General features: G+C 33.7%; 49 protein-coding genes and 1 riboswitch. Of the genes, 1 reads left to right on the top strand and 48 read right to left on the bottom strand.

Annotated features, from left to right (window positions below; all coding sequences use genetic code 11):
- Window positions 1-679 precede the first annotated feature (679 nt).
- From ACYQ3D_RS11545 to ACYQ3D_RS11415, 27 genes are all read right to left on the bottom strand, one after another.
- A complete protein-coding gene (locus tag ACYQ3D_RS11545) occupies window positions 680-1,021 on the bottom strand; it encodes a HepT-like ribonuclease domain-containing protein (RefSeq protein ID WP_459838520.1) in 342 nt (113 codons plus the stop codon).
- On the bottom strand, window positions 1,018-1,308 hold the full coding sequence (locus ACYQ3D_RS11540) for a nucleotidyltransferase family protein (RefSeq protein ID WP_204701319.1): 291 nt from the start codon (window positions 1,306-1,308) through the stop codon (window positions 1,018-1,020). Before ACYQ3D_RS11540 ends, ACYQ3D_RS11545 begins: the two co-directional genes overlap by 4 nt.
- Window positions 1,309-1,770: 462 nt before the next feature.
- On the bottom strand, window positions 1,771-3,198 hold the full coding sequence (locus ACYQ3D_RS11535) for a hypothetical protein (RefSeq protein ID WP_459838519.1): 1,428 nt from the start codon (window positions 3,196-3,198) through the stop codon (window positions 1,771-1,773).
- Between the two features lie 307 nt (window positions 3,199-3,505).
- Window positions 3,506-3,745: a DUF3796 domain-containing protein gene (locus tag ACYQ3D_RS11530; RefSeq protein WP_459838518.1), complete on the bottom strand. Its 240-nt coding sequence runs from the start codon at window positions 3,743-3,745 to the stop codon at window positions 3,506-3,508.
- Between the two features lie 52 nt (window positions 3,746-3,797).
- A complete protein-coding gene (locus ACYQ3D_RS11525; protein ID WP_459838517.1) occupies window positions 3,798-4,541 on the bottom strand; it encodes a CPBP family glutamic-type intramembrane protease in 744 nt (247 codons plus the stop codon).
- Window positions 4,542-4,565: 24 nt separating this feature from the next.
- Complete coding sequence (locus ACYQ3D_RS11520) at window positions 4,566-4,895, bottom strand: YbjQ family protein (RefSeq protein WP_459838516.1); 330 nt, start codon at window positions 4,893-4,895, stop codon at window positions 4,566-4,568.
- A gap of 337 nt (window positions 4,896-5,232) precedes the next feature.
- Entirely contained in the window at window positions 5,233-6,690 is a 1,458-nt protein-coding gene (ltrA, locus tag ACYQ3D_RS11515) for a group II intron reverse transcriptase/maturase (RefSeq protein ID WP_459838515.1), read from the bottom strand.
- Between the two features lie 1,287 nt (window positions 6,691-7,977).
- Entirely contained in the window at window positions 7,978-8,436 is a 459-nt protein-coding gene (locus ACYQ3D_RS11510; protein WP_459838525.1) for a tyrosine-type recombinase/integrase, read from the bottom strand.
- A 145-nt stretch (window positions 8,437-8,581) separates the two neighbouring features.
- Complete coding sequence (gene scpB, locus ACYQ3D_RS11505) at window positions 8,582-9,088, bottom strand: SMC-Scp complex subunit ScpB (RefSeq protein ID WP_459838514.1); 507 nt, start codon at window positions 9,086-9,088, stop codon at window positions 8,582-8,584.
- Window positions 9,088-9,864 (bottom strand): segregation and condensation protein A, encoded by a 777-nt coding sequence (locus tag ACYQ3D_RS11500; RefSeq protein ID WP_459838513.1) that lies wholly within the window; start codon window positions 9,862-9,864, stop codon window positions 9,088-9,090. The genes scpB and ACYQ3D_RS11500 overlap by 1 nt, the downstream gene beginning before the upstream one ends.
- A gap of 10 nt (window positions 9,865-9,874) precedes the next feature.
- Window positions 9,875-10,861, bottom strand: a complete 987-nt coding sequence (gene trpS, locus ACYQ3D_RS11495; RefSeq protein WP_459838512.1) for a tryptophan--tRNA ligase — start codon at window positions 10,859-10,861, stop codon at window positions 9,875-9,877.
- Window positions 10,862-10,983: 122 nt separating this feature from the next.
- Window positions 10,984-11,595: a site-2 protease family protein gene (locus ACYQ3D_RS11490; RefSeq protein ID WP_459838511.1), complete on the bottom strand. Its 612-nt coding sequence runs from the start codon at window positions 11,593-11,595 to the stop codon at window positions 10,984-10,986.
- Window positions 11,588-14,233, bottom strand: coding sequence for a CBS domain-containing protein (locus ACYQ3D_RS11485; protein ID WP_459838510.1), 2,646 nt, complete (start codon window positions 14,231-14,233; stop codon window positions 11,588-11,590). The genes ACYQ3D_RS11490 and ACYQ3D_RS11485 overlap by 8 nt, the downstream gene beginning before the upstream one ends.
- Before the next feature lie 179 nt (window positions 14,234-14,412).
- Window positions 14,413-15,726 (bottom strand): diaminopimelate decarboxylase, encoded by a 1,314-nt coding sequence (gene lysA / locus ACYQ3D_RS11480; protein WP_459838509.1) that lies wholly within the window; start codon window positions 15,724-15,726, stop codon window positions 14,413-14,415.
- A gap of 104 nt (window positions 15,727-15,830) precedes the next feature.
- Window positions 15,831-15,981: riboswitch (Lysine riboswitch) on the bottom strand.
- 91 nt (window positions 15,982-16,072) lie between these two features.
- Window positions 16,073-16,666 (bottom strand): TatD family nuclease-associated radical SAM protein, encoded by a 594-nt coding sequence (locus tag ACYQ3D_RS11475; protein ID WP_459838508.1) that lies wholly within the window; start codon window positions 16,664-16,666, stop codon window positions 16,073-16,075.
- Between the two features lie 138 nt (window positions 16,667-16,804).
- Entirely contained in the window at window positions 16,805-17,974 is a 1,170-nt protein-coding gene (gene alr / locus ACYQ3D_RS11470; protein WP_459838507.1) for an alanine racemase, read from the bottom strand.
- Window positions 17,975-18,039: 65 nt separating this feature from the next.
- A complete protein-coding gene (locus ACYQ3D_RS11465; protein WP_459838506.1) occupies window positions 18,040-18,504 on the bottom strand; it encodes a GNAT family N-acetyltransferase in 465 nt (154 codons plus the stop codon).
- On the bottom strand, window positions 18,501-19,895 hold the full coding sequence (locus ACYQ3D_RS11460; protein ID WP_459838505.1) for a GlmL-related ornithine degradation protein: 1,395 nt from the start codon (window positions 19,893-19,895) through the stop codon (window positions 18,501-18,503). The genes ACYQ3D_RS11465 and ACYQ3D_RS11460 overlap by 4 nt, the downstream gene beginning before the upstream one ends.
- Before the next feature lie 17 nt (window positions 19,896-19,912).
- Window positions 19,913-22,111 (bottom strand): D-ornithine 4,5-aminomutase subunit OraE, encoded by a 2,199-nt coding sequence (gene oraE / locus ACYQ3D_RS11455; protein ID WP_459838504.1) that lies wholly within the window; start codon window positions 22,109-22,111, stop codon window positions 19,913-19,915.
- Window positions 22,108-22,479, bottom strand: a complete 372-nt coding sequence (locus tag ACYQ3D_RS11450; RefSeq protein WP_459838503.1) for an ornithine aminomutase subunit alpha — start codon at window positions 22,477-22,479, stop codon at window positions 22,108-22,110. The genes oraE and ACYQ3D_RS11450 overlap by 4 nt, the downstream gene beginning before the upstream one ends.
- 3 nt (window positions 22,480-22,482) lie before the next feature.
- Window positions 22,483-23,901, bottom strand: coding sequence for a 2-amino-4-oxopentanoate thiolase subunit OrtB (gene ortB, locus ACYQ3D_RS11445; protein ID WP_459838502.1), 1,419 nt, complete (start codon window positions 23,899-23,901; stop codon window positions 22,483-22,485).
- Window positions 23,901-24,206 carry a 2-amino-4-oxopentanoate thiolase subunit OrtA gene (gene ortA, locus ACYQ3D_RS11440; RefSeq protein WP_459838501.1) on the bottom strand — a complete coding sequence of 102 codons (306 nt, stop codon included), beginning with the start codon at window positions 24,204-24,206 and terminating at the stop codon, window positions 23,901-23,903. Before ortA ends, ortB begins: the two co-directional genes overlap by 1 nt.
- A gap of 19 nt (window positions 24,207-24,225) precedes the next feature.
- Window positions 24,226-25,275, bottom strand: coding sequence for a 2,4-diaminopentanoate dehydrogenase (gene ord, locus ACYQ3D_RS11435; protein WP_459838500.1), 1,050 nt, complete (start codon window positions 25,273-25,275; stop codon window positions 24,226-24,228).
- Between the two features lie 92 nt (window positions 25,276-25,367).
- Window positions 25,368-26,486 (bottom strand): alanine dehydrogenase, encoded by a 1,119-nt coding sequence (ald, locus tag ACYQ3D_RS11430; protein WP_459838499.1) that lies wholly within the window; start codon window positions 26,484-26,486, stop codon window positions 25,368-25,370.
- 317 nt (window positions 26,487-26,803) lie between these two features.
- Window positions 26,804-28,240 carry a Na+/H+ antiporter NhaC gene (gene nhaC / locus ACYQ3D_RS11425; RefSeq protein WP_459838498.1) on the bottom strand — a complete coding sequence of 479 codons (1,437 nt, stop codon included), beginning with the start codon at window positions 28,238-28,240 and terminating at the stop codon, window positions 26,804-26,806.
- Window positions 28,241-28,628: 388 nt separating this feature from the next.
- Window positions 28,629-29,708, bottom strand: coding sequence for an alanine/ornithine racemase family PLP-dependent enzyme (locus ACYQ3D_RS11420; protein WP_459838497.1), 1,080 nt, complete (start codon window positions 29,706-29,708; stop codon window positions 28,629-28,631).
- A gap of 268 nt (window positions 29,709-29,976) precedes the next feature.
- A complete protein-coding gene (locus ACYQ3D_RS11415) occupies window positions 29,977-30,096 on the bottom strand; it encodes an alanine:cation symporter family protein (RefSeq protein ID WP_459838496.1) in 120 nt (39 codons plus the stop codon).
- A gap of 937 nt (window positions 30,097-31,033) precedes the next feature.
- On the opposite strand from ACYQ3D_RS11415, the gene ACYQ3D_RS11410 reads away from it, so the two are divergent.
- Window positions 31,034-32,800 (top strand): sigma-54 interaction domain-containing protein, encoded by a 1,767-nt coding sequence (locus ACYQ3D_RS11410; protein ID WP_459838495.1) that lies wholly within the window; start codon window positions 31,034-31,036, stop codon window positions 32,798-32,800.
- Between the two features lie 197 nt (window positions 32,801-32,997).
- On the opposite strand, the gene ACYQ3D_RS11405 is transcribed toward ACYQ3D_RS11410, so the two are convergent.
- The 21 genes from ACYQ3D_RS11405 to ACYQ3D_RS11305 all read right to left on the bottom strand — a co-directional run.
- On the bottom strand, window positions 32,998-33,285 hold the full coding sequence (locus ACYQ3D_RS11405; RefSeq protein ID WP_459838524.1) for an AAA-type ATPase lid domain-containing protein: 288 nt from the start codon (window positions 33,283-33,285) through the stop codon (window positions 32,998-33,000).
- A gap of 138 nt (window positions 33,286-33,423) precedes the next feature.
- On the bottom strand, window positions 33,424-34,947 hold the full coding sequence (locus ACYQ3D_RS11400) for a Na+/H+ antiporter NhaC family protein (RefSeq protein WP_459838494.1): 1,524 nt from the start codon (window positions 34,945-34,947) through the stop codon (window positions 33,424-33,426).
- A 261-nt stretch (window positions 34,948-35,208) separates the two neighbouring features.
- Window positions 35,209-36,504, bottom strand: coding sequence for an amidohydrolase (locus ACYQ3D_RS11395; RefSeq protein WP_459838493.1), 1,296 nt, complete (start codon window positions 36,502-36,504; stop codon window positions 35,209-35,211).
- The gene (locus ACYQ3D_RS11390; RefSeq protein WP_459838492.1) at window positions 36,494-37,693 is read right to left on the bottom strand and encodes a M20 metallopeptidase family protein; all 1,200 of its coding nucleotides are present in this window, start codon (window positions 37,691-37,693) and stop codon (window positions 36,494-36,496) included. Before ACYQ3D_RS11390 ends, ACYQ3D_RS11395 begins: the two co-directional genes overlap by 11 nt.
- Before the next feature lie 27 nt (window positions 37,694-37,720).
- Complete coding sequence (locus tag ACYQ3D_RS11385; protein WP_459838491.1) at window positions 37,721-39,262, bottom strand: AbgT family transporter; 1,542 nt, start codon at window positions 39,260-39,262, stop codon at window positions 37,721-37,723.
- 17 nt (window positions 39,263-39,279) lie between these two features.
- Window positions 39,280-40,488, bottom strand: coding sequence for a Zn-dependent hydrolase (locus ACYQ3D_RS11380; RefSeq protein ID WP_459838490.1), 1,209 nt, complete (start codon window positions 40,486-40,488; stop codon window positions 39,280-39,282).
- Between the two features lie 117 nt (window positions 40,489-40,605).
- Window positions 40,606-40,929, bottom strand: a complete 324-nt coding sequence (locus ACYQ3D_RS11375) for a DUF4387 domain-containing protein (RefSeq protein ID WP_459838489.1) — start codon at window positions 40,927-40,929, stop codon at window positions 40,606-40,608.
- Between the two features lie 262 nt (window positions 40,930-41,191).
- Window positions 41,192-42,550 (bottom strand): acyclic terpene utilization AtuA family protein, encoded by a 1,359-nt coding sequence (locus tag ACYQ3D_RS11370; protein WP_459838488.1) that lies wholly within the window; start codon window positions 42,548-42,550, stop codon window positions 41,192-41,194.
- A 424-nt stretch (window positions 42,551-42,974) separates the two neighbouring features.
- The gene (locus ACYQ3D_RS11365; RefSeq protein WP_459838487.1) at window positions 42,975-44,216 is read right to left on the bottom strand and encodes a methylaspartate ammonia-lyase; all 1,242 of its coding nucleotides are present in this window, start codon (window positions 44,214-44,216) and stop codon (window positions 42,975-42,977) included.
- Window positions 44,217-44,343: 127 nt separating this feature from the next.
- A complete protein-coding gene (locus tag ACYQ3D_RS11360) occupies window positions 44,344-45,792 on the bottom strand; it encodes a methylaspartate mutase subunit E (RefSeq protein WP_459838486.1) in 1,449 nt (482 codons plus the stop codon).
- On the bottom strand, window positions 45,776-47,194 hold the full coding sequence (gene glmL / locus ACYQ3D_RS11355; protein WP_459838485.1) for a methylaspartate mutase accessory protein GlmL: 1,419 nt from the start codon (window positions 47,192-47,194) through the stop codon (window positions 45,776-45,778). Before glmL ends, ACYQ3D_RS11360 begins: the two co-directional genes overlap by 17 nt.
- Window positions 47,195-47,206: 12 nt before the next feature.
- A complete protein-coding gene (gene glmS / locus ACYQ3D_RS11350) occupies window positions 47,207-47,629 on the bottom strand; it encodes a methylaspartate mutase subunit S (RefSeq protein ID WP_459838484.1) in 423 nt (140 codons plus the stop codon).
- A 208-nt stretch (window positions 47,630-47,837) separates the two neighbouring features.
- Entirely contained in the window at window positions 47,838-48,410 is a 573-nt protein-coding gene (locus ACYQ3D_RS11345) for a TetR/AcrR family transcriptional regulator (RefSeq protein WP_459838483.1), read from the bottom strand.
- A 23-nt stretch (window positions 48,411-48,433) separates the two neighbouring features.
- Window positions 48,434-49,894 (bottom strand): hypothetical protein, encoded by a 1,461-nt coding sequence (locus ACYQ3D_RS11340; protein ID WP_459838482.1) that lies wholly within the window; start codon window positions 49,892-49,894, stop codon window positions 48,434-48,436.
- Between the two features lie 114 nt (window positions 49,895-50,008).
- Window positions 50,009-50,815: an outer membrane lipoprotein-sorting protein gene (locus tag ACYQ3D_RS11335; protein WP_459838481.1), complete on the bottom strand. Its 807-nt coding sequence runs from the start codon at window positions 50,813-50,815 to the stop codon at window positions 50,009-50,011.
- Between the two features lie 19 nt (window positions 50,816-50,834).
- Complete coding sequence (locus tag ACYQ3D_RS11330; protein WP_459838480.1) at window positions 50,835-53,519, bottom strand: efflux RND transporter permease subunit; 2,685 nt, start codon at window positions 53,517-53,519, stop codon at window positions 50,835-50,837.
- Between the two features lie 189 nt (window positions 53,520-53,708).
- Window positions 53,709-53,864: a Spo0E family sporulation regulatory protein-aspartic acid phosphatase gene (locus tag ACYQ3D_RS11325; RefSeq protein ID WP_459838479.1), complete on the bottom strand. Its 156-nt coding sequence runs from the start codon at window positions 53,862-53,864 to the stop codon at window positions 53,709-53,711.
- 323 nt (window positions 53,865-54,187) lie between these two features.
- Window positions 54,188-55,138, bottom strand: a complete 951-nt coding sequence (locus ACYQ3D_RS11320) for an acyl-CoA dehydratase activase (protein ID WP_459838478.1) — start codon at window positions 55,136-55,138, stop codon at window positions 54,188-54,190.
- Window positions 55,135-56,238 (bottom strand): acyl-CoA dehydratase activase-related protein, encoded by a 1,104-nt coding sequence (locus ACYQ3D_RS11315; RefSeq protein WP_459838477.1) that lies wholly within the window; start codon window positions 56,236-56,238, stop codon window positions 55,135-55,137. Before ACYQ3D_RS11315 ends, ACYQ3D_RS11320 begins: the two co-directional genes overlap by 4 nt.
- 1 nt (window position 56,239) lies before the next feature.
- On the bottom strand, window positions 56,240-57,157 hold the full coding sequence (locus ACYQ3D_RS11310; protein WP_459838476.1) for an acyl-CoA dehydratase activase-related protein: 918 nt from the start codon (window positions 57,155-57,157) through the stop codon (window positions 56,240-56,242).
- Between the two features lie 106 nt (window positions 57,158-57,263).
- Window positions 57,264-57,671: RNA-guided endonuclease TnpB family protein (locus tag ACYQ3D_RS11305; RefSeq protein ID WP_459838475.1), on the bottom strand; the 408-nt coding region annotated here is incomplete at its 5' end.

Below are 57,671 nucleotides of genomic sequence, written 5' to 3'. Positions count from 1 at the left end.
GTGCCCAATTTAGGCATTCGGCTCCCCAGATGTTCCTCTTCACATGAATATTCATGCTATACAAGTAAGTTTTGTTCTCATCTTTATTCTGGTTCAGAGTCCAGAAGATGTGTCCCTCACTTGCAGTTCCATCTGTTATTAACTCCTTCCCTCCATCGGAATCACCCGACTTCCTATTGGCTTTTGTCTTCTTCACCTCTTCGGTTCATTGGACATACTTTCTTTCCAGAAAGACCTAATAGGATATCCCTGGGTTTCCGTATATTCTTAATGTTTAGCGAGGTAGGGGCTTAGACCACGGAGGATTTAATTATACTTGCCATTTCGTATAATTAATTGATGCCTTCCACCTTAGCGACGGCTTCGACCTCCATCATTAGGTACATAATTTTCGAGGCTCAATCCCATTCACCGCTGACAAACCAATTCCCTACGAGTCTTCCAGAAGACTCTCCGTGAAAACCATATCCGCCGATTCTACCTTGCTAACTTTCTGTCTACGCTTAAAATATTACATTACTGTAATATCTCCAAGACTCGATACAAAGCTAGGGGCTAATCTTTACCCTGATGGGATTAACCCCCACTAGAATATGCAATCTACCAGGACGCACCGCTAATCTCATGTTAGACGAAGTCCTGTACCCTCATAATAAATAAAAAGCAGGTTCCCCCGCTTTTATAATGGATAATCTTTTAATATCTCTTTAATTTTAGGTTTAGTTTCTGGCAAATTAACAGTAATAACTTCCCAAATAATATCTAAATCAACACCAAAATAATCATGAATAACTATATTTCTTAAACCTATCATTTTACTCCAAGGAACATCTTGATAATCAGATCTCATTTCATCAGAAACTTTATTGGATGCTTCACCTATAATTTCAATATTTCTTAAAACAGCATCAATTACTAATTCGTTTTTCTTAAATTCTTCTTTATCCATCTCTTCAGTATATTTGAAAATTTTATTCATAGCATCCAGTATATCTTCTATAAATAAATTGTCTCTTCTCATTGATAAATCACATCTTTTAATATTTCATCTTTTAATTGAGGCTTTAAAGCATTCATTGTAACTAAATCTACTTCAGTATTTAAATTATTTTCTAAAAAATCTTTTAAATCTAAAAACTCCCAACCTACATCACCAGAAAATTCTACAAGTATATCTACATCACTATCTTCATTAGCCTCATTCCTAGCATAAGAACCAAAATAACCAAGCTTTTTAACTTTATACTGCTTCTCTAATAAAGGTTTTAATTCTTTTAATTTATTTTCTAGTTCTTTTTTGCTAACCATAATTATCCCTCGCTTTCCTTGTCTATTCCTATATTACTATTATAACAATTACAGTATTTTTTAACAAAAAATATTTGTTTCAAAACATAAAACAAAGGATTTCACCTAGCGTCCCTGCGATTCGCGACGTCTGAGCTTGCCTCCGATACAATTTATCTTTTTCTAAAAAACAATATACTACTGATATAAGTCATCCCGGTCGATTATTCCCGCAGCTCAGATGTCGTTAAGTCCATGTTATCTGAAGTTGGTCGTCGTTAATTAAAGAAAATAATCTTCTAAATCATTCAAAAGATGAGTTGCCTCTTTTAAAATTTCTTCAAACACTACCGAAAATTCTTTATTGTTTAAATTAAAATATTGTGCCCCTCTTTCATAATTATCTCCTTTCCTATGCCCACTTCCATTTCTTAAATCCCATAAAGAACGTAAAAATTTAACATGTTTCTGATAATTAGGTAGTCATTTTGATTCTAAAAACTTTCCAAATTTTGTAATTCCCTTATCCCCAGAAGATAGTTTATCGCTAATTTCTTCCCCTATTTTCTTTTCATTCAGAGAATCAATCAATACTTTAGATAGCGATAAAGCTTGTTGGTCAAACTCATGTTGGCTACTAGTCACAGGAATTCTTACAACTTTTAAATTGTGCTCATCATCTTTTGCTAACGGTTTAAAAAGATACCAACCAAATTTTTCTTTCCATTTATTATTAACCTTTTTAAAAGTTTGTTTGAAAACTAAATCATCTTTTTTCGGATCAGCAAATTCCCCAAGAAAACTTCTCTTAAAATTAACTTCGCTGATTTCTCCTTCTGGAGGGATATTAAAACTTTTCCAATATTGTTGTTCTTTATATGGAAGATCTCTTCCTAAATCTCCAAGGAACACTATTATATACTTTTCATGATTATTATCTATCCTCAATATCCATAAACCCTTACATCTCAAACTGTTATCTTCAACACTATACTTTTCTGGATCAGAATAATATTTTGCTAATACATCACGTTTGAAAAATACAGGTGTTAAATAATGTGGTGCCCCCTTATTAGCCCCAAAATAATTTGAAAGTTTATCTGGATTACAAATATATTCTAATGGTTCCCCATTTTCATCATAATCAATAATAAATCTTTCATAACTTTTTTCTTCTTCATAAGGCCAAATACCACATTGTTCTTTCTCCATTCCTGAAATAAGTTTTTTTCCTATTAATCTAGAAAAGCTGTTACATTCTGTAGGCATATGGGGAGGACCTGCAGAAAAATCATAAACTATATTATCTTCCTGAATCCTTTCATCAACTTCTTCTAATCCAAGTTCTTCTATTGTCTTTTCAGATTGCCTATCAATAGAAAAGTATATTGCTAAATGCATCTCTTTTATAGCCAAAAATTGTTTTAAGGGTTTTAATTTAATTTTAACTTCGTTTTCATTAATGATGATAATATCTTCTTCGTCTCCATTATCATTTATTTTTATATATTTATTATTCGCTCTATCGTAATAAAGATTATGTAATAACCTAAATTCTTCAGCTATTTCTATATAATCATCTTTAATGCCATGAAAATCCCTATGATGTACTAATGGCTCAATCCCATTATCCCTTCCAAAACGATGATACTTAACATTTTCTTCTCCATTTTTATGGGTAACTGAATAACCAGGCTTACCATCACCAATATGTAAATCCCAAGAAGGATTATTTAATACTTTCTCCACTTTCGAATTATCTATAAGCGCACAATAAAACAAAGCGAAATTCCCAATGTCAATTTGATCAGAATAGTATACATAAACCCAAGGTTCACGCCCTAATTTATTATGTATATAGTCTCTCCAATCTTCTTGAAGTAAATCATCAGAATCATTATGTTTAAGCATAAACTCCCTCCTTCTAACACTAATAATAAGACCAATTTCAGATAACGTCCCTGGGGTTCGCGACGTCTAGCTCAAACCTCCTATAACTTGTCTATCCTCTAAAACTTACATATGTAATCCCTATTCTTGCCTATTCTCCTAGCTTAGATGTCGCTAACCCCATGTTAAGTGAAGTTGGTCAACTCTTATACCGCATATGATAATTAAAACAATTATTAATCAAACTTTATTAAAGCAGTTTAGTCTAGTTTCTCAAATTAAACTGCTTTAAAATTCATTTTTAAATTTTATTTCCCATTCTTAATTATTAAACATTAATAACTCCTACAGTTCCCAAAATAGCTACAATCAATCCCACTAGACCTAAAAGACCTAAATATTTAAGCCGCTCCTCATAATGTCTAAAAGCAGAAAAAAATGAAAAAAACGAAAAAAAGAATAACTGACTGGGATTATGAATCTTAAACGCCTGAAAACCTAAAAACCCTAAGAAACCTAAAAATCCTAACATCCACATTTGTTTTTTATCTTCTTGCTTCTGAACCATGATATTTCATCCTCCTTTCTTATTCTATTTTATCACCTTTAATAATTATCTATCATCTTAGTCCCCATAAAACATGAAAAACTATATCTGCCCAAAAATGAATTCCTACTGCTGCTAAAAACCCATATCTTTTAAAATAATAGGCAGCAAAAACTGAAAGCAATCCATTAATTATAAATAGTTCAATTATTAAATTTAAAGATAGTTGACTAATAGAATTAACTCCTGTCAGAAACATTATTGACGGTAAATGACTAACTGTAAAAGCAATACCAGAAAATATAGTTACAATCCAAAATATCTTAGTCTCCCATTTTTTCCTTAACAACAGATCAGAAATAAGCCACACCCAAAACGAAATAAAAAATAAACGAAATACTATTTCTTCCCCTATTCCTGCAGTAGCTGAAGCCACAGCTGAAGTTGGAAATACTGGATGAGGAAGATAACCAAAAGAATTAATTTTACTAAAAATGATATCAACTATAATAAAAATTATACCATTTCCAACACCTATTAAAGTAGGAATTAAAAATCTTTCTCTATTAGAAACCTCTACATCCCAAACTTCAGCAAAACCTATCTTCTTAGCTAATCTTAATCCTATATAACCTAAACCTCCATAAATAATAAGCATAATCGAGAAATTAACCACAGCTAGAATTGATTTTGAAGTTGGTAACTGTTGTTGAGAAATTAAATTTCCTTGAGGTAAATATATACTAATAGCAGATAATAGAGCTAAAACCAAAACCAGGCCAAAATATATCTTAGTCGACAGATTAAAATTTTTCATAATTAATCCCGTCTTTCATTTCTATTAAGATTTAGTTTTAGACTCAAGCTTAACCGCCGTACCATAAGCCAAAATTTCCGACGCCCCCGTCATCACTTGCGAGGTACTAAATCTCACATTAATTACCGCCTCAGCACCTAAGTTTTTAGCCTCCTGTTTCATTCTTTTTAAAGCCTCTTCTCTAGTATCACTGATCATTGCCGTATAGCCCTTAACCTCGCCTCCAATCAAATTCCTAAGTACAGCTAAAATATCATTACCTAAATGACGAGTCCTAATTGTATTACCTCTTACTAAACCTAAATTTTCCTTAATTTTATTACCTGTAATTTGTTCAGTAGTAGTAATAATCATTTTACAACCTCCTATATCTTTATTTTAAACCAGTTTCTAATTTTCTATAATAGTAAATAGTTACTCAACAGTTGCCCCCAGCACCTTACTTATATCTAAATATTTTATAACATCAATACCATTATATTTAACTTAATAAATTATCTTTCTATTAATATTCTGAAATACCATCTTTATGAATCCTACAAAATATGACAATCTACTGCGACCAAGTCTGGTAGGTAAGGGGCTTACGCCCCCTTTCCCCCATCAGAACCGTACGTGAACCTTTCAATTCATACGGCTCAAGCTACTTAACACCAACCTTTGGATTGGCAGCAATAAGTAGAAAAATAATCTAGTTTAAATTTCTCTTTAGATAATAATCGTTATATTCTGGTAAATAGGGATTAGCAGCAAACTTTATTAGGCAATGTCTTGTTATCTCTGTATCAGTTGCAGAAATTAATTCTTTATCTTTTGTAGCAAATATCCAATTCCGATTATCTTTAGTTATCCAATATCTATTCATTATCCACTTCTTAGATTTACTAGGATGTCTTCTTTTTGACCATCTCCATAAAGTTTTAAATATTTCTGAATCTAATTGTTGATAGGTTTCTTTAGAACAAGCAGTACTATGATAATTACACCAACCTCTGATTACTGGATTTAATATCTTAATTAATCTTTCCTGTTTTATAGTTCCGTTGTCCTTGATTAACTTTCTTATTTTACTGGTTATTGATTTATAAGATTCTTTGGAAGGTTTTATTATCAATTTACCGCTGTATTTTCTAAAATTCCAGCCCAGGAAATCAAACCCTTGATTGATGTGAGTTATCTTAGTTTTCCGTTTAGATAGTTCAAGTCCTCTCTCATCTAGGAAATCTCCTATTAATTCTTTTATATCTTCCAGTACTTCTTTACTTTTGGCTGTTACAACGAAATCATCTGCATATCTTACTAGGTTTACTTTATCATCGTTATATCTTCTATTTACAGTCCCAAGATGGTTTGTCCAGTAGTTTCTTTTGAGTAAATCTAGCATACCATCTAAAGTCATATTAGCCAAAATCGGAGATATAATACCGCCTTGAGGAGTGCCTTTTTCAGTGGGGAAGAGTTGCTTGTTATATTTATAACCTGATCTAAGAAATTGATTTAGTATTTTAGATTCTAACGGAATATTTTCCATTAACCACTCATGGCTTATATTGTCAAAACAACCTTTAATATCAGCTTCCAAAATCCATTGAGCTGATACTTCTCTACCTAACAACTTAAATAGATATTCTTTAGCATCATCACAACTTCTATATTTCCTAAAGCCAAAAGATACTTTATCTGCTTTAGTTTCCGATACTGGATCTAAAGCCAAAGCATAAAGTGCCTGTATTGCTCTATCATACATTGTTGGTATCCCCAACGGTCTTTTCTTGTCTAGCCTTTTGTCAATATATATTCTTCTGAGTGGTTTAGCTCTGTATTCGTCATTTGTTAGCTTCAAAGCAGCTTTATATTTTGTCGCTGGAGTTGACCAAATTTTCCCATCTACTCCTGACGTTTCTTTACCTTGATTAGTTGTTACTTTTCTTACTGCTAATAACTTTGCATAATATGAGTTTGTTAATAAATACTGTAACTTCTTTGCTAGATTATCCTTACCTTTTCTTATTGCTTTAGCAATCCGTGATTGAAGTTTATTAACCTTACTTTCTATCAGTTCCCAAGGAATTACTTCCCAGGTTTTACTAGCTTCAGCGTGGTCTATGGTCGCCCACTCATGATGAGTTATTTGGCTTGCCATATTCATAAAGTTTCAATCCTTTCCTGCCTTAAGTAACCGTATTTGAAAGTCAGCCTCTTTTCAGAGCAAGGCAAATTTTGAACCTCTATTCATTCACCTTCTTGAATGACATTTGCTTCTTTCAGTTTCCCTATTCCCCTAGATATTGTATCACAAAGCATAATTGACCTACCTGTTACCAGGAATCTATTGGAGTTTCCCAGTTCTACATTCCAGCCAGTTCATACCGCTTTAGATTCTGCCTTTACTCCGAGGACTTTAGTCTATTTGTCAGGCAATACGAAAACTTACCTGACCCTATCCTATACCTTTTGGTTACAGTGTATCAACCCTATTTCACTATGCACGTTTGACGAAGCTTTCAGCAATTCACATATGTTAATCTTTACGGTATATTTACTCTAGCAGTCACTCAACTTAGGGTTAGTGAGCTTTCCACATTGTCTCCTCCGCTCAATACAAATCCATTACTAGAAATGCATCGGAAAATAGAGTCATTCTAAATAGAATGAATGGCTCAAAAGACTCTCGTCTTAAGCAGCCTGGAATGTAGCTTATCCCTATTGTTTCAAGGGCTGGTCGCACTTGCGTATAACGTCCCGCAGCTTCGCGACGTCCCACTATTCTATTGAAACTTCATCAATGCAGCCTGAATTTCATAAGTCAGTGCGTTAATCTGGGATATACTATGCAACTAGATGTCGCTAAGGTGCTGTTATGTGATGGCTTTGACAGAGCATACAAATTGTAACTTGCAAAATATATCTCAACTTCACCTTAAATACAAATCAGCAACTCTCTTCTCTTAAAAACCTTGCAAATACTATATCTTAATTGCTAACCTATCATACCCAGACTAATTTCAAAATTCTATTCCAATTAAATCTCGATCCCGGAAACAGTGAAGGTTCTACAAAGAGCTGTAGTAGGAGAATTGTAAACTCTATATCACAACTTCTTTTGACTTTCCCAAAAAATCTTTTCTGAAAAAATATAGTAATCTAGTTTAAATAATATATACTATCTGACCTTACTACCTATTTTGTTAAAACACAAAATCTTTCTAAATAACTTATGATAGTTCCTCTATCTTTTCACTCTAAAAAAAATCCTACTATAGCTCTTGGTCGGGTCATATTTTCTGGTGCAACCCCTTCCTTCCTCTTCCCTAAAAACAATTAACCCATCTGTCAAATCTGTCACATAACTTCTTTTTAACGACATACGTCGTTAATACTGATATATATAGAATCTTTACGACGTATGTCGTTAATATTCTATATATATTAAAGTTTATTCCATTAACTTATCTAGTGGACTTTCAATTCTCTTCATACTATTTCTACTGACATGAGTATATATTTCTGTTGTTTTAGAATTTTTATGTCCTAATAATTCTTGAATATAACGTAAATCAGTTCCTCTCTCTAATAAATGCGTAGCAAATGAATGTCTTAAAGAGTGAACTGATACATCTTTAGTTATTTCAGCTTTACGACAAGCTTTCTTAAAAATTCTCTGGACACTTCTTCTAGTTAAATGAGATTTAGGATCCCTTCCCGGAAACAACCATTCTGTTGAATTATATAATTCATAATATTTACGTAATTGCTTAAGTCCATCTTTAGAAAGTATTGTATTTCTATCTTTTCTACCTTTCCCCTGATTAACTCGAATTAACATTCTATCACTATCAATATTATTAAGTTTTAATTTAACTACTTCACCTACCCTCAATCCACCTGAGTAAATAAGATATAAATTAGATGGATTCTATATGCACTAAAGGATTACTTTTCCAATATAATGTTTTTTAAAAAACCAGATGCAATTAAGCATCTGGCTCATTCTCTAATTCTGCTTCTATTTCACTTTCCTCAACTTCAGTTTCTTTAAACTATTGCGGTGGCGGTAATTCATCAAGACTATTTAGCCCCATATACTCTAAAAATTTATCCGTAGTACCATAAATAATTGGTCGCCCAATAGTCTCTTTACGACCTTGTTCTGTTACTAAACCTCTTTTTTGCAAAGTCTTAAGTGCTTTTTCTACGTTAACCCCTCTAATCTCTTCGACTTCTGATCTAATAACTGGTTGTTTATAGGTGATAATCGCTAAAGTTTCCAGAGCAGCTTGACTTAAGCTGTTATCCTCTGCGGGTTGATGGAGTTCTTTGATATAGGAGCGGTACTGAGATTTAGTCTGGAATTGAAAACCTTGATTGATTTCTACCAGCTCAATTCCTTTATCTGGCGTTTGATACTCGGCTTTTATCTCTTTAATTACATCCTTGATCTCTTTAGTAGTTAGGTTTGTTACTTTTTTTATCGCTGTAACTTCTAATGGCTCAATCGCCATAAATAATAATGATTCTACTATAGCTTTAGCCTCTTGCTTGTCCATTAACTACCACTCCCAGTATAATAAATCTTGATTTCAGCAAAGTTAGTTGGTTGTTCTATTCTAACTTCTTTTAGTTTTATTAATTCTAGAAGAGCCATAAAAGTAACTACTATCTCTAACCTAGAATCTAAATCACTAAATACCTGCCTAAAACTAATTTGCGACTCATTATTAAGTAATCTCTCTACTATATATCCTTGTTGTTCTTTAATTGTTACTTCTTCCGCCTCTAAGTGGCTGATCTTTTGCTCGTCTTGATCCTTATCTTCTAGTTCTGTTTCTTCTTGTCTAGCTGCTTGGGCTTGTAAAACATCTTGTAGTGCACTAGTAAATTCATCTAATGTTACATCTTCTAGTGCGTTTGTCTCTGCAAATTCTAGCTGTCCTAATAAAGGAGCTACATTTCTGGTATAAGAACTACGCTGCTCTTCTGCAAAGTTCTGTAATTTAGAGGCTAGATCCTTAAACTTTTTATACTCTACTAGCCTATCGACTAATTGCTGGCGAGGATCTGTCTTAGTTTCCTCTTCATCTTCAGTCGGTTCTTTACTCGGCAGTAAGGTCTGGGCTTTAATCTCCATTAACCGCGCTGCCATTATCAGAAATTCACTAGCTACATCTAAATCCAATTCTTTCATTTGGGCAATATAATCTAAGTACTGTTCTGTAATTTCAGAAATCTGAATATCATAAATTTCTACTTCATTCTCGTCTAGTAGATGTAATAGTAGATCTATTGGCCCTTCAAAAGCATCAATCTTAACTTCGTAACTCATTCTTCCACTCCTATTTTAAATTCATTGCTACTCTTACTTCTTTAATTGTCTCCTGTGCTTTCTTTCTTACTTTTTCAGTTCCTTCAGCTAGGATTTGATCTATCTCTTCTGGATTAGCTAGTAATTCTTCTCGTTTCTCACGGATTCCTGCTAATCTATCAGTTAACACTTCCGCTAATCTCTTCTTACAAGCAACACATCCTAAATCAGCACTTTTACATTCAGTAGCAATCTCTTCTGCTTCCTCTTCATTGAAGATCTCCTGGAAACTATAGACTGAACAAACATCTGGATTACCAGGATCACTTAATCTAACTCTATCAGGATCTGTTACCATATCATTAACTTTATCACCGATCTCTTCCGCTGTATCGCTTAAATAGATGGCATTACCATAACTTTTGCTCATTTTTCTACCATCTAAACCAGGTAGTCTCGGCACTTGAGCTAATTTCGATTCTGGTTCCGGAAAGACTTCCTCGTATAAATAGTTGAATCGGCGAGCAATATCCCGCGTTATCTCAACATGTGGTAGTTGGTCTTCTCCTACTGGAACAGCATCTGCTTTAGCAAATAAGATATCAGCTGCCTGTAAGACAGGATATTCTAATAATCCAAAGGGAATAGAATCACTTTCACCTAGTTCCTGGATCTGTTCTTTATAAGTTGGGTTCCTTTCTAAGCGACCAACTGATACAATCATAGATAATAGTAAGTGTAATTCAGCAATCTCGGGCACATCGGACTGGATGAATAAAGTACTCTTTTCTGGGTCAATCCCAGCTCCAATCCAGTCTGCTACCATTTCTCTAGTATGTTGTTTAATATTCTCTGTTTCATCATATTTAGTCGTTAGTGCATGCCAATCTGCTACCTCAAAAATACAATTATAGTCTTCTTGCAGTTTCTTCCAGTTATCTAATACCCCGATTAGATGTCCTAAATGTAGTTTTCCTGTTGGACGAGAACCACTTAGAATAGTACCTTGCTCTGCCACTTGTAATACCTCCTTATATTAATTCAAAATTACCTTGTTGAATAATTCAATTAACAACTAATATAATCTTGATTACTAAAATATTGTGTAACTTCAGTAACGAGTGACTAGTTACTGCCACTTTATACCTGCAAGATCAATCTAAATAAAAACATAAAAATAGGATTAATAATAAAATTTAGCCAGCCCATAAATAAAGCTAACATTAAAAAGAAAGGACCATAAGCCTTTAAGTCAGTTAAAATATGATCCATACTACTAGGTAAAATCCCTTCTAAAATCTTAGAACCATCTAGTGGGGGAATAGGAATCAAATTAAAAATAGCTAAACCTAGATTAACTCCAATTGATATTTGAAAGAACATCCGCACTATTTGCGGATTAATAAAGGAATATAAAATCGCTAGATGATTATAAACAAAAGCAAAGATAATAGCTAAAGAAATATTAGCTATTGGCCCAGCTAACCCAACTAACATCATACCTCGTTTTTTATTATCAAAATACTTCGGATTGATCTGGACCGGTTTGGCCCAGCCAAATCTTCTAGTTAGTAATAAAACAAGAGTTCCTAAAAAACTTAAATGGGCCAACGGATTTAAAGTCAATCGCCCAGTAGCCTCTGGCGTTGGATCACCTAATAGATCAGCTACTTTCCCGTGAGCAAACTCATGCATTGATAATGATAGTAATAAAACAGGAATTAATAGGATTAATTGTGCAATACTATTCATCTTGCTCAAGCCCCCTTTCTGCTAGCGCCTGCTGAACGAAATCCATCTCTTCTTGGTAGTCAACAACTTTACCATCTAATTTAGCTGCTTTAACTTCAGCTAATACTTCTTTAAAATAGGGCCCAGGTTGATAACCCAAATTAATTATATCCTGGCCTGTAATCTCTAGACTAACCCATTGTAACTCCTCTAAAAAGAGACTAATTTTAGACTGCACCTTACGATCTTTTAGTACAATAAATAATAACTCTTCTAAATCAAGCTCTTCTAAGAGATCATAAATCTCACTCTTTTGCTCTACCTCTTTTAAAATAGCTATTAATCTATCTACTTCCTGAGTGAATGATAAATAGTCAGTTAAATTACTACTTAAATTAAACTTAGTAGCAAATTCTTCTATCTGTTCTCTAGTAAATCCATCCACTAAGACAAGCAAATACAAAACCCAACTAGAGAACTTGACTGTTATCTCTAAATCAGCCAACCAGTCTGAGATCTCTTCTATCCGATAAGCTAGCTCTTTCTTAGACTTATCAAATTTTAATCCTGGCCCGAAATAGGAAAGTAGATTATAATCAGCTAATAACTCAAGAAAATAAACTGGATTTTCATCTGTTAAACCATGTTTTAATTTAGCAAATAAACGGTTAGGACTCAACTCCTCAATAACCTCTAATTCAATAGATTGCTTAATTAGATCCTCAGTTTCTGGAGCAAACTGGTAATCATACCGACTAGCAAATCTAAAAGCTCTAAAGATACGAGTTGGATCATCATAAAAACTAAAATTATGTAATAACCTAATTACTCCTGCTTCTAGATCCTGTTGGCCTTGGAAATAATCGACTAGTTGCCCAAAAGAATCAGGATTTAATTGGATAGCTAAAGCATTAATAGTAAAGTCTCTTCTAAATAAATCCTGCTGGATAGAACCAGACTCTACCTCAGGTAGGCTAGCAGTAAAGGGATAATACTCAACTCTTGTAGTAGCAATATCCAGTTTAATATCACCCAAATCAACTACTGCTGTCCCAAAATTATGGTATAAATCAAGATCTCCCTTTAATTCACGGGCCAACACCTTAGCAAACTCAATTCCTTCTCCTTCTACTACCAAATCAAGGTCTAGATTAATTCTATTTAACAATAGGTCTCTGACAAAACCACCTACAATATAAAGTTCATAATCCAACTCTGTAGCTAATTCTCCCGCTTGTCTTAAAAGGTCAATAATTTCTTCCTCAACTATAGCTAACTTAGCAGTTACATCAGACCTCTTTTCTTGGACCTGGACTAAACTGCGGCCATATAAATTCTGGCGATTTTTTAGATAGTCATCAGTCCCATAAAATAATCTAAGTAAATCATTTCTAGTAATAATTCCAACTAAATCATCTGCTTTATCAACTACAGGTAACCGACCAATATCATGTTCTACAATCTCAGTCTGGACTTCCTTAAGTGAAGCTTCCGGAGAGATGGTAACTACTTCCCTAGACATATACCCTTTAACAGGAGCATGTAATAAATCATAATTCCGCACTTTATCTATATCCCGTTTAGAAATAATTCCTACCAACTCATCAGCTGTACAAACAACTAATCCCGACCAGCCGTTGCGAAGCATAATCTCCTCTGCTTCTTCCATAGTAGTATCGGGAGTAATCGTCTTGACTGGACTGGACATTACATCCTTAATTAAAACAGCAGGATTAATCTTTTCCCGAGCTACTTTTAGCACCTCCTGCTCCCAAATTAATAAATCACATCTCTCTTCACACTTCATAGTTGCCGAAGCAGCTCGATTATGGCCGCCTCCACCGAAATGATTTAGTATTTCTCCTACATTAATATTATCCTGATTACTACGCCCGATAACTAATACCTTATTTTGATCAGTAAACTTAACTAAAACAAACAAAGCATCACAATTATGTAGATCATTTAACTTCTGGGCCAACAATGATATATCAGGAATGTACTCACTAACCTCAGCCTGGAAAGTATCAATCTTTAACCCTTTAACTGAAATCTGGTGAATAGAATCGAGTAGTTTATTAAATAATTTCTGTTGTTTCCGGTCTAAGGAATAATCCATATACTCCTCTACAATCTCTAAGTCAGCTCCCCGGTTTAATAGAGCTGCTACTATTTGAGCATCTAGAGCAGTAGTACTCTTATAAATTAAACTGCCTGTATCCTCATAAATCGCTAAAGCAAATAAAGTAGCTTCAAAGGAAGTAATTTCTAACTCTGCCCTAAGAAGTTTATCAACTAAAATAGTAGTAGTAGCCCCCACTGACTTAACAATTCGATTCTGATTCTGTTCTTCCTCTTCTTCGTGGTGATCATAGATTAAAACCTTAACCTCTTCTTGAGCAAATAAATCAGCTAAATCTCCTGTTCTCTCTGGTAGCTGATTATCCACCATAATAATTCTAGATACCTGAGATTTATCCAACTCACTAGTATGCTTAACAGGTATCCGATCTTTATATAAAGTCATAAACTCTTTTACATTATTAGCTAACTTACCAGGAAACACCATAGTAGCCTCAGGGTATAACTTCTGCACTGCTACCATAGCCCCTAATCCATCAAAATCAGTCCGTTGATGACTTGTAATTAATTTCATCATATCACCTAGCACTCTATATTATTTACTAATTAGTCATTAGCTATCGACCACACATATTCCTCACACTCAAACTAATAATCTACCAGGGTTTATATTATACCACAAACAACCTTAAAAAAAAAGCAAGAACGCTCTAAGGCGCTCTTGCTTAATTTATAATTAAATCCTTCTTAAACTAATTACTTAAGTCTCTCGGGCACTACATCATTACTAATTAAATCTTGATAGCTTTCTGGTTTAACAATCCAATCTATACTATCCTCACCTAATAATAAGACACCTGGTCTTGGTAGTCCGTTATAATTACTACTCATAGAATAACCATAAGCACCAGTACAGGAGGTTAATAACACATCTCCTGGTTCAGCCTCTGGTAATTTTATATCTTTAATCAAGATATCGCCTGATTCACAGCACTTACCAGTGATTGTTACCTCTTCCGTTGGATCTTGGTCAGCTTTATTAGCTATAGTAGCTTCGTACTGGGCATCATAAAGAGCTGGTCTAATATTATCAGGCATCCCGCCATCAACAGCTACATACTTTCTGATCTCAGGAATCTCCTTAATCGAACCAACCCGATAAATAGTAGAACCTGCAGTCCCCACTATTGAGCGACCTGGTTCATTAATAATCTTCGGCAAGGGCATATCTAATTTCTCGCAAGTCTCCCTAATTGTCTTAGTAACAATTTCAGCGTACTGGTCAATACTTGGTTTATCCTCTTCTGCAGTATAAGGAATTCCAATTCCGCCACCTAAGTTTAACTTCTCCATTACTAAACCAGTTTCTTCTTTTACTTCTTCTACAAAGTCCATCATAATCTCAATTGCTTTCCCAAAGGACTTTAGCTTAAAGATCTGAGAACCAATATGACAGTGTAAACCAGTCAACTTAACATTTTCTAACTCTTTAGCTTGCTTAATAACTTCTAGGGCTAAACCATTTTGGACTCCTACCCCAAATTTAGAATCAGTCTGTCCGGTCTGGATATAACTATGAGTGTGGGCCTCAATCCCTGGAGTTACCCGCAATAAAATCTCCTGGGTCATATCTTGCTTACCAGCTAACTGATTTAATAATTCTAATTCATATTGGTTGTCCACCACAAAGGTGCCAACTTCGGCATCTAAAGCCAATTCAATTTCATCAGGAGTCTTATTGTTACCATGAAAATAAATCTTCTCCACTGGAAAATCAGCTTCTAAAGCAGTATATAACTCCCCCCCAGAGACTACATCCAAACCTAGTCCTTCTTGGTTAATAATTCTAGCCATAGCAGTTGATAAAAAGGCTTTACTAGCATATAAAGTCTCTGAATTAGGATACCATTTCTCAAAAGCCTCTCTATAAGCTTGACAATTATTTCTGATTTCCTCTTCGTCTAAAATGTATAAAGGCGTACCATACTCCTCAGCAATATCTACTACATCATGACCAGCTACTTCTAAATTTCCTATCTGATTAATATTCATTGTTCCTTGTAATTTCATAACTATAACTACTCCTTTCTCCCTACTCAAATTAACTACTAAATTTAAAATTAAAAAAACGGTTATGAGCTCCCTCATAACCGCATTAACTTCTAATATACAGCATATAAGATAGCTCTTCACATTAATTGTGACAGTACTATAACCATTAATTTATAGTACCAACCTTAAGTCTTGTGCTATACTTAAGATTTCGGCAATAGCTACTTCACTTTAGTTCCAAGTCATTATTGCTATTGCACCTCTATCTTTTAATTATTTAATTCGCAATTAGAATAACATACTTATTATCTTCTGTCAATTTTTTTGCAAAAATTATCTCTAACTTCTCCTAATACTATCTTATTTAATTTTTCTTAAAATGTCTAAGTCTAAATTTCACTCCTATATCTTTAGCTAACTCTCTACAAGATTCTACATCAACTATAGAATAATCAACTACAGAAACAATAACTTTAGGAATAAATTTTTTAGCCTCTTTTATAAATTTAACTACTCCTGGAAAAGCATCTAATTTAAATTTAGATTGACAAATCTGCTGATAAGTTTCAGCATTAGATGCATTTAAACTAATTGATATTTGATCTATAATTCCCGCTAATTCAGGTACTACATTTTTATTATGAATTAAATTAGCTTGCCCATTAGTATTAATTCTAATAGGAATCGGCGAATAATTATCTTTTAAATAACGGCTTATTTTAATTACATTATTTAATCTAATTAATGGTTCTCCATAACCACAAAAAACGATTTCCTTATATTCTGCAGCATCTCCTATTTCATCTATTACCTGTTTAGCTGTTGGTTCTTTATCAAGCCTTAAATTATAACCACCAACACCATCTTTAAAGTTTTTAATACAAAACTTACAATCATTACTACATTGATTGGTTAAATTAATATACAGTTTATTATCTAATTGATAAGTTATTGTCATTTTATCCCTCCTTCAAATCAATAACTAAGATACTGACTACTTAAATAATCAGCACCTTAGTTATTGATGATCTTTCTTAAAAGTAAAATATTTCTTTTAAACTAATCAGCCTAAGCTATTATATCATATGCCAAAGAATTAAATTAGTTTTTTTACTTTAGTTACTTTTTCATTCTTAATATAAACTCTAGGTATTCTTTTACTTACCATACAAACTACTTCATAATTAATAGTACCTATTCTATTAGCTAATTCAGTTGCTGTAATTTCTTCATTTCCGCTTTTTCCAATAAGAACCACCTCATCTCCAACCTTTACAGCACCAACTTCACTTACATCTATCATAAATTGGTCCATACATATATTTCCTATTACTGGGGCCTTCTCTCCATTAACTAAAACATAACTATTAGATGAAAGTAACCTACAATATCCATCATCATATCCTAATGGTACAGTAGCTATTTTTGTATTCTTCTTAGTTGTATAAGTTCGTCCATAACTAATATCCGTCCCAGGGGGAACTTCTTTTACATGAGCCACTCTAGCTTTTAATCTCAACCCTGGTTTTAAATCTAATTCTTTATTTACTTCATCAGATGGCCAAAGGCCATAAGTTATAATTCCTGTTCTAACCATATCAAAATAAGTTTCTGGAATGTCTAAAAATGCCGCACTATTAGCACAATGTTTAATTGGAATTTCTATTCCTTTTTTCTTTAAATCACTTATAACTTTTTTAAATTTATTTAATTGTTGATAAGTATAAGTCTTATCTTCTTCATCAGCTACTGAAAAATGTGTATAAATCCCTTCTATTATTAAATTAGGTAACTCTTTTATCTTGCTTATAAAATTTATAGCCTCATCAGGCTGAAGACCAATCCTACCCATACCCGTATCAACTTTAACATGAACCTTAACTTTTTTATTTAATTCAACTGCTTTTTTAGCCAAATTAGAAACATTTTCATAATTATAAACAGTTGTAATAATATTATGTTTAACTACTTGTTCAGCTGCTTCTTGAGGAGTCCATCCTAATACTAAAATAGGCACCTCAAACCCAGCTTTTTTTAATTTAATAGCTTCATCTAAAATAGCCACTGCTAGTCTATCTGCTCCAGATTGTAAAGCTGTCTTAGCAACTTCAATAGCTCCATGTCCATATCCATCCGCTTTAACCACTGAGGTCAATAATGTCTCTTCAGGTAACTTCTTTTTAAATTCAGATACATTATGTCCGATATTATCCAAATCAATTTCTGTCCAAGCAGGTCTGATTTCTTTTATTCGGCTCACATGCATCACTCCTTAATAAAATAAATTACCATCAAATCTTTAAACAATACTTCTTTTAAACTTTACTTAAATTAATCAGTTAAATCAATAACCATAATATCTACTATTTTATTATTGTACTCAACTGTCTCTAGTAACTGCCAACCTAAATTAAGATATAATCTCTTCTTATCACGGGTAAATAGGTAAATCCTCTTAACCCCTATTCTACGAGCTTCTTTTACTGCTCTCTTTATTAATTTAGTACCAATTCCTTGATTTCGATATTCTGGCTTAACATATACATCAGCCAACCAAGGAGAGTAATCTCGGTATGTACCCATATCGTGTTTTAGTAAAGAAGCAGTCCCAACTGGATCCCCACCCTTAAAAGCTATTAAAACAGTAGGCACCTCTTCTTTATTCAATCTATCTTTTAATCTAGTCAACCATTCCTTGCGACTACTATCCTCATAATAGCGACCCCACTGCTCAAACTGCCAATCATTAACTAATCTAACATATTCTTTATAATCGGCAAGATATTCTATCTTCATTTTGATCCCTCTTCCTCTATCATATCATCTGTAAGCTGTAGACTCTGCTTCATCAGATTAACAGCAGTTTCAGGATACTCCTTACCTAACACTCCTAAGGAAGCAAGAATATAATCTTCATCAATTAGCACCTGAGTATTTAAAGTAGGTAATAACTCTTTTTTAGCCTGCTTAACTCTAATCTTACCTAAAAGGCTCCGATTATTCTCTAGCTGTGTCAAGGCTCCACCAGTACCAATAATCCACTTCACCCGCGTTAAATCCTTACCACTAGCAATTGTAGTCCTTCCTGATGGGCCATATATTTCTTTTAAATTACCAGCATGACGTTCAGCAGAAGCCTTTACTGCTTCTTCAGTCAATTTTTCAATCAATTTTTCTTCTTCTTCACTCTTAGGAATTGGACTTCTGTTTTTCATCATTTCTCCAATTGAAAAACCTAATTCTTCTTCCAACTTTTCTTGCCCAACTCTTTTAACTACATTTTCAGCATTGACAAATACTCCTAAATCCCCCTCTACAGTTCTTTTAGCTACAGGTTCTGGACTAGTTAAAATTTGACTTATTTCTTCAGAACCTTCAGTAACTGAATGTAAGTCTGTAGTAGCCCCTCCAACATCAAATACTATTAAATCTTTAATTTCTTCTTTTAATAATTTTGCTGCATTCATAACAGCTCCTGGAGTAGGCATAATTGGTCCAGTAACCCATTCATCTATCTTATTCATTCCTGGAGCATGAATAATATGTTCTTCAAATACTCTTTGAATAACTTTCCTAGTAGGTTCTATATTGAATTGATCTATTTCAGGATAGACATTTTCTACTACTACTAATTTCATTGGAGTATCAGCAAAAATATCTTTGATTTCCTCCTGAATTGCTTTATTGCCCCCATAAATTACTGGTATACTTCTTTCTAACTTTGTTAACATTTTTGCATTATGAATAATCACTTCTTCTTCTCCGTAGTTTACTCCTCCTGCAAGTAAAATTATATCAGGTTGGTTATCTCTAATTTTTTTCAGATGTCTTTCTTTTAATCTCCCGGCAGTCACCATTTTAATTACTGCTCCTGCTCCAAGAGCAGCATCTTCAGCAGCTTTTACAGTCATATCATAAACTAGACCATGAACTGTCATCTTTAGACCGCCAGCAGCACTACTAGTTGCTAACATCTCTTCCCAATTTAAATCATCCACACTTAAATTATTCTCTAAATCTCCAATAGCTTTTTCTACTCCTTTTGTTACATCACCATCCAATACTGTAGTCGGTGCTTGACCTTGACCTATAAAATTAGGGGTTGGTGTCCCAACCCCATCAAAAGCATTGACTACAGTAGTAGTACTTCCAATCTCAGCTACTAATAAATCTACTGTAGACATCATTTATTAACCTCCTAATCTTACTTTTCTTCTCTTGCCCATCTTTCTTCTATCAAAAAGCTAGCTACATCAATCCCTTTAGTACCTTTACCAAAACCAGCATCCATACCACATTCAACTGCAATATCATTATTTATTTGAGTTCCTCCACCAGTTAAAATTACATCATCTCTAATTCCTTTTTCCACACATAAATCATGTAACTTCTTCATATTAGTTCTGTGAACTTCATTATGAGTAATAATAGTACTAATTAAAATAGCATCAGCATTAATTTCTATTGCAGCATCTACAACTTTATTGATTGGTACAGAAGTTCCTAAATATTCACACTCAATTCCATACTTCTCAATTCCACCATGTTTAATATCTATTATTTCTCTTAAACCTACAGAATGTTCATCATCACCAACAGTTGCAGCTACTATTTTCATTGGATTATCATCTATTTCTTGTCTAATTTCATCATCAGACAATAAATCTTCTTCCTCTGGAATATCTAAATTATCAGGATCAATACTAAAGTCAACTTTCCCTTTTACCTCTAATAAAGTCCCCTCTGCAGGATGCATTTGTTGTTTATGAATAACTTCTGGGTCTTTAAGTCCCATATTTTCAGCTACCTCTAATGCTGCAACCTCTGCAACTCTTTCCTCTACTGGTAATAATAAAGTAGTATTAACCCAGCCATCTCCAGCCCATTCAACTTCAGGCTTAATCAAATTATCTTTTCTATATTCCTTCGTTTCTTCTAATCGGTTATGAACATTATCTGTTTCATCTAATTCATCAATATATCGGATTTTATCTGGATTACATAACGTACATTCATTAACTAACTCACATGCTTTATCTATATTCTCAGGTAAATTGTTATATCCAAAGTGTTCACAAACTGGAGCCATATAATCCTCATCTCGTTTCACAATAGTACCGGCTCCTACCCCACCTTCAATATCTCTAGAAATTCCATCACTATTTCTAGCTGGGTACTCTCCAGAATCAACAAAGAATCCTTCAGAAACAGCATCAAAATAACCTCCTACTTCTAATATTTCTTCCATAAATAAGATTGCTCGTTCTTTTAATTCACGTGCTTTATCTCCTACATAACCATCCTTTTTAATTTCTATTAAATCTTTTAAGCCATCCATACCCAATAAAGCCTGTTTAGCTGTATTAACAGCATGAACATTATTATAATGCCAAGGCACATTTCGTCCTTCATCTGGTGTAATCGTACTTTGAATATCAGCAGAAGTCAAACGAGATAATAATATATTTAAAACATGAGTTACTGTTGCTTCCCGAGTACATGACTCAATATATTTTGTATTTTGCTGTGCTCTGAACTTAAATTCGCCAAATAATTCTCTTAATGCTACTGCATATGGTAAGTTTATTTTCAAATCAGGTGATGGAGACGCTACTGGTGGCACTGTAGAAAGTGCAATATTTTCTTTCGGCATTCCTACCTTAACTGAAAATATAGAGTTAATAGCATGCTGAACAAATAGCTCAGGCATTACTTTCCAAGCTTTCATAGCTGTTGCATTAGCATTATGAGCTCCATCAATCTGTAACATATCTGCACTAGCCATCAATTTTTTAGCAACTGCTGCATCTACAAAAGAACGTTGCATATTTACATTTCTATATAACACATTATATTGCGGATCTTGATGAGCTCCATTAACTCCTTCTTCTGCAAACATTAATCCAATATCTGGCCCAGCAACCCCACTTACATAAGAGTGAAAGTTAATTGGTCGCCCTACTTCATTTTCAATCATATCTATCGCCTTACGAGTAGCTCTTACTTGTTTTCTACTAATTGGTACTCCACCTACCCCTTCAGGGGTACCTTCAATTAATCCATCATAATGACTTTGGCCTGCTGTTCTAATTACCATTAAATGATCAGCACCATGCCAAGCAGCCATTCTCATCCTTCTAATATCATCTTCAAATCGACCAGAGGCAATTTCAGAGGTAATTATACAATCAGGTTGTGGATCTATATAATCAAAACTCCGTGCTGCAGGTAAAGGAATGCTATTATCTAATTCCTCTGAAACTTGTTTGTATTTAAAATCTCCAATCTCTGCTTCACCTTCAATCTGCTTTCTCCAAGTCCACCCTTTTCTTCTAGGACGATAATCTTCTAAACCATCCAGTATCTTTTCTAAATCTAACTTTTCATCTGGTTCTAAACTCATACTTCTTCACCTCCAAACAACTCTTCTAATTCTTTATCATACTCTTCATCTGCAATTGCTAATCCTACTTCTCTAATATCCAATCCTTCTTTTTTAGATAACTTCACTATTACGTGTCCAGCACCTTTTCCTAATAGTCCTTTATCTTGTATTTTATTTATAATTCCTTTAGCTTCTAAACTGTCAAATCCCATTCTTAATAATACAGACCGTTCAATAGAAGGAGAAGTATACTGCTCTGATAAATCAACTAAAGGATCAACTATTTCTTCAGCTAATTTCCAAAATCGATCATGAAGTTCCTCATCTGATAAATCAGCTAATTTTTCTCTTCTTTCCTCAAAATCATCCTTTCTTTCTTCTACCATTAATCACACCTCCAAACCTAAATTTTCTAAAGCTTCAATTACAAAATCCGTATCAGCTTTTATCTCCTCAGCTAAAAATTCTACTTCAACTTCACTTAATTGCTCAACATCATTCTTATTAATCATATGCTTTATATAGGAAGATTTTAACTTCTCTAAATCTATTTCTTCTGCATTTATTAGTTCAGGAGATTCAGGAATTATTATATTTTCCCCTGGTATCTGATCTTTAGGATTACCTTTCTTAATTTCTACACCATTTTCTTCTCTAGCAAATGTTAATTGGGCAGTAACATGCTTTCCAGCCCCGGTATATTCAGTTTCCTGGACTACTACTATTTCATCTTCGTCCATCTGTTGAGCAAGAGAAAATGCTGTAGCTAATGAAGTATTCCCAGCAGGTCCTCTTTCCATACCTTCTAATTGAGACAAAGCTTCAGTAAGATAAAAGACTTCGCCTTGAGAAACAGTTACATATCTATCCATATACCTCAAAGCTCGAGCCGCATTTCTTGGCACATCTGACCGATCTGGGAAAGTAGAAAATGGAATCCCAAATCCAGTATGTCCTGTAGTAAATGATTTTTTATTAAAATCCTCATCACTTGCCATATGCAGACCACTTAAATCTACACTAGATGCAATTATTTCTGTATCATTAGCACCTGCCTTTTTTAATCCCCTTGCTGTTCCAGTTAAATTTCCTCCTCCAGCATTAGTAACCACAACTGCATCAGGATCTTTACCAGCAACTTCTCTTACGTCTTCAGCAATTTCGTAACCTAAGGTTTCTACTCCTGCTATTGCAAATGGCGTATATAAAGAAGCACTAAAATATCCTGTCTCTTCTAAAACATTAAGGAAAGTATAAAATAGTTCAGGACCAACAGTTAACTGTAATACTTCGGATCCATATGTTTCACATTTTCTTGCCTTTTCTAATATTTCTGGTTGACCATATCCTCTACTATCAAAGACCTCCTGCACAATAATAGATTCTAATCCTCTCATATTAGCTTGAGAAGCTACTGCTGCTCCATAATTACCACTTGTAGCAGCTGCTACTCCTTCATACCCTTCTTGCTGAGCGTGATAAACAGATACAAAAGCCCGACGAGCTTTGTAACTTCCAGATGGACTAGCAGCTTCATCTTTTAGAAAGATTCGAGCTCCTTTTCCTTCAGGAGATAGAGCTTTAACAGCTTTATTAATATTTTTTAATTCATATAAAGGGGTATTACCAACTTTAGTTTTTCTTTTTAGTTCTTGTATTTTATCAAACGGATAAGAACCTTGTTTCATCATTTTATTATAATCAAAACTAATTCCTTCAGTTTCAAATTTATCATAGTCTATTCCTAAGGATTGCTTCATTATGTCATTTTTACGACTCATTAGGTCTGTATAACTCATGCCACCCATTATTTATCAGCTCCTTGAATAAGTTCTTGAAATTCTTTACCAACTGATATTAACTCTGGTATTGGTTTTCCAAAGTCATGTTCATATCTAGGGTTTTCAGCAACTAACTCCCCTTCTAAAGTTCTTCCTACAATCGTCTCAATTGTTACTTTATCTCCAATTTCAGCATCTTCTTGTAAGTATCCCTTAACCCATAAATCCAATGGAACTTCTTGAGTTTCTTCTGGTACTTGGGGAGCTCTTTCTCCTGCTTCTAATAAAGTCTGTTTAATCTGCACCCAAGAACCTTTTTCTATCTGTTTCATAACTCTATTCCTCCTTTTTTTATTTTTCTAATAAATTTCTCATATCTCCCATAATAGCTCTCGGAACTGGTAAGTCTAACATAGTCTTTAATCCTGGTCGAGCATTGATTGTATGTGGAATCATGTTAACACACATTGCTATTGTGCCAATTCCACCAGGTACTTCTGGATTAATTGACATATTTATATCAGGGTTTCCTTTAATTCTGATATAATCTCCTGTTTCTACATCTTCTTCTTTTGGCTCAATTTGTTGTGGGTGAATCATTTTGATCTTTTCTTCTCCATCCATTTTACCATTACCTAACATCTTTACTCCTGCTACATCTCCTGCTTTTACTTTTATATATTCAGTCTCTCGCTCTACATTAGTTACTATCGGAGTTTTACTCTGTTCAATTGGCTCGTCTAATTCCCAACCTAAAGCATCAGCAATCATTTGAATTGACTCTGCAAACCCTACATGACCAGCTATTGTATCTTCTTCAACACCTTTTTCAAATTCTTCTGTGGTAGTACCTACTCCTTGCTCTTCCATTACTGCCGGACCAAATGGAGACAAGCTATTAACTCGTTCTGCTTCGATCTCCTCTACACTCTCACAAGCCCCAGTTAATAATACAACTAATAAATCCATAATAAAGCCTGGATTAATTCCTGTACCTAAGACTGAAACTCCATTTTCTTTAGCTATGTTATCTATCTTTTCTGCTAATTCTGGCTCTTGTGCCTGAGGATAAGACATCTCTTCCGCTGTAGAAATCACATTTAGTTTATTCTCTAAACAAAGTTTGATTTTATCAAATGCATCTTTAGTAAATGAATCTGTAGCTAATAAAGCAAGATCAGCATCTTTTTCTGTTACTAATTCTTCAATATCATCATTAATTATAACTTCAGGGTGATCTCCTTGGTCTACATCTAATACATCAAACATACTCTCTTCCACTTTATTAGGATCTAAATCACAGACACCTACTATGTTAACTCCATCTTTTTTTAACAACATTTCTGCCATGCCACTGCCCATAGCACCAAATCCCCAAATCACTATTTTTATAGGTTCCATTTATAACTGCCTCCTTATTGATATATAGAAGGCAAAAATTAAATTTAACTCTCGCCTTCTATATATTTTAAAATTCATTTATAAGCTCTTACTTACTTAGTTAATAACTGTTCAGCATCATAATGATCTAAATCAAAAGCTTCAGCTACTGCTTTATAAGTTATCTTACCATCATAAACATTTAATCCTTTTAATAATGCCGGATCATCTAATAGTGCATCTTTATATCCTTTATTAGCAAGATCAATTGCATAAGGTAAAGTTACATTTGTTAAAGCATAAGTAGAAGTTCTAGCTACTGCTCCTGGCATATTCGCTACTGAGTAATGAACTACTCCATGCTTAGTAAATACAGGATCATCATGAGTTGTTGGATAAGTAGTTTCTACACAACCACCTTGGTCAATAGCTACATCTGTAATTACTGCTCCTTCTTTCATATCCTTAATCATATCTTCTGTAACTAAGCTAGGTGCCTTAGCTCCAGGAATTAAAACAGCACCTACTACTAAATCTGCTTCTGTTACTTCTTCGTAAATATTATACTTATTAGACATTCTAGTTTTTACATCTCCATGGAAGATATCATCTAAATATCTCATTTGGGCAGGGTCTACATCCATAATTGTTACATCTGCTCCTAAACCATGTGCCATCTTAGCAGCATTTACTCCTACAATTCCTCCACCAATAACTACTACTTTAGCTGGACTTACACCAGGAACTCCACCAAGTAATACTCCTCTTCCTCCTTTTGGCTTTTCTAAAAACTTAGCTCCTTCTTGAGTAGCTAATCTACCTGCTACCTCACTCATAGGAGTTAGTAATGGTAAAGAACCATCTTCTAATTCAACTGTTTCATAAGCAATAGAAACAACATTCTTTTCTCTTAAAGCATCAGTTAATTCTTCTTCAGCCGCTAAGTGTAAATAAGTATATAAAATCTGACCTTCCTTAAATAAGTCATATTCTTCCGGTAATGGCTCTTTAACTTTCATAATCATATCTGCTGTTTCAAATACCTCTTCATTAGTCTCTAGAATTTTAGCTCCTGCTTCTATATAATCCTCATCTGAAATTCCACTACCTACCCCAGCAGACTTTTCAATTACTACCCTATGTCCTTCATTAGTTAAGGCTTCTACCCCGGCAGGTGTTATTGCCACTCTGTTTTCATTATTCTTAATCTCTTTTGGTACTCCAATAATCATTTTTAATTCCTCCTTAATTTATTTAAGTTATTTATCATCCGAATCACTTATATTTAAATGCAAGTTACATACCAAATTTCTTAGCAGATAGATCATTTTTAAATTTTTTTCTCTATCCCTATTATTACGCACCTGACTGACTGTTTATTTTTATTTAATGCTCTAGTTAATCTTCTTTTAATCCTAAAATTAAGAATAAAACGAAAAATAATTTGCAGTAATTCGCAAACTATTTTTCTAAATTATTGATCTAAAGATTAATTGGACTCTTATTATTTACAAACTATTAACTTCAATTTAATTCTAAATAATACTCCCTAATTAGAAACTGTTTCTTCATAATCTTCTAACTCTATATCATCTTCAGATTCGTCATCATCTATATGATCAATAGTTATTCCTAGTATCCCAAAAATCAAGGAAATAATAGGGGTTAGCCAAAGGAAGAATGCATATGGAGCATAAGCAATAGTTGCTATTCCTAAAGTACTACTCATATAAGCACCGCATGTATTCCACGGAACAAGAGCACCAGTTAAAGTCCCACTATCTTCCAAAGCCCGAGATAAATTTTTAGGATGTAATCCTCTATCCTCATATGCTTGAGCATACATTCGTCCAGTAACAACAACTGACATATATTGTTCAGAAAGAACTACATTCATCCCAATTGCTGATAAAAGAGTAGTTGCAATTAAAGCCCCATCAGATTGAGCTTTCTGTAGAATTTTGGATACTATAACCTTTAATTGGTTTGTATTTTCCATAATTCCTCCAAACATCATTGCTGTTATTACAATTGAAATTGAATATAACATATTAGTAAAACCACCATTAGTTAAAAGATTATCTAAAGACTCTACTCCTGTGTTACTAACATAGCCATTATAAGCAGAAATTAAAATTTGCCCGAAATTATTCCCCTGGAATATCACTCCTAAAAGGGCCCCAACAATAATCCCTATTGAAATAGAAGGAATTGCTGGTATCTTTTTAACAGCTAACGTAATAACTACTGCTGGTGGAATTAAAAGTAATAAACTAATATTAAACTGATTGTTTAGTCCTACTAATATCTCATTCACTCTAGTCATAGTTTGTACAGCCTCTCCACCGTACATAAACCCTAAAACCGTTTCAATAATCAAAACTATAACATAACTCAATCCAGTAGTATAGAACATATGTTTAATATGAGTAAATAAATCAGTACCTGCCATTGCTGGAGCTAAATTAGTAGTATCAGATAACGGAGACATTTTATCCCCAAAATATGCCCCAGATAATATAGCACCAGCAACCAAATGCATCGGCATACCTAACCCTTTTCCTACCCCCATTAAAGCAACGCCAATAGTTCCAGCAGTACCCCAAGAACTCCCTGTAGCCACAGAAGTTATTGAACAAATTAAAACTGTTGCTACTAAAAAGAACTTAGGACTCAAAATCTTTAACCCATAATATATCATTGTTGGAACGACGCCACTTAATATCCAAACCCCAACCAAAACTCCTATTATGGAAAGAATTATAACTGCTTGTAATGCATTGCTTATACCATCCATCATCCCTTGTTCAATTTCTTCCCATTTATAGCCTGCTCTATATGCCATCAATGCAGCTACAAAAGCTCCTAAAAGCATAGGTACATGTGGAGCTGTTTCATATTTAACAATAGCAAGACCTATTGAAACTATTAATGAAAAAAGTGAGATCAAAGCTTCCCAAATAAAAGGTTCTCTTTTACTACTCATTTTTTTATCCCCCTATATGTTTAATTTTTAGACTATTCTTTATAATTCCCAATATTTAATTTTATGTTTAATAATTACTAAAGATTTATTCTCCACCCCACTTTTAATTTAAATACTTACATCCTCAACCACTTAATAGCGTAAGTTTGGTTCCAAAACTAAAAAACTGCTCCTTTTATTAATTAAATATTACCTTATCTATTGATAAAACAACAATATTGTGTTTTCTATCTTATTTTTTGAATATATATAATTTTCAAAATTTTATAAAATAAATTATACAAATATTCTTGTGCTAATTATACATTTTTTGAATATATATAATTTTGAAATCAAAATCACCTCCCTACTGATAATACACTAACTTAAAATTAATTTAGATACAAATTTATAAATAAGTAGTAGTAACATATTGCGAGGTCATTGCTCTTAATAAAGCTCCATAATTTAATTTAAATTTTAAAACATCACCTACTTTTAAATCTCTGTTAGATTTAGTTACATCAACTATCAAATGGTCACTACTACCACCTTCTACTTCAATCTTTTCATCTATAGGAGTTAATCCTTCAATGGCTATATCTTGTCTACCAATTCCCAATATTGCTCTTTGTCTAATTCCAGTTTTATTTATCAAATTTTCTTCACCAAAAGCATTCTGTCCTCTTTTGCCTTCAGGCTGTGCCGGTTTATCCTTTAATTCAATAATTTCAGCTGCTAATAAAAAAGCATCTTGATAGGTATTAGGAAATGGCTCTCTATTAATTACATTACTTCCAAGTAAAATAGTCTCACCTACACGAAGTTGACTAATAGCTTCAGGCAAACCAACCTTTTTTAGTCTTGGCAATGAACTACTATTCCCTCCAGAAATATAATTTAAATTTAATCCAAATTTTTGATTAATTTTATCTTGTAAATCAACTAAAAGCTCCATGTTCCTATCTGAAGGTAAAACACCACCAAAACAAGCCAAATTAGTTCCTAATCCAATTAGTTTAATATTAGATAGATCAAGTATTTCTTTTACTGTAGAAAATAATTTATCAGGCATAACTCCTTCTCTTCTATCTCCTACATCTACCATAAGAATCACTTTATGTTTTTTTCCAAATTTAATAGCCGCTTCATTTAATGCTTTAATTACTTTCACTTCTGAATTAAGACTTATATCTGCATATTTTACCACCTTATTAACTTCACTTAGCATTGAAATTCTAAGCATCATTAATTGAATATCTTCTAAATCTAAATTCTCTTGTAGATATTTTAAATTTTCAATTCTAGAATCTGCTAATCCTTTAACTCCACCAGCTAACATAGCCTTAGCAACTTTTAAATCAGCACAAGCTACCTTAGTTACACCTGTAATTTCTATACCTTCATTACCAGCTAAATTCACAATTTCTTCTGTATTGGATATTATTTTATTTATATCAACTTCTATTTTCGGATTGTTAACCTCCATCAGTACCTTCCCTCCTCGTTAGAATCAATATCTTTTTTCGCTATTACCAATCAACCTCAAGACTGAATATTTTAAAAGTTCAGGTGCTACATTCAATTATATCTGCTGACCACGTCCCACTTGTTAATATAGCCACAGTTATCCTTGTAACTGTAGATGATAAATTAAAAGTTCCTTTTGCTGAACCAGCAACTGAATTTGCTTGTACCATTATACTTGGAACTAACTCTATCATCAATCCAAAGGAAAACATAATTGCTAATGGTTTTCAATCTAATCCTTTTTTTATATAATACATTGGTCCTCCACCAACCCATTGCCCTTCTTCGTTTTTCTCTCTGTATTTAACTCCTAATACTATGCCACCTCCAACTAACATAATTAACATTGGAAGCCCTCAAATCCAGTTGGAAGTTGCAGTAACTATTTCTAATAATTTTTCCTTTAATCCTCCTCCTGATAGTTAAATTAACTAACTAGTTATAAAAGTGAGCTCACTTTAAACCTTACTTATATAATTATATATTCTGAGGTGCTGATTATAATTGCTTATAACCTTATGCCTCACTTATATTATTATAAATCTTAGTTCATCTTTATTGAAATGCAAGTTTCATTCCAAAGATAGATATTAATATTGATTCCTTTAAAAAAATTGAATAGTAACCAATTATTACTTCTAAGTAATTATTAATTTAATTTATATTAATGTTTTTTCTATTTTAATAAATAAAATATTAAAAAATTAAGAAAATTAACGCAAGATATTTTGCATATTAATAATTATTTTGCATTATGTTATCTAAAATATTAATATTTTAAAAGTTCTTCTATAGTATTAAAAAGAATTTTAGGCATTACTCCATATCTTTAGCTTTTAATGCACAAAAACTCATATCAGATATATAAGGATAAAACTTTTTAATCTCTATTTGTTTATCATAATCAGATTGTACCATGTTAACAGATTTATTTACTGTCTTTAAAAAACTTTTTTCCTTTTCACCTTGGTCAAGTTCAAAGCCAAATCTTTAACTTGAAATTTTACCTCTACTATAATTATAATGCAATTTCTATTCCAAAACTAAGAGTTATAATTATACATAAACAACTCTAAATATGTTCCTATGTCGTATATTTATAATTTTAAAATTATTATTAAAAAAACATTATTAAAAAATATTATTACAATGCACAACAATTTGTATTACTTGCTTAATAATTTGCATTGATTAATTTGTGAGCTGAAATTACTTATGATATGATAAATTTGAATAGTAATTTAAATTTATACTATAATTTTATATCCTACAAAGGAGGTAAAAATGACTGTTTCTAAAACAAATTTATTAAATAAAGCTTTGTTAGAAGGAATCCCTGGAGGAATAGTTATTGTTGATACAGATAAAAAAATTGTAGCAATCAACGATTTAGCCTTAGAATTATTAGAAATAAAAACTAAAAATATTATTGGTAAAAAAGTAACAGAAGTTATCCCAAATACTAAAATAGACCACGTTATAGAAACTAAACAACCACAATTGAACAAATATCAATCTCTAGAAAATAATAGAATTTTAACTAATAGAGTTCCTATTTTTAATAATAATGAAATAATAGGAGTAGTAGCTTATTTTCAAGAAGTAAAAGAAGCAGAAGAAATAGCTAAAAAACTAGACAGTACCCGCAGACTTAAGAAAAATTTAGAAGCTGTTTTAAATTCAATTGATGAGGGTATTCATGTAGTAAATGAAGAAGGGAAAACTATCTTCTACAACTCTAAAATGTCTAAATTAGAAAATATAGAAAAAGATAAAGTAATTAATGAAAAGTTATTAGACATATTTCCTTCCTTAAACCAAGAAAGTAGTACTCTAATGAAAACCTTAGACTCTCAAGAAGCAATTCCTCAACATAAACAAAGTTATACTAATTATAAAGGAGAAAAAATTACTACTATTAATAGAACATTACCTATAAATTTAGATGGTCAATTTATTGGAGCTTTAGAAGTAGCTAGAGATGTTACTAAACTAAAAAAATTATCAGAAAAAATACTTGATCTACAGTCTGAACTATATAATACAAAAGAAGAAAAAGATAAGCAAAATTTAAATAATGGAACCAATTATATTTTTTCAGATATAATTGGTAATAATTGGGATTTAGAAGAAAAAATTAAATATGCCAAAAGAGCTTCTAAGACTTCTTCTTCAGTTTTAATCTCTGGTCAAACAGGTACTGGAAAAGAATTATTTGCTCAAAGCATTCATAATGCTAGTCCTAGGAAAAACAAACCTTTTATTGCACAAAATTGTGCTGCTTTGCCTAAAGATTTATTAGAAGGGATTCTCTTTGGAACTAAAAAAGGTGGTTTCACTGGAGCTGTAGACAGAAAAGGACTTTTTGAACAAGCTAATAAAGGGACTTTATTACTAGATGAAATCAATTCGATGGGATTAGAATTACAAGCTAAATTATTAAGGGTACTACAAGAAGGTATAGTTAGACCAATTGGAAGTAATAAAGGTATTAATGTTGATGTTAGAATCATAACTACAATTAATAAACAACCTTTAAAAGCTTTTAAAAATAATGAATTAAGAGAAGATTTATATTATAGACTCGCTACAGTTAATCTTCATTTACCTCCTCTTCAAAAAAGAAAAAATGATATTCCTTTACTAGTAGATCATTTCATCAAAAAATTCAATCAAAAATTTAATTATAATATTAAAGGAATTACTAAAGAAGTTAAGGAACTCTTCCTAGAATATAATTGGCCAGGTAATGTTAGACAACTAGAACATGTAATTGAAGGGGCAATTAACATTATAGGAAGAAAAGGAAAGATACAGAAAGAACATGTAAAAACTTTTATGCTCAATATGAAAAAAGAAAAAACAAATGATTTAAATACTATTAATAAAGATAAACCACTTCCTAATATTATAGAAAATCTAGAACAAAACTTAATTAAAGAAGCCATAAATGAAACTTCAGGAAATATCAGTGAAGCAGCAAGAAAATTAGGAATTAAAAGGCAAACTTTGCAATATAAATTAAAAAAATATAATTTAAATGAAAAATAAAAACTAATAAGGGACTTTATCTCTCTAAAATTTTATCATCTATAATCTCTTCATTATCATAACGAATTGTGCTAGTTAAATTTGTCTATGGATTTTTTATCTTCTAGCACAATGAGTTATCATACTAATTAGTCCTCCTACTAATCCAGCTACATGTAGTTGAATTAGTAAATACTGCTAATTGATAAGATTTTAATTTAAGAAGGTAAATCATTAATTGTCACCTTCTCTTGGCAAGTTTCAGTTACAGCCTCTATACAATTTTTCAATTCTCTAATATTACCAGGCCAACTATAATTATATAATCTAATTACTACTTCTTTAGTTAACTTTAGATTATTACTATTAAATTTATTTAAAAAGAAGTCAATTAATAAAGGAATATCCTTTCTACGATCCCTTAAAGGAACAACTTGTAACGAAAGTACATTTAATCTATAGTACAAATCTTCTCTGAATTTTCCCTTGTTAACTAATTTATTCAGATTTTGAATTAGCTGATCCTACAAGTTTCACAGAAACTTTTCGTGATAAAAAGCATCCCCTCATAGCACACAACTGACAACTGATATAAAAAAAAGGTACCAGAAAATTCTAGTACCCTGTAATAATATTTACTTGGTTTAAACTAAAATAGCAGTAGCAATAGTATATAATATCATTGATATCCCCGCAGCTACACTAGCTTGAGGAATTTGAGTATAAACATGATCCATCAAATCTGCCCCGCAAGCTATTGAAGACATAATCGTAGTATCCGAAATCGGAGAACATTGATCACCATAAATTGAACCTCCAGTAACAGCACTAAAGCAAATAGTAATAAACATAGGATCAGGATTAACTGCATAAGCTAAAGGAATAGCAATCGGAAACATTACTGCATATGTTCCCCAGGAAGTACCAACAGCAAAAGCTACAAACATAGATAATACCATATAAATAGCTGGTAATAGCACTGGCACAATTATTGATTCTGTTGCTCCTACAATATAATTTGCTGTCCCTAAACTCTCAGAAACATTACCTAAAGTAACGGCTAAACCTAATATGATAGCTCCAATAGTTACTCCTTTAGCTCCATCTACAAATCCTTCTACAATATTATCTAGACTCATCCCCTTTATCCCTGCTAATATCATAGCTGAAAGAACACTTAATAAAAAAGCCTCAGAAATAAACATCTTATCTATTATAAATTTAGGAATTACTCCCACTCCTAGTAAAGTTCCAATAGGCACAATAAAGTCCCATAAAGTAGTAATATAACCTTCTGGCACTTCAACATCAGTTAATTCTTCCGACGATAAAGGATCAGCACCATCTCGATTTAATTTACCAGTTTCCTTAGCTCTATCAATTGCTTTCTTCATTTTCTTACCAACAAAAGGTATCTTCTCCCAGGATAATAAGAAAGTAGATAAAATAGCTATCCAAGCATAAAAGTTAAATGGAATTGCTCTAAAGAAAAACTTTAATCCAGCTTGTTGATCAGGAATTATAGGAATAGTTCCTGCTACCAAACCTGCAATATAAAGAGGCCAAGCATTAAAAGGAATCAAGGTAGCTATCGGAGATGCTGTAGAATCCACTATATAGGATAATTCTTCGTGGGAAACTTCTTGTTCATCACAGATAGGCCGTACAGTTGAACCAGCTAAAATAGTACTAATAGTTCCTCCTTGGTGAAATAAAACTCCCATCAACCAAGCAAAGAATTTAGCTGATTTTCTGCCCCGTACCATTTTTTTACCAGCCCAAGCAGCAAACTTTTGCGCTCCACCAGTTTTAGTCCATAAGCCAATTAAGCCCCCTAAACACCATAAGTAGACTAATAATATCTTAGCATAATCTTCCGAGCCTAATGAAGGGATCAAATATTCTTGCACAATATTTATATTACCACTAATAATTCCACCAGCTACAACTCCTAAAAATAAAGAAGGAACTACTTGCCGAGTTATAAAAGCTAATGATAAAGCTAATACAGCTGGTACTATAGATAAAATACCATAGTTTTCAGCAGCCTCTTTTCCCTCAGCAAAACCTAAACTAGTAAATAAGAAAGTAAAGGCTACTATCACTAAGCCGATTAATAACCATTTTTTTAACTCATTTTGTCCTAACCAATTTCTTAGATGAGACATAATCATCCTCCTTTTAAATTCAAATTAACAATCCCCACCTTTAACTATCTACATTAAAGATGGGGTTAATTAGCTTATGAATTTTTATCATATTTAATTGTGAAAATAACAGCTACCCCTTTATTATAAATTTGATAAAAAATTTTTAATCCCTCTTACCAACAGTTACCAGAAACAATGTAATAGCCATGTCAATTACACGTTAATTATATAATTTATGATTTAAAAAGTCAAATTGAATCCAGGTCACCAAGCCTGTACTTATTTGCTTAATGAATCTAATATTAAATTAACTAATAATTTAACCCCTCGTTTTAAATCTTGTTCATTGAAATCAAACTCCTTTGTATGGTGAGCCCCTGTTAAATCGCTACCAAGCATCATAAAAGTAGCTTGCCCACCTCTGGCTTGGACTCGATTCATCAAATAACTAAAGTCTTCACTTCCTCCTAACTCCAACTTTTTATCAGCCACAAAAGAAAAATCATTACTTGCCTGGGCCAACTTATAGACTCTTTTACTCAATTCCTGATCACTTGTTCCACTCTTGGCCTCTCCCATAGGCTTAATATCAAGAGCTACTTGGTGCATCTGAGCTGCATTTTCTAAAATTTCTGTAGCATACTCTTTCATGTACTTATTTAGTTTTGTACTGCCTCCTCTTGTTTCAATAGCTAAGTAGGCCTTAGCTGGGATAACATTCCGTCCTGTTCCTGCTTTAAGTTGGCCTACATTAACTCTGGTAACTCCTTGGCTATGTCTTGGTATAGCAGATAAGTTTGTTACTGCTGTAGCTGCAGCTAGTAGGGCATTTCTTCCTTGCTCAGGGGCTCCGCCAGCATGAGCAGGAGCCCCTGTAAAATAAGCATCAAACTTAGAAGTAGCTAAAAATCCATCTGTACCACAGATAAGATGTCCTGACTCTTGAGCTTTAACTCCTATATGTAATCCATATAAATAATCTAGATCATCAACTACTCCTGCACTTACCATTGATTTAGCTCCCCGAACTCCTTCTTCTCCTGGTTGGAAGATCAACTTAACTGTTCCTTGTAACTTTTCTTTTAATTTTATAATAGTTTTAGCTACTCCTAACCCAATAGCAATATGCCCATCATGACCACAGGCATGCATCACATTATCATTCACAGAAGCAAATTTTTCTTCAGCTGGCCGATGGTTTGCTACTTTATCCTCTGGAATTTCTACTGCATCAATATCAAATCTGAGACCTATAGTTGGCCCTGGGCCTTGTTGGAGGATACCTACTACTCCTGTATATCCTCCTTTTAAATGTTTTACTAACTCTTTATCAGCACCTTGCTGTAAAGCTCTCTGATAATGGCTAGCCAACTCTTCTTGACTAGGAAGGCCCATTCTAGCCTCGTCTTTAATAACTTCTGGTCCTAACTTAATCTCGTAACCTAACTTCTTTAACTCGCTAGCAATCAATGATGCTGTTCTAAATTCAGTCCAAGCTACTTCTGCATATTTATGAAAATCTCTCCGATACTCGATTATTTCCTGTTCTATTTCTACTCCGATTTCATCTAACACTATGTTTACCTCCCCACTTTAAAGCTAACTTAACTAAACACTTAGCTCCTATAGCCAAAACTTGCTCATTAAAATCAAATTGAGGGCTATGAGGAGGATGGAGCTCCTTGTTATCTTCTTGATAACCTAACCACATATAAACAGCAGGTACTTCCTGAGCAAAATAGGCAAAGTCTTCTCCCCCTGAAGCTGGTCTAGCCACCTGGATATAATTATTGGCCCCTAAAATATCAGTTACTGTCTCTTTTAGCAATTCTACCATTGGAGAATCATTAATTGTAGCTGGATAACCAAAAGTATAATTCAACTTTGCTTGGCCCCCAAATGTTTTAGCAGTCTTTTCGGTAATAGAAGTTAATTTATTATAAACCTTTTTTCTCACCTGCTCATTAAATGTCCGAACTGTTCCCGCTAATCTAGTACTCTCCGGAATGATATTATAAGAAGTACCTCCACAAAATTTACCAATTGTAACTACTGCTTCTTCAAAGGGATCTATATTCTTACTAACTATAGTCTGGATATTACTTACAATTTCTGAACCTATTAAGATAGGGTCAACTGCCTGGTCAGGCAGCGAAGCATGAGCTCCTTTTCCTTGAATATCAATTGTAAAAGGATCTGAAGCAGCCATAATAGGCCCTACTCTAGTCCCTACTGTTCCTAACTCCAATTCAGGCCAAATATGAAGACCAGCCATAACATCAACCTTAGGCTCTTCTAATACTCCCTCCTCTATCATATACTGGGCTCCACCACCATTAAGAGCATCTTCTTCGGCCGGTTGAAAGATTAGCTTCACATTCCCCTTGATTTGCTCCTTCATCTGGACTAAAACTTTGGCTACTCCTAATCCTATAGCAGTATGACCATCATGTCCACAAGCATGCATTAGTCCTTTTTGCTGAGAAGCAAAAGATAATCCAGTCTCTTCCTCTATTTCTAAAGCATCCATATCAAATCTTAACCCAATAGTTCCCCCTGGTTTTTCTCCTCTAATAATCCCTACTACTCCTGTATCACAATAGCCAGTTTCTACTTCTATACCTAAGTCCTTTAAAATAGAACTTACCTTTTGAGCCGTCCTGGATTCTTGGTAACTAGATTCTGGATACTGGTGAATATCTCTTCTGTGATTTATCATCCATGGTTTAATTGCTGCTACTAGATCATTAATCTGTTTATTCATTATCTCCCTCCTCTTTTTTGCTACAATTTACATAAAAATTCCTGTTCCAGGGCCTAGGGGTAAACCAAGGAAAAACCAGATAGCTAATAGTATAAACCATATAATCCCAAAAACAATTGTATAAGGCATAATATAAGAGATAACAGTTCCTATACCAGCACTATCATCATATTTTTTCATAAAACCTAAAACTACCGGAAAATAAGGAAATAAAGGAGTAATAGCATTCGTTGTAGAATCTCCAATTCTATAAGCAAGTTGAGCAAAAGCAGGAGAATAATCAAACATCATAAACATTGGTACAAATACTGGCGATAATAACGCCCACTTTGCTGAACCACTACCAATAAATATATTAATAACTGTACTAATAAGTATAACACCAATTACCATAGGAAAACCAGTAACATTCATCATTTTTAATAAACTGGCTAGTTTCACTGCTAAAATCATTCCTAAATTAGTCCATTCAAAATAACTAATAAATTGAGCAATGGCAAAGACTAATACAATATATCCTGCCATATCCTCCATAGATTCTCCCATCAACTTAGGGATATCTTCATCTGATTCAATTTCTCCTACTGTTATACCATAAACAATTCCAATGGCAATAAACCAAAATAAAATAAAAGGAACAATTCCATCTAAAAAGGGAGAAGGAATTAATCCACCTGCTTCATTTCTAAAAGGAGAATTTACTGGAATAAGACTTAAAATAATAAATCCCCAATAGATCAAAGTAGTAATTCCTGCTCTTTTTAATCCTTTATTCTGTAATTTTGTAATTCCTAAATTATCATTTTCTTCCACTTTACCATCAGATACATATTCTCCTGCTTGTGGTTCTACAAACTTCTTAGTCACCCATGCTCCAATAAAGGTAAGTATAACTGTGGAAACAATCATGAAATAATAATTAACAGTAGGATTTACACTAATCCCTTGTTGCATTGATTGGGCTGCTTCTTCAGTAATCCCTGCCAGTAAGGCATCAGTTCCTGCTATAATCAAATTAGCTGTAAAACCAGCACATGCTGCAGCATATCCAGCTGCTATTCCTACTAAAGGATTACGATCCATTCCATAAAATATAGCTCCTGCTAGAGGAGGAACAATAATGACAGCCGCATCAGAAGCTATATTCCCACAGATACCTATTAAAAAAATAGCCATTAAAACCAATCGTTTAGGCGCTCCTAACATAAATTTCTTCATAAAAGCTGACATCAAACCAGCTTTTTCGGCTAATCCAATTCCAAGCATCATACCTAATACTAAACCAAGCGGTCTAAAGCTAGTAAAATTATTGATTAAATTAAGTAACATATACTGAATTCCTTGGGTACTTAATAAGTTTTTAGCTTCTACTATAGTATCTTTGGTAGGATGGTCTACTTGAACCCCTGTAACTCCAGTTATAAAAGAAATAACTATCATAATTAAGGTAAAAATAACAAATAGAGTAAAAGGATGAGGTAATCGATTACCTACCATTTCAACAAAATCTAAAAACCTATAAAATAAAGAATTATTTTTCTTTGCTTCCTTTCTTTGTGGCTCTGACATCCAACCGCCCCCTTGATTTACTTTTTATCCAACTCTTTAATAGTGTGTAACAAAGTATTAGCCCCCTTCTCTACATCCTGCCAAGCAGTCCATTCTTCAGAGGAATGACTAATACCATCCTGACTAGGCACAAAAATCATTCCACTAGGTGCCACACTAGATAATGGATTAACATCATGACCAGCACCACTAAACATTAAGTCATATTCATAATTTAGTCTATTACATACTTGTTGAATCACATTTTGGACTGCTTGGTCTAAATGAACTCCTTCTTTATAAACTGTTCGTTTAATTGTTATATTTAGATCTCTTGCTTCATTTTGTAATTTGTTTATAACTTCTTTAATTATATCTTTATCCGTATGTCTCAATTCAATTGGAAATTCTACCCTACCAGGAATCACATTAACAGCCCCAGGTTCTACATCAATATCTCCAACCGTTCCTACTAAATTATCTCCCATCTGGTTTATAATTTCATTTACTTTAGTAATTAGATGGCTTGCCTTAACTAAAGCATCATCTCTTAAATCCATGGGAGTAGTTCCAGCATGGTTGGCCCTTCCCTTGACAACCACCTTATATCTTGCTATCCCTATAATCCCCTTAACCACCCCTATAGATAACTCTTTATTATCCAGCATAGCCCCTTGTTCTACATGTAATTCAATATAATTTTTTATTGTAGCTGGATTTCTAATTGCTTCTTTTACTTCTTGTGGTTTAATTCCAACTTGTGAGAGTGAATTAATATTTTTCTCATTTAATTCAAAGTTTCCAGAAAAACACCTACTACCAAAAGTTCCTCCCACTTGATTTCCTTCTTCTCCAATAAAGACTGCTACTTCTAGAGTATGTTGATTATAATAATCAGTTTCTACTAATCTTTGTATACACTCTAGAGCACTTAAAACTCCTAATACCCCATCAAACATACCCCCGGAAGGCACTGTATCAATATGCGAACCTATAATAATTGATTTTTCAGCCACCTGTCCTCTACTCCGCCCAAAAAGATTACCTACAGAATCTCGATATGTTTCTAATCCAACTTCTTCCATTAATTCTTTTACATACTGATTTGCTTTTTCATACTCAGCGGTAAAAGCAGGCCGATTTATTCCTTGACCTCCATAGGGTAACCCAGCAGATAACTCCCCTTGGTATCCTATTGTTCCTAATTCAATTAAATTTCTTTTTAATCTTTGTCTATTTATCTGCATACCTTTTTTCACTCCTTTTGCTCTTTAACTTATGTGTATTAAATTTTGAATCTATTTATAACTGACCAACAAGAAGCAGCCAGTTTCCTTTTAAAAGGAAACTGGCTGCTTAGATCTTTAAATAGGTACTTCTATATTTAATAAGGGAACATGTTGTTGGGCTCCATAAACATCAGTTTCACCAACTGCTCCTGAGGAACGAGGTCGCTTAATAGTAACCTTAATCGCTTGCGCTGGATCATAATTAATTAGGGATAAAACATCTTCTCTATCAATACTATATAACTTAGCTATTAAATCTTTATTAATCACTCCTAAACCCCTTACCTGCTCATAAATATCAAAACTTTTAAAGATGAAATCAAATGTTAGTTCATAAGGGCCAGCATTCTTACTTCTAATCACATCTACTAATTCAGTAATCTTTCTTTTTTCACTCATCTATTTCACCTACCCTCAATTATTATTAAAAATTACGCTTAATTGATATATTGTGTCACCAAAGGTGACACAGTCGTATGTCGTGTGCTGTGTGCTATCTGCTAATTCAAAACACTTAAATTCAAAATCTACCCCTTTAAGATTACTATGTTTTAAGGAATTGAACTGGATCTGTGGTTTTGAATTGAAGGGTTTGAATTAGCACACGGCACATAGCAGATAGCTGATAGCTGTGGCACGAAAGTGCCACTTTATATCAATACTACACTTCCTCTACTGTTACTGGAAATAATTCGCAAGGATCATCAACTTCAATTAAGTGATGGAGATTAAATTCATAAACTTCGCCTGCTTTCAAATCAGATGGAGAATAAGGAAAAGCTAAGTTTCCAGCAGTAGCTACTCGCCCAGGATAACCATAATGTAACATTGTAGAACGAGCAAAACTACAAATAGTATTAGCTAATTTCTGTGTTTTAGCTACAACTTCAATAATGATTCCTACTTCGTGAGCAGCAACCTCTTGTTTTGGTTCTAAATCCCCCATTACTCCATCCCGACCATAAACTCTAAACAACAAATCATAATCCTCAGCTGCTAAGTCAGTAAAATTATCTCTAACGGTATCTTTAACTACTTCTATTGTCTGGTCTAATTCCTTAATCATAATTGGATCTCTTGTCCCAGCAATTGATAAGGTCCGATAACCTACCTGTTTAGCTCCTTCTAACTTAATAGTATACTCCTCATCAGCAATAAATTTACTCCCAGTTACCTTCACTCTTCTGTCATCATATTGTTCAAAATCTGCCTCTGATAAATCAATTACACCTCCTGGACCATGTAATTGAAGTGGATTAGTCTTCTCATACAAAGTATGGGCTGCTACAGAAGTAGTAGTACATTTTCGCTCAGGATTTAAAGGTTCTAAGATAAAGCTATCCTCATTTAAAATCCCAAACATACTATCACTACCACTCCCAGGATTAGCTGCAATAGAAGCACACTCCATGATTTTACCCATATGCAGGGCCAACCCTGCTGGAAAACCAGCTCTAATACAAGGAGCTGCAAAAACAGTAGGATCATAAGCTCGACCTGCTAAAATCACTTCTGCCTCCTGGTCTAAAGCACTAATAATCGGTTCCACTCCCATCTGACCTACAATTCGAGTACTAGCCTTTAATTCTCCTTTAGTTATCTCTTCAGCTGGAGCTAACGGAGAAATATCTCCGGCCTCGAATTTATCCACCACAAACTCCTGGTCCTGTTCAGCTTGGATAGTAGCTAACTTAAAACTTAACTCCTCTTCTTGCGCAATTTCTCGTACTACTTCAACACACCACTCTAGGTGGGGAGCTCCACCAGCTCCCCCTGCTGTTCCTACAATAACCGGAATCTCTCTCTTTTGACCTGCTTTAATCATCAACTCCAGATCTCTTTTAACTGCCGTCTTATCTGTAAAAGACTTCCCTGCACCTAAATAATAAGGGCCAGGATCTATAGAACCAGCATCCACTGCAATCAAATCAGGATCCTTCTCCAACCCTCGCTCAAAAGAATCCTGAGGAAAGCCATAACCTAAAATTGCAGTTGGAGATAATACTCGTAATTCTTTCATTTATCTTCCCTCCTGTCTATAGTTCGATTATCTATTAAATAGATACCCAATATGAAAATGTAACTTAAAAGTTAGCAATAAAAATTCAAAGTCTATTTCGGAAAAGCTACTTCGTAGCTTCTTTCCGAGTAACTTTTATTGAACTATAAAAGTTACCAAAAGATTTCAAGGGAGAACAATCAATGTTTTCTACCATTAAAGATTTTCTACAACATTTAAAATAATTATAGATTATATATTATTCACTCACTTTAACCACTGGACACTGATTGTTCTCTAATAAAAACACTAAAATTAATTAAAAACTAGTGTTTAATTTACAATTCCCAATTCTGATATTAATAATTTGAATTAGCTGATCCTACAAGTTTCACTGAAACTTTTCGTGATAAAAAGCATCCGCTCATAGCAGACAGCACACGACTTACATTCGCGCCTGAATTAAACTCAATACCCGCTCCATTTCATTATTGACAATCATTAATCCTTCATCGACTCCCATACCTGGCTTAGCCAACATTTGATCTGGTCTAGTGGCCAAGGCTAGATGAACACAAACCTGGGCCGAACGATCTGTTTCATTACAAGTTCCTCCTTGATAAGCTCCTACTCCCTTTTCTTTACAATATAAGACTGCTTCAATTGTATTATTGATCCCTCCTAAATCAGGTGTTTTAATCTGGACTACATCTGCTGCTTGGTGATCAACAAATAATTTAATATCCTCTAGGGTATTACACCATTCATCAGCTACTAACTCCACATCTATATCTCTAGCAGCCACTTCCTTTTTGAGTGCTTTCATATCTTCGATCTGCTGAGCTCTACTGCCAGAGTCCATTGGCCCTTCAATTCGCAAGGTATGAGGTTTAGCAGCTGCTGCTAATTTTTCTAAATAATCAGCCATTCTAACCGGATCATTAGCAAAAGCTAAACCGATAGTCCCATACACATCTAGATGAAAAACAGGTAAATAATCCTCATTAGAGCGCAGTTGATGGACTCTTTCTTTTAGCCATTCTACATACTCTAATAATTTTTCCCCATTGGTTCCTAACTTTTCTTGGACATTATTGATTAAAGCATGAGGGATCACATCTGCTTGTTTAATAGTCATTTTATCTACATTCAAGTAACGCTCATCACCAGTTTGAGTAAAGATAGGAATCGGTTGGGCAATTAAATCCAAACCATACTCTTCTGTAACTACCTCAGTCATAGTCTTTTGTTTAGCTTTAGCTACTGCAGACAATAATGCCTGAGTAAGTCCATAACGTAGAGCAGTATGTAGCGGTTGACCATCTAGCTTTAAAGTATCAAATTCCTCTGCTAACTGACGAAAACTAGTCAGTTCTCTCCCTTTCAATCTAGGAGCAATTTCTTGCTTGATTAGCGGAATGAATTCTTCAGCTAAGAATAAAGGATCTCGCCCTCCCGCTCCAGAGTACTGGACTGCTGCACAATCTCCATAGGCTACTTGCCCATCCTCTAAAACTAACATGATAGAAATAGATTCACCAGCTTGGCGGATAGAAGCAAAACCTTCTGTCTGCGGTTCCCCTAGATAAGAAAGACCATCATGTTCAGCATCTTCTTTAATTGCTTGTTGATCATCAAAATAAAACCCTGTTAACCCGGGAGAAGTAACTATATCTGTGATCTTCATTTTTTCACCATCCTTAATATTAGTTGATAGTGTATAGTTGATAATTTACAGTTTAAACCTACAAGCTAGATATTTTATATAATTTGATCTCTTTACTATAAACTATAAATTATAAACTGTAAATTGATTAACTCCTTGGCCGTCCTACTAACATCCCTTTTCCAATAGCATAAATATCATCGGTTACCATCTGAAAGTTAGGCTCTCTACCTTCAACTGCTCCTCGCTCTTCTAACTTTTCTTGATTAAAATCAATCACTTCTTCAGAAAAAGGCAAATTACCATAATTCAAATATCTAACTGCTCCATTATTATCCCGAGCTGGCAGTAAATTATTAGCATTATATCTACTAGGAGCAAACGGAACATCCAATACTCCAGCCTCAAAGGCTCTAACCGTTCCTTGGGCCAAATCCCCAGCCCCTAACTCAAATACTCGATCAAGAATCTCAGTCGTCTCTTGTTTAATCATTGCCTTTTCTGTGGCTAATTCCTCATTAGATAGCAACTGTTGGTTACGAAGCATATTAATCAGTTGTTTAGTAGACTTTAATCCTTGAGCATTTGCTTCTTTAGTCGGGACTCCTAGTGCTTCATGAGGAGTTTTAGTAATTACTTTAGTTGCTTCACCTAAAGCTGCAGTAGCTGCTCCCCAGGAAATAACCCCAAAAGCTTGAGCTTCATCTTGGGGGAAACCTCCCATCCACTGATGAAAGACAGTAGTTAACATTACATCATCATAATCAGCTAAATATTCTTCCGCTAATTCTTCTAAAGTTTGTAAAGCAGCTACATCTTGGACTAAATTACCACACTGACCATAACCTAAAGTAATGTTTCTAACCCCTTGTTCAGCAGCCAACAGACCTTCAATTAAAGCTATACTATGAGATATAGATGGAGGCACTAAAGTACCTGTCAAAGGACCAAAAGGTTCCCGATTAATTGAAATCCCCCGTTCTTCATATAGGCCAATTAATCTATCCACATACTGCCAATCACAGATAGTCTGTCGCAAGGACACATCTTTAGCATAAGGAATATTATAAGAAATTCCACCACCTTCATAATCAGTAAATCCACCTGCTAGAGTAATTTCAGCTAACAATCTAGCATCGGGAGTCCCATGTCTAACTTGGACTGGAGCATCTACAGCCTCAATTACCTGTCTACATCCTTCTACGCCATGATTAACTGCTGGAAATCCATTTAACATTGACCGTCCTTCTTCCCTACTCTCTTTAATGCCCTCTTCGGCTTCCTGATAATTATTCTGGCGCGTATAACTATCGATAGTAGTCGGAAGTAAATCTGCTTGGCCTTCTTCTGTTAGATATTTTAATAACTCAATATGTTCCTCAATTAAGGCTACCCCAGCTCTAGGTTGGATTAGAGTATCGCCTTTTTCTTTAGCTTCTGCTAATTGTTGGGTCATAACCTGTTCTGCTGATAAACTCTTCTGATACTCAATCGCGTCTTCTAAATTAACTTCTTGCCCTGTAGGCCATTCTTGTAATACCTCTTCTCTAATTTCTTGAAACTTATCTAACCCCCACTTTTCATTTTTTAGTTTCATTATCTTCCCTCCCTAATTTCTTCAGATGTTTTGTAGCTAACCTAAAAGCTTTATTTGGTGCCTTTTCTGCTAACAAACCAATTGCTGCTAGTAGATAATCCTGATCAAGCATTAAATCTGGTTCTTGAGGAGCTAACACAGTAGGATCCTGGTCGGTAAATAACCCTTCCTTTAATATCTCAGCTGGTTGCGAATTATGTACTATAACTCCTCCAGTTCCTATAATCAGCTCTAGATCAGTTAAATCTTTACCATACTGGACATGATTTTCTCCTAATGGACTATACACTGTCTCAATATGCCCTACATGACGTTGGATTGCTAAGTGGATAGCAGCTTTAGCAATTCCTAGATCTATTTTCTGTTCTAACTTATTATTAGGAAGATACTCTACATCTGCTCTCACCTGTTTAATATAATCTCCTAACCTATCTTTAGTAACTTTTTGTGGTAGATAGGATAATAATTTTTCAACCCCAATAACCTCTACTAAAGAAGGTGCACTATAACGCATCCCTAGATCGCCTTCTACAGTTCTTTTAACATATGGCTCCTCCAAACCACGCCTACTAACTCCAGCTGTAGTAGGTTCACCAGTAGCTACTGAATGAAGATCAGTAGTAGCTCCTCCAATATCAGCCACTATTAACTCTCCTAAACCTGCCTGCTGTGGTGTTCCTTCTGCTAGCAATTCAGCTGCTTTCATCACCGCTGCTGGAGTAGGCATAATAACTTGATCGATATACTCTTTAGCCTGATCTAAACCTTTAGCTTGAATGATTTGATCTAAAAAAACCTGTCTAATTGTCTTCCGAGCTGGTTGAGCATTTAACTCCTCTAGCTTAGGCATAACATTAGCAGTTAGATAAACTTCTTTTCCTGCTCTCTCTAGAATATTTCTGACCTTATCTGCTGCTACTTTATTGCCCGCTACTACAATTGGAGCTGCTAAATCCAATTTGGCCAGTGCTGTTGCATTCTTGCTAATTATATCCTGATTGCCCCCATTAGTTCCTCCTGCTAACAGTATTACATCAGGCTCTAGTCTACTAATCTCCTGTAACTCAGCAGTTGTTAATTCATAAGCATATACATTAGCTACTTTAGCTCCCGCTCCTAAAGCAGCCCGATTAGCAGCTTCAGCAGTTAATTCGGGCACCAAACCAATTGCTACCATCTTTAATCCGCCAGCTGCACTACTACAAGCTAACCGATATTCCAGGGTAGCTAAGTCAATCCCGCTTTCCTCTAGTTTATCTAGGACATTACTGATCCCGATAGTGACATCATCTTGAACTGTTGTTAGTGCCTTAGCAGTAGCTTTTAATTCTACATCTGCCAGATCAACAACAGTTCCTTTCGTATAAGTACTGCCTATATCCAATAATAAGGCTAATTCCATAACTTCACCCCACTAATCTTTCTCTATAATACCTAAATCTTCTTTTAGATCAGCAATAGGTTGCTCAGTCTCTGTTCCCGGAGGATAAACCCGATCAAATCCCATCTCTAAAAATTTTTCTCGAACAGGTGCCCAGTCCTGTTTACCTACTACCAAGTTGCCCCCGACATACAAGAGAACATCTTCTAAACCAGCCTCTATACACTTTGCTTTAAATCCTTTACAGTCCATCTCTCCATGGCCATAGAGCGAAGATACCAAAATAGCCTCAGCATCCGTCTCAATAGCTGCATTGATAAATTCTTCCTGGGACGCTAACACTCCAATATTAACTACATTAAAGCCAGCCTCAGTAAATGCTTCTTCTAAAATTCTATTTCCTACTGCATGCACATCTGAACCAATAACTCCTAAAACTATATTTGTCTCTTCCATTAATCCCCCTCCTTTGATTCATACTACTACAATTAATAATTAGTATAATCAATTTCCCTTTATTCTAAACTAAATATATTTTTATCCTCAGTTAAATAAATGTGGTCCTAAAGTATCAATTCTTTATTCAAAAAATACAAATAGGCGGACTAAATAGCCCACCTATACAATAAATCTATAACTAATTCAATTTTAAAGGGCGAATATCTTAACTCTCAATTACACCTTCAAAATACAGGTTGATAATATCATCTTTAATCTCCTGCACCGGAAATGATTCTTTAAACATAAACCAATGTAAAGTCGTTATATTTACCATTCCAATTAGAGAGGTAGCAGCTGTTTCAGCGTTTACCTCTTTAAAATCACCATTATTGATTCCTTGCTGGATGATTTCTTCCACAATTACTGTATAGTTACTTCTTATCTTTTTTATATTCTCTTCAAATTTATCCTTATAACCCCAAATTTCTCGGGTTAAAAACTTACTAAAAGAACGATTCTGATTATAAAACTCAAGTTGAATAGCTATTACTTCCTCTAACTTCTCTACTGGATCAGTTAAATCAACCACAGCTTGTTGTACTTGTTCAATTAGCTCTTCAAATCCTGTTTCTATTAAGGAAGAAATCAACCCCTCTTTATCATCAAAATACCGATATAATGTTCCTTTTCCCACTCCTGCTTCTTTAGCAATTTCATTCATAGTTGTACTTGTAGATCCTTTTTGCGAAAATCTCTCAACCGCTACTGTGAAAATCCTTTCTTTTTTGGGGTGCATAATTTCAGCTCCTCACTCATTTATTAAAAATCATACTCGAATGTAGCAGATAAGTAATCATTATCAGCAAATTGACCAAATTGAGTATCGTCAGCGCCTCCAAATAATTTATAATTTACTTTTAAACTTGTATCATCTTTAAGTTTAAACTCTACTTCATTATCTAACATATAATCATCACTCTCAATATTATAAGCTACAGAAACCTCTGGTAATATTGTTTCATTCTTAAATTTATCTGATACCTTTAATAAAGCCAGATTAGTAAAGTAATCTCCATTCTCATTATAATCAATATCATTATCATTTTTAATTTCATCATTATTTAAAATCAACTCACTCTTAACCTGTAAATTAACATTTACATTATGTACTGGTAAATCTCTATCCCCACCAATAATCCAAGCTACTTTATTATTATGAACCGTTGGCTTATCTCCAGCCGTATCTTCAGTTAAATAATAAGCTAATTCAGCTCGAGAATTAATCCCGGCAATCACAGAACTAAACTCTGTTCCTAAAACAGTTACTCGATCATAATGTAGATTGATTTGATCAATCTCTTGATCAATCTCTTCCTCAATCTTACTTATATCGTCATTTGATAATGTAGATTCAGGTTTAAATTTTTCAACTTCATTTTCAATACTTTTAACAGCCTCTATATTCATACTAGGTTCTTTCATCCGCCCCTGATAAAGAGAAAAACCATAATCATAACCAGCTTGGGAAGTAGTATACCGCAAACCTAACTGCCCATCTTCAATTTCATTATAGGTAGGACTTAATTTATCTTTTAATTCAGATGCTAATACTAAATTTCCTGAACCCTTTAATATTCCTCCTGCTTGATTAAATAATTTTACATCATTAGTAACCCAATTACCTTCTGTAGCTAACTTATCAGGAGTAAACTCTGGCGTATAAACTGCTTCTAGTGTACCATTATCTAGATAATAATCTACTTTGACCATTTCTTCACCTATTTGCCGGTCTAGATACTCTGGATTAACAAAATCAGTTAAATCCTCTCCATTTAAATTATCTACTACATGTAACTTATCTCCTGTACCCCAGACTACTTTCTTTTTACCTACTACTAAATCAAATTTATCATAATATAATCTCATAAATGCTTCTTCAATATTAGCTGTATCCTCTGTGGAATCATTAAAATTCAAAGTAGCCTGCACTTCAGACTTATCGTTTTGATAATTCAAATCTAAATCTAAATCTGGAGTAGAATCAACTACCGAATCTTCATTTTCATTATCTAAAATTGCTCTAGTATCTAGTTTTAAAGTTCCGCCCCAAGTTAATGCAGTAGAATCAATTCCAAATCCTGTATTTTCATCACCAAATGCACTCTGGTTAGAACTACTTGATTCTCCAAAAGCACTTTCATTGGCTAAAACTGTAGCTGGTAGACTCATACTGAGTAAAACAATTAAAAATAAAGTTAGTATTCTTCTTCTGCGCTTCATTCTTAATCAACCCCCTTTGTAATATTGATATAAAGTGGCAAAATGCCACTTTATATCAGTTTACAATTTACAATTAAAACCATAAAAGAAATACTATATACTATTAACTATTACTTATCTTCCTGTTCTTAAGAATTTCTTTGTAAATTTATCTGAATTAATTTGTTTATTATATTCAATATACGGATTTCCTGAATTACTACGTTTAATATATAATCTAGTAGAGTGGCCAGTCTCCTTATCTATCATGACAGTCCTAAAGACAGTCCAGATTCCTTGAATCTTTTTAATATTTTGTTTTACTTTCATTACTTTTTGTACTTCTCCTGTTTTTTTACTATACATTTCTACTCGAACTGGAATAAAGTGTTTCTTTGTTACCCAAGAAATCCTTTTGGCATACTGAGAACCTTCTAAATCTTTAGGTACAGACTCTATTACATAACATTCATATTCCTTTAACTTTTCTTGGCGCAATAATTTATGCTTATCTTCCTTTACTTCTCTAGTTTCCATATCATCATAAGTAAAATCAGAGCCCATAAAAGCACTATCTCCTTGTGAAGCAGCAATCCTTCTCACTCTTCCTAAGCCTGGTAAATAAATCCATTTATCATCGTCTCGATTTTCATTCTCAATTTGTAAGTATCTAGTCCCTTGCACAGAAGCAGGAGTCCTAAATTCCATAACCGTTCTCGATAAATCTTCTGCTTGATTATAAGTTTCGCCCCATACTTCTAAAGTTCTAGGGCTTACTTCTCCATCTTTGTCTACTAAATCCATCCCCATTAAGGCATGCATTGTTTCTCCATCATCTCTATTTCTTACTCGCTGTATAACCTCTTTTCCAGTCATCGCAAATGCACTAGTACTTAAAACTACAACTAATCCCAAGACTAAAATTAATGTTTTTTTCTTCATCTTCATTCCTCCTTTATTTTTATAAACTTACACTTGATTCTTTATCAGCTACTGAAGACTTACTTATGAATCTAGGCTTAAATAAATTCAATAAAGCTGGTAATATAATCATTGAAGCTAAAGAAGCAGTTACCATAGTTAATGTTACCAATAAACCTAAATTAACTAAGGGAGTAAAATTAGAGAATAATAAAACAGCAAATCCAATTGCAACTGAAACAGCATTAAAAATTATTGCTTTCCCAGAAGTTAGTAAAGTTCTTTGGCAAACCACATCTAAATCATCTGTCTTCTGTCGCTCATGACAATAACCTGCTAAGAAGTGAATAGTATAGTCAACTCCAATTCCTATTGCAATAGAAGCTACCATTGAAGTAGCTATATCTAATTTGATTCCTGTAAATCCCATCACGCCAAAGTTAATTAATAAAGAGACACTTAAAGGAATTATTCCATAAAATCCAGCTATTAGTGACTTATAATTAATAGCTACTATCAAAAATACTATTAATAATGAGATTAAAATACTTCTAATTTGACTAGAAACTATTAAGTTATTAACTGCTAAAGACATATTAGCATGACCAGCTATTGCAGCATGATAACCTTGGGGAAAGTTTTGAGCCACATACTCTTTAATATCTTCTTTAACTTTCTTAGTAACTATATTACTTCCGGTTGTCATTTGCACACTCATCCTTGCTTTGGAAGGCTCTAGTTGATCATTAATTAAATCATCTAAACTTCCTGAATACATTAATAAATATTGAGATATAAGGTTTTTTAGTTGCTTTCTATTAGCAGCAGCATATTTATCTGAATTATAGGGTATTTCATTATAAGCTGCCCCTTTATAATTTAATTCTTCATTTACAGCTTCAACTAATTCTTCCCCAGTTAAATTTAGTTTCTTAGCTTTTACAATAGCGTTATTTAATAAAACTATCATTTCTTTTTCTGATAGTTTACTTTTTGAAGGAGGCTTTATATCTACCCTATCATTCTTATCTTGTTGGGACTCAACTTTATTTTCAGTTCCAAAATCAGAATCTGATTTAAAGTCAGAAGTAGTCTCTGTCCCAAAGTTAGTTGTATCTTCTGCAAAGCTACTTGTCGTCTCCTCACTAGAACTAGATTCAGCCGAATTATCTCTTGAGGTTGTAGTCTCCTCTTCTGAATAATTCATTGCTTTATTCATCCGCTTGATAAAATCAGTAACTGAAGTAACCTTACCTACTTCATCATATTTAGCAGTTAAATAATTTTCTAATTCTCCCATTTGTTTTAAAACTTCTGGATTAGTCAAACTTCCTTTTCCTTTTCCATCTACTAAGACATTAAGAATATTTGTTCCAGCAAAATTATTATTTATAAATTGATCTGATTGCCTAATTTTAGTATCTTCTTTAAACATTTCAATCATTACATTATCAATTACAATCTGAGAAATACCATAACTAGAGATAAGAATGATAATTAAAGCTAGAGCTAAAACTCTAATTCTTTTTTTAGAAAAATAATGATATAAACCAAGAATTAACCTATCCATTAGATTCTGATCATTATTTTGATTTTTACTATAATTCAAATTTTTATGTCTAACTAATAAAATTGCTGGAATTAAAGTCAAAGCTACAAGCAAAGCTGTTGCTACTCCAATTGCTGTAAAAATCCCAAATTCTTTAATAGGAACTATATTACTTGTTCCTAGAGATCCAAAACCTACAATAGTAGTTAAGCCCGCTAATAAAACTGGTTTACCAACTTTTCTTATTGTTTCTAAAACCATTTGGCGATGTTCATCTTCAGTTATTTTCTCATTTTTCTCTCTTAAATCATCATAATAATGACTAATGATATGAATCCCATAAGCACTTCCCACTGCAACTAATAAGACTGGAATAACAGTTGAAACCATTGTTAATTGAATATTTAATAAAGCCATGATTCCTAAAGTCCAAATTGTACTGATTAAAACTGTCAACATAGGTAAAGCTACTCCACCAAAATTCCTAAAAGAAAGATATAAAGAAACTAAGACAACACCAATCACAAACGGAATTAGTCTTTTCAAATCAGATTGCATATTATTTCCCATTAATACATTAATAGCAGGACTACCTGCAATATGGAAACTTAAGTTACTATCTTTATATTTTTTTAACTTTTCCTTGATCTTAGAATAATTTTTTTCTTTTTCCTCAATTGTGAGTCCTGATTTCAAATCAACACTAATTTGAGTAGCATTTAATTCATCTGTGTAGAGGTTATCCTTATATAAGTCCCAAGAAATAAGCTTACTTTTTAATTTTAATACATCCTCTTCGCTATTAGGTACATCTTTTACCAAATCATTAACTTTCATTCCTTCAGCAGTTCCTTCAATATAATCTGCATTAGTAAGTGAGGTTACTTCGTCTACATTAATTATTCCTTCTAGGTCACTTGTTATTTTTTTTATTGTTGTAATATTCTTTTGAGATAAAATAGTTCCACTTTGATTTTTAATAGCTACAGCTATCATATCCGAACTTCCATATATTTCTTCCATCTGCTCATTAGTAACTTTTGCTGAATGATTGTCAGGTAAAAATATTTTAACAGCATTATTAATTTTTATATTTGGTACTTGGATGGCTAAAAATATAGTAATAAGACTGATTATTGCAATAACTATCCACGGCCCTTTTAATATTTTTTTCATGTTGTCCCTCCTATTTATAAATAATATAGATGTATAGAACTGACTAGTCAGTTCTATACATCTATATTATAGTTAATAATCTGTCATTTGTCAATAATTAATTGGATCTTATGTAAAATAATAATTATAAAGTAAAATAAGACAACCTTTAATCAGGCTGTCTTATTTTATATTAAATTCTAAAGTAGTTTAATTATCCATTATTAATTTATAGTACTTATTTAATAACTTATCTAGCTGCTGGCTTTTTTCTAAAACTTCTTCTTTAACTTCTCCATTCTCTGTAAGCTCATGTAGTTCCTTTCTTAAATCTTCAATCCGAATTAATAATTTTTCTTTATTCATCTCTTTTCCTCCTTTATTTTATCATTTGCTATGGAGGAGAAAAATATTTTTATTATTAGAATTAATTTAATATTGATATAAAGTGGCACTTTCGTGCCACAGCTATCAGCTATCTGCTGTGTGTCGTGAGCTAAGTCAAATTCTTCAATTCAAAACTATAAACCTAGTTCAACCTCTGAAGCCATAGTAATTTTAAGGGGTTCGATTTTAAACTTAAAGGTTTTGAATTGGCTGATAGCACACAGCACACCTTTCGGGTCTAACGACCACTTCATGATAAATCTACTGACGACTGTGTCACCTCTGGTGACACAATATATCAATTACACTGCTTCCCATTTAGAACACTTTGAACCCCAGCGAGCAATTATTTCATCATTTTGGTGAATATTTATAATTTCACAGCGATTAGCACAGCCATCACACTCAAAACTAGAAGCATGATAATCAAAATCAGTAGTACTAAAACCTTTAAATCGAGTCTGTGATTTACCCCCTACTTCTTCCTGGGCCAACAACGCCGAACCAATAGCTCCCATCACATCATGATGCTCAGGCACAATTACCTCAGCATCTAATTCTTCTTCAAAAGCTGCTTTAATCCCATTATTAGCTGCTACTCCTCCCTGGAAGACAATAGACTCTAAAATCTCTTTACCTTGTCCTACATTATTAAGATAATTTCTGACCATAGCTTGTGATAAACCAGCTATAATATCCTCTAGATTATGTCCTAGTTGTTGTTTATGAATCATATCTGATTCAGCAAAAACAGAACAACGGCCTGCTATTCTAACTGGTGTTTCTGCTTCTAAGGCTAAATCACCAAATTCATCAATAGGGATATTCAATCGACTAGCTTGCTGGTCCAAAAATGATCCAGTACCAGCAGCACAAACAGTATTCATCGCAAAATCAACTACTACTCCATCGCGGAGAATAGTTAATTTTGAATCTTGGCCCCCGATCTCTAATATTGTCTGTACTCCAGGCACTTCATTAGAAGCAGCTACAGCATGAGCAGTGATTTCATTCTTAACTACATCTGCTCCTACAATTACCCCAGCTAATTTTCTAGCACTTCCGGTAGTTCCTACCCCTAAAATCTGATAATCATCATTTTCTTCTATCTGGCTTAATCCTTTCTGGATAGTTGCAATTGGTTGCCCATTTGTTCTTAAGTATAATTTATCAACTAAATTTTGCTTCTGGTCAACAACTACTAGATTCGTACTTACTGATCCTACATCTATACCTAAATATCCTTGCTTCATACAACTTGTCCCTCCTGTTTACTTTCTCTTTGCCGGGCCAACAGGTCAGCAAAGGCCTCCAAACGAGTAATAAACCCTGCTTCTCCTGTCTGTTCATCAACACTAATAGATAAAACAGGAAGATCTAAATCCTTACTAACAGCAGGTAAGATACTGTCTGCTATAATTTCTGGCATACAGGTAAAAGGAGCTAAATGAACTACTCCATCATAACCATCCTCAGCGTAAAGAACTGTTTCCCCTACTGATTCTAAACCATGACCACCTACAAAATGATTCAAATAAGGTTGAGCTGCTTCTTTTATTTGTTGGTGGTGACTTTTGTCTTTAAAAAATTCTAAATAGAGATGTTCTTCAATCCAATCAGTTAGATAAATTGATCTATCCACTATAATCCCTCGCTCACCTAACTTTTTTTCTAACTGAAAGTTAGTAAAAGGCTCTAGTACTACATAAATTTCTCCTACCATTCCTACTCGCAAGGGTTCAAAACCTTGTCTTCTGTTTAAATTATTCAGTTTATTCTTTATCTTTTCTACTACTGATTCAGTTTCTGAAATTGAAACAGCTTGGTCTATTTGTTCTAAAGCTTGATTATATACTTCTGTCCCTTCTTTACGATCCACTAAATAAGGTCTAGTCTGATTAATTAACTGACTTAAATTATCTACTGCTTTAGCTTTGGCCCACCCTTTCCGCCAAGCATTAATTATATTCCACCAAGATATATTGCCTAGTAAAAACTTTAGTTGATCATAAAAATTCTTCCAACCTAACTGCGGTGGTTCTAAAACAATCATCTCAAAATCATAACCTAAATCCTCCAAAATCTTTCGCTCCACTTCACCATAATAACCAAATCTACAAGGGCCAGCTCCCCCACCCATCACAATTGTATCTGCTCCCTCTTCTATAGCCTCAATAAAGTTACCTATATTAATCTTTAAAGGCAGACAAGCAAACTCAGGAGCATTTTTAACCCCTAGCTCTAGAGTCCGTTTAGTAATTTTAGGTGGCGAGATAATATCCAATCCTAATTCCTTAAATAAAGTTTTAACTGCGATATCCATATTCCCCATATGAGGAAAAGTAACCTTCATCTTAAGCCCCCTCCCACTGAATCATATCTACAAAAGCTTCTAACCGAGTCCGCAATCCTGCTTCCCCAGTATGCTCATCTAAATTTAAAAACATAAAGGGCTGTTCGCTCTTATCTTTAGCTTCTCTTTCAATCATTTCTCCTACTAGAGAATCAGGACCACAACCAAAGGCAGTTAATTGAATAATCCCATCAATATCCTCGCGAAAGAAGAAGTGATAAGCTGCTCCTAACATCCGCTTACTAAGACTCCAAAACATATCTTTTGATAAATAGGACAATCCTTCTTCAATTGCTGAATCAGGTAACATATCAGCTGTAACTACATTTAATCCCATCTCTTCTAGCTGATCTACTAAGCCCATGCTAATATGGGAGTCATGGATAATATACTCATGACCTAAAATGGCAATCTTATAATCAGCTTGCTGACTCTTAGCTCTTAATTGCTGATAGTGGTCTCTTAAGGCCTGCCAACCCTGCCACGTAGCCTTTAACACTTGCCAATAGCTTTTATTTAATCTAGTCCCTAACTTTAAAACAGGCTTAACTAAATTTAATTTACTTCTTCTTAAATTAACTGTAGGATGCAATAGCGGAGGAAGCTCTTCTACACTATATCTTACCATATCAGGTAGTCCCATAAACTTAGGACATAAATACTCCTGAGAATCAACACTAACTACTCGAGGAATAAAAATATAATCCGATCTTTCTTTTAGATATTCCACATGACCTAAAAATAACTTAACTGGCAAGCAAGCTTCATCATTAGCTAATTTTACTCCAGCGTCAACTATCTTTTTAGTTGATTTATTAGACTTAACTACTTTACAATCTAATTCAGCAAAGAACTTCTCCCAAGCTGGACCATAATTATGATATAATAATGCTTGGGGAATTCCTATTTTAGGTTCCATCAATTGACCCTCCTCGGGGCAAGCCCACGAGGATTCTTAGGCTGAGAGTGTAACCACTACTCATATCTCCTAAGCGTAACTTCCTGTCAGCCCGACAGTACATATCCTAAGTGGTACTTGCCTTTATTTTTAATCCTTCGCTTAAAATGTTCAAGCTAGCGTTAATGTCCCTGTCATGAACTTCTCCACACTCAGAACATTCCCACTTTCTGACTTTTAAATCTTTGACTTTCTCATTTTTGTAGCCACAACTATTGCATAATTGACTACTAGCAAAGAAGGTATCTATCTTAATTAAGTTTCGACCATACCACTTTGCCTTGTATTCTAACAATTCAACAAACTTACTCCAACTAGCATCAGAAATACTTTTAGCTAGTTTAGAGTTTTTAAGCATATTCTTCACTTTAAGCGTTTCTAAGCAAATTGTTTGGTTTTCACGAATTAGCTTAGTTGACAGTTTGTGAAGAAAATCTAATCTAATATTTTTAACTTTTTCATGTACTTTAGCTAA

It is taken from the genome of Halanaerobaculum tunisiense, assembly GCF_054657635.1.
This window is presented reverse-complemented; position numbering and strand designations above follow the sequence as displayed.

Bases quoted from the DNA above. Each gene is read 5' to 3' on its own strand.
- ACYQ3D_RS11545 (WP_459838520.1), bottom strand. From the start codon at position 1,021: ATGAGAAGAGACAATTTATTTATAGAAGATATACTGGATGCTATGAAT.
- ACYQ3D_RS11540 (WP_204701319.1), bottom strand. From the start codon at position 1,308: ATGGTTAGCAAAAAAGAACTAGAAAATAAATTAAAAGAATTAAAACCT.
- ACYQ3D_RS11535 (WP_459838519.1), bottom strand. From the start codon at position 3,198: ATGCTTAAACATAATGATTCTGATGATTTACTTCAAGAAGATTGGAGA.
- ACYQ3D_RS11530 (WP_459838518.1), bottom strand. From the start codon at position 3,745: ATGGTTCAGAAGCAAGAAGATAAAAAACAAATGTGGATGTTAGGATTT.
- ACYQ3D_RS11525 (WP_459838517.1), bottom strand. From the start codon at position 4,541: ATGAAAAATTTTAATCTGTCGACTAAGATATATTTTGGCCTGGTTTTG.
- ACYQ3D_RS11520 (WP_459838516.1), bottom strand. From the start codon at position 4,895: ATGATTATTACTACTACTGAACAAATTACAGGTAATAAAATTAAGGAA.
- ltrA (WP_459838515.1), bottom strand. From the start codon at position 6,690: ATGAATATGGCAAGCCAAATAACTCATCATGAGTGGGCGACCATAGAC.
- scpB (WP_459838514.1), bottom strand. From the start codon at position 9,088: ATGGACAAGCAAGAGGCTAAAGCTATAGTAGAATCATTATTATTTATG.
- ACYQ3D_RS11500 (WP_459838513.1), bottom strand. From the start codon at position 9,864: ATGAGTTACGAAGTTAAGATTGATGCTTTTGAAGGGCCAATAGATCTA.
- ACYQ3D_RS11490 (WP_459838511.1), bottom strand. From the start codon at position 11,595: ATGAATAGTATTGCACAATTAATCCTATTAATTCCTGTTTTATTACTA.
- ACYQ3D_RS11485 (WP_459838510.1), bottom strand. From the start codon at position 14,233: ATGATGAAATTAATTACAAGTCATCAACGGACTGATTTTGATGGATTA.
- lysA (WP_459838509.1), bottom strand. From the start codon at position 15,726: ATGAAATTACAAGGAACAATGAATATTAATCAGATAGGAAATTTAGAA.
- ACYQ3D_RS11475 (WP_459838508.1), bottom strand. From the start codon at position 16,666: ATGACAATAACTTATCAATTAGATAATAAACTGTATATTAATTTAACC.
- alr (WP_459838507.1), bottom strand. From the start codon at position 17,974: ATGCATGTGAGCCGAATAAAAGAAATCAGACCTGCTTGGACAGAAATT.
- ACYQ3D_RS11465 (WP_459838506.1), bottom strand. From the start codon at position 18,504: ATGAAGATAGAATATCTTGCCGATTATAAAGAATATGTTAGATTAGTT.
- ACYQ3D_RS11460 (WP_459838505.1), bottom strand. From the start codon at position 19,895: ATGATGTCTACAGTAGATTTATTAGTAGCTGAGATTGGAAGTACTACT.
- oraE (WP_459838504.1), bottom strand. From the start codon at position 22,111: ATGAGTTTAGAACCAGATGAAAAGTTAGATTTAGAAAAGATACTGGAT.
- ACYQ3D_RS11450 (WP_459838503.1), bottom strand. From the start codon at position 22,479: ATGGTAGAAGAAAGAAAGGATGATTTTGAGGAAAGAAGAGAAAAATTA.
- ortB (WP_459838502.1), bottom strand. From the start codon at position 23,901: ATGGGTGGCATGAGTTATACAGACCTAATGAGTCGTAAAAATGACATA.
- ortA (WP_459838501.1), bottom strand. From the start codon at position 24,206: ATGAAACAGATAGAAAAAGGTTCTTGGGTGCAGATTAAACAGACTTTA.
- ord (WP_459838500.1), bottom strand. From the start codon at position 25,275: ATGGAACCTATAAAAATAGTGATTTGGGGATTTGGTGCTATGGGCAGT.
- ald (WP_459838499.1), bottom strand. From the start codon at position 26,486: ATGATTATTGGAGTACCAAAAGAGATTAAGAATAATGAAAACAGAGTG.
- nhaC (WP_459838498.1), bottom strand. From the start codon at position 28,240: ATGAGTAGTAAAAGAGAACCTTTTATTTGGGAAGCTTTGATCTCACTT.
- ACYQ3D_RS11420 (WP_459838497.1), bottom strand. From the start codon at position 29,708: ATGGAGGTTAACAATCCGAAAATAGAAGTTGATATAAATAAAATAATA.
- ACYQ3D_RS11415 (WP_459838496.1), bottom strand. From the start codon at position 30,096: ATGTTAATTATGTTAGTTGGAGGTGGCATAGTATTAGGAGTTAAATAC.
- ACYQ3D_RS11410 (WP_459838495.1), top strand. From the start codon at position 31,034: ATGACTGTTTCTAAAACAAATTTATTAAATAAAGCTTTGTTAGAAGGA.
- ACYQ3D_RS11400 (WP_459838494.1), bottom strand. From the start codon at position 34,947: ATGTCTCATCTAAGAAATTGGTTAGGACAAAATGAGTTAAAAAAATGG.
- ACYQ3D_RS11390 (WP_459838492.1), bottom strand. From the start codon at position 37,693: ATGAATAAACAGATTAATGATCTAGTAGCAGCAATTAAACCATGGATG.
- ACYQ3D_RS11385 (WP_459838491.1), bottom strand. From the start codon at position 39,262: ATGTCAGAGCCACAAAGAAAGGAAGCAAAGAAAAATAATTCTTTATTT.
- ACYQ3D_RS11380 (WP_459838490.1), bottom strand. From the start codon at position 40,488: ATGCAGATAAATAGACAAAGATTAAAAAGAAATTTAATTGAATTAGGA.
- ACYQ3D_RS11375 (WP_459838489.1), bottom strand. From the start codon at position 40,929: ATGAGTGAAAAAAGAAAGATTACTGAATTAGTAGATGTGATTAGAAGT.
- ACYQ3D_RS11370 (WP_459838488.1), bottom strand. From the start codon at position 42,550: ATGAAAGAATTACGAGTATTATCTCCAACTGCAATTTTAGGTTATGGC.
- ACYQ3D_RS11365 (WP_459838487.1), bottom strand. From the start codon at position 44,216: ATGAAGATCACAGATATAGTTACTTCTCCCGGGTTAACAGGGTTTTAT.
- ACYQ3D_RS11360 (WP_459838486.1), bottom strand. From the start codon at position 45,792: ATGAAACTAAAAAATGAAAAGTGGGGGTTAGATAAGTTTCAAGAAATT.
- glmL (WP_459838485.1), bottom strand. From the start codon at position 47,194: ATGGAATTAGCCTTATTATTGGATATAGGCAGTACTTATACGAAAGGA.
- glmS (WP_459838484.1), bottom strand. From the start codon at position 47,629: ATGGAAGAGACAAATATAGTTTTAGGAGTTATTGGTTCAGATGTGCAT.
- ACYQ3D_RS11345 (WP_459838483.1), bottom strand. From the start codon at position 48,410: ATGCACCCCAAAAAAGAAAGGATTTTCACAGTAGCGGTTGAGAGATTT.
- ACYQ3D_RS11340 (WP_459838482.1), bottom strand. From the start codon at position 49,894: ATGAAGCGCAGAAGAAGAATACTAACTTTATTTTTAATTGTTTTACTC.
- ACYQ3D_RS11335 (WP_459838481.1), bottom strand. From the start codon at position 50,815: ATGAAGAAAAAAACATTAATTTTAGTCTTGGGATTAGTTGTAGTTTTA.
- ACYQ3D_RS11330 (WP_459838480.1), bottom strand. From the start codon at position 53,519: ATGAAAAAAATATTAAAAGGGCCGTGGATAGTTATTGCAATAATCAGT.
- ACYQ3D_RS11325 (WP_459838479.1), bottom strand. From the start codon at position 53,864: ATGAATAAAGAAAAATTATTAATTCGGATTGAAGATTTAAGAAAGGAA.
- ACYQ3D_RS11320 (WP_459838478.1), bottom strand. From the start codon at position 55,138: ATGAAGCAAGGATATTTAGGTATAGATGTAGGATCAGTAAGTACGAAT.
- ACYQ3D_RS11315 (WP_459838477.1), bottom strand. From the start codon at position 56,238: ATGAAGGTTACTTTTCCTCATATGGGGAATATGGATATCGCAGTTAAA.
- ACYQ3D_RS11310 (WP_459838476.1), bottom strand. From the start codon at position 57,157: ATGGAACCTAAAATAGGAATTCCCCAAGCATTATTATATCATAATTAT.